The following is a 46,677-nucleotide window of genomic DNA, read 5'->3' as shown; positions in this document are numbered from 1 at the left end:
TTAGCGACTCTAATTTCCTAATCCCTTTTTTTATTTCAAATAAAAAATATAATTTTTGAAAAAGTCAAGATGACTTCAATATTAAGAGCCTTGAAAAACTAGCAATAGAAAATCAAGGCAGTGACTTATTTAAAGATTTCTTAACAGCCTATGATTCATTCGTAAAAAAAATAAACAAATTAAGTAATGGGTGGTCTTTTAATGAAGAAACTTTAGATCAAAAGTTATCTGGACAGCCATTTGCCAAAACTGCTTTAAAGATTTTTAATAAATCGCAAGTTATGACTGGTTTTGGCTCTGCCATTGGAAAACTTATTGATAATAAAGCTATTGAAAAAACATCTGATATTTTGCCACTACTTAAAGATATAAATAGCGAAAATATCAATGAAGATTTAAATACATTAATTGTCAGGCTTGATAATATTAGGAATACTGCTAAAAAAATTGGAAATGACCAGCGTATGTATTTTCATTTTTTCTTTAGAGAACTTTTTGATAGAAGATCAGATGGATATTTAAATTTAAAAGATGCAATTAACGAAGCGTTTACTCAATATGAAAGAAAAACTAGATAATAAATGCCATTAAGACTGAACAGATCTGAAAGTGAAACTGAAATATTATTAAACAATTTACATTTTTTTAAAGAAGAAAGTCTAAAATATTTTAGGGTTAGTAATTCAGAAGATTTAGGAATTAATGTAAAATATATTCCTACTACAGATTCAAATTGGGATGAAAATAAATTTGAGTTATTCATTTTTGAAAACCCTTATTTAACTGCAGAAAACGATGTTTTTGAGATTTACGAATATACGATATCTGAAAGATTAGGATGGATATTTCCACTAACTATTTTGGAGTCTAATGAGAATGATTTTATAGATTATAAAAATTTAAATAATTATAAATTTATTGCATATAAAAAACTATTAAGTCATAATCTAAATATATCCGAAGAACTATTTAATCAGGAATTTGTTAAACTTTCTGATATATATGGTGATAAAGTAATATGTTTATTAAGTAAAGAAACTATTAAAAAGATAGATGATTTTAAAATAGAAAACTACATTTTATCATTCTATAAAAATGGATACTTATTAACAGATGGCAAAATAGAAATAAAAGCGTTTTATGAACACCCTGAATTTACCCGCGAAATAAGGAAAAATTCAAGGATAAAAATTAAAAAATCTAAATTTCCAATAGATTCTAATGCGTTTACTAAATCACTTTTTATAGAACATATATTACAGTCAGAAAATTATCTAGTTAGATTTATTTTACTCTATCAGATTATTGAACACTTTATGGAAGAATTATCTGAACAACAATATAATGAACATATTGAAGACTATAAAAAGAAACAGTTAGGAAAGAATGATTTTAGAGAATTAATTAACCGATCATCAACTGAAAGAGATTTAGTGAAAAGTATTTTTGAGGCAGCCGTTCTAAATGGTAATCTAAAAAGTGATTTTATTTCCGAAGTTGATTTCCTTTATAAAGAAATAGGTAAGATTTCTAAACGTAATTCATTTTCTGATAAAATTTACAATATAAGAAATTTAGTTACTCATAGTCTAAGAGATTTAACATATAAAGCTGAATCATTAAAAAAGATAACAGAATTATTTGAGAGAATAATCATCGAATTATTGATAAATAATACTTTAAGTTTAGAAAAGAATTCCCCAAACTAAATCTTTAATTATAAATCCTTACTTTTAAAGTAAGGATTATATGTAATATTTAAATATTTTCACAAAAAGACTTAGGTAGCTAAATAACTTCACAATTAATTTGAGAAAAGATGTTTTGCAGATTAAAGCAGATCATATAAAAAATCTATTTTTATTTTAATGACGACAAAATAAATAGCGACCTAACTCTTCAAACCATAAACTTATCTTAAAATCCTACTCCACAACTACTTATTATCAATATTTTTCATACATTCACATGATTTTTATAAAAGCACATTGAAAGCTCTTGTTTACAACTATTTTTAATCAAAAAATTTAAAATAGATCCATTAACAGCAACAAAACAAGCATAGTTTTCAATTAAAAGCACAATCATATATATGTTGAAAAATTTTAAAACCATTCGTTTTTTACTTCTTCTTCCGCTTACATTTTGTGTGTTCGGTTTCCGTCCTCCCAGCAATGAAGAAGAAAAAATGCAGATCATCATGGTTAATACAAAGAATATTTTGTCTTATCTGCATTACAGCCCAAAACCTATTAATGATGCGTATTCAAAAGAAGTGTATAAGCAGTATTTTGAATCCATAGATCCTACAAAAACCTATTTCCTGCAATCTGATATGGATGAGTTTCGTAAATATGAAACCAAGCTGGATGATTACCTGAATACCGGAGATTTGACTTTTTATAAACTGACAGTCGATAAATTGTATCAAAGGATTGATGAAATCGATAAAATGACCAAGGATATTTTCAGCAAACCGATCAATCTGGAAGAAGATGAAATACTGACTTTGGAACCCAAACTGAAAAATGCGCCTGCCAACAAGCAGCAGCAGTATAATGAATGGAGGAAATATGTGAAATACAATATTCTGCAGGAAATAGAATCCATGAACAGGAAAAGCGAAGAAAAAAAGAAGGAGGATAACAAAGAAAACAGCAGTAAGCCCGAAGTACTGACCCAGGATGAAAAGGTAAAAAAAGCAACAGAAAATGTTAAAGATCTTCTGGAAGATAAATTTATCCGGTTCAAGAAAAGACAAAAAATGGATTGGTTTACCGTATATATGAATGCCTATACTCATATTTTTGATCCACATACCAACTATTATTCACCGCAGGGAAAGAAAGATTTTGATACGGACTTCACAGGAAAAATAATCGGAATAGGAGCCGTAATCCAGGAAAAAAAAGGAAACCTCTTTATCGGCACACTATCCATTGGAGCTCCGGCATGGAAGACCAAGCAGCTGAGTGAGGGTGATAAAATTTTAAAAATAAAATCTACCCCCGATACTGATCCTGTAAATGTTGTGGATATGCTTTCCAGCGAAGCCATAAAATTAATCAGGGGTGAAAAAGGAACTCCCATTACTTTAACGGTACAGAAAAAAGACGGAACTATTCAGGAGGTAACAATGATTCGCGAAGAAATATCGATTGAAGATACTTTTGCTAAAAGTATAATCGTAAATGCATCCGATAAAAAATACGGGTTGATCAATTTACCAAAATTCAATGCTGATTTTGAGGATAAAGACGGCAGAAATGCGTCTGATGATATTAAAAAAGAAATCATCAAACTTAAGGAACAAAATATCCAGGGAATTGTTCTAGATCTTAGAGATAACTCCGGAGGTTCATTAACGGAAGTTGGAGACATTATGGGCCTTTTCATGGATGCAGGTCCTTATGTGCAGGTGAAGGATGGAAATGGAAAGATTACAACTTTAAAAAATAAAAATGAAGCTCCCATCTGGAACGGGCCACTTGTGATTCTACAGAATGAATTATCCGCTTCTGCGGCAGAAATTTTAGCGGGTGTGATGCAGGATTATGGAAGAGCTGTTATCATGGGATCTCCTGTATCGTATGGAAAAGGAACCGTGCAGGTATTTGTAGATTTGAACAGGTTTCTCAATACTCAGGAAGACTTTGGTTCCATAAAACTAACCATTCAAAAATATTATAGAATCACCGGAGAGTCTACGCAGAGAAAAGGGGTAAGCTCAGATATCCAGATGAAAGATGTCTTTTCTTATGCGGATATAGGCGAAAAATATGATGACTATGCATTAGCTTGGGATAAAATACCGGGAACAAGCTTCAACAAACGAAACTTTCTCAATATTCAGGCTTTGCAGAAAGTAAGCGAAGAAAGAATTGCTAAAAACGATAATTATAAATTGTTACTTGAATATGCCCAATGGAGAGAAAATCTGGGTAAAGAAAAAACGGTGCCTTTGAGCATGCAAAAATACAGCGATCTGATGAAGGAGAGAAAAACTCAGGATGATAAATTCAAAGTTTTAAAAACATTAGAAAGTGGACTTCAATTCACCCTATATCCGAAGGATATTGAAAGAGAGAAAATTGATGCAGCCTTCAAAAATAAATCGGAAGTATGGGTTAAAAACCTGAAAAAAGATCTCTATCTGCAGGAAGCCATACATATCGTTGAAGATATTGAAGTAAGATCGTAAGCCTATTTATTTATTTATTTATTTAAAATATAAAATTACAGAGCTCAAAAGTGTATTTTCCTACACTTTTGAGCTTTTCTTTATTAAAATCAAAAATTTCTTATAAAATATTTGCGTAGCTAAATAACTACACATATATTTGTAGTCAAATAACTACACGATGAATTTAAGAAGAGATGTATTTCAGGCGATAGCAGATCCTACAAGACGATCTATATTGATGTTGGTGGCAGCACAGTCGATGACAGCAGGAGCCATTGCCTCCAATTTTGATACGGCAAGACCTACCGTTTCAAAACATCTCCAGATCCTTACAGAATGTGAACTGCTGAGATCTGAACAAAACGGCAGAGAAGTTATCTATCACCTAAATCCCAATAAAATGAAAGAAATAGCCGATTTTATAGAACCCTTCCGCCAAATGTGGGACGAAAAATTCAACAAGCTGGAAAGTGTGATGAAAGCCTTCCAAAAAAACATAAGTAATAAATAATAGGAGTAAAAGATGAGAAACCCCAAATAGTATCAGTTTTCCCCCACACTAAAACCCTCAAACCCTCCCACTCTAATACTCTCCCACTTAAAAAACTCAAAATATGGAACTTAAAACAAAAATCCAGGCAGAAGACAGCAAACAGGAAATCTTCATCATCAGAGAATTTGATCTTCCTGTAGAACTCCTTTTCAAAGCCTATACAGAAGCTGAATTTTTCGAGCAATGGATGGGAACGAAAGTCACCAAATTCGAAAACAAGCAACATGGAAGTTACCGTTTCGAAACTTCAAACCCTCAGGGTGATGTGGTTTTCAGTGCCAATGGAACCATTCATGATATTGTTCAGAATGAGAAAATTATAAGAACTTTCCAGATGGAAAACACCCCATTTCCGGCTCAGATTGAGTTTTTAGAATTTGAGAAATTGACAGATACTACGAGTAAAATTACCATTCAGACCATTTATAAATCTGCAGACATCAGAGACCAGCATTTGAAAATGCCTTTTGCACAGGGTATTAATATGGCACATAACCGTTTGCAGGAATTATTAGGTGGCAGGTAGCAGATAATAGGTGATAGATAAGAGATAAGAGATAAAAGACAATGGCAATGAGGTTCAAATTATGAATATCAATGTCAATAGTGAATTTTGCTTTGCAAGTGAATCGTCAATTATTAGTGAAAACATAACCAACCTTAAACCTTGAATATTAAACATTAAAACACATGAATCCAAAAGTTAATTTTTTCTTTAACGACGCCAAGCAATGGAAAAAAGAATTTGAAAAGCTAAGAACCATTGCCCTAAGCACTGAGCTTGTAGAAGATTTAAAATGGGGCTGCCCATGCTATACCTACGAAAGAAAAAATATTTTCCTGATCCACGGTTTTAAAGAATATTGTGCGCTTCTTTTCTTTAAAGGAGCTTTGATGAAAGATCCTGATCACATTTTAATTCAGCAGTCAAAAAATGTTCAGGCAGCAAGGCAGATTCGTTTTACGGATGTAGATCAAATCAATGATTTGGAGAAAATTCTTCAGGCTTATATGTTTGAAGCTGTTGAAATTGAAGAATCAGGCGCTAAAGTTGAAATGAAGAAAACAAAAGAGTTTGAAATGACTGAAGAGTTTCAAAGTAAACTGGATCAGGATCCTGCATTAAAAGAAGCTTTCAAAGCATTAACTCCAGGAAGGCAAAGAGCTTACCTACTCCACTTTTCTTCTGCAAAACAGTCCAAAACCCGTGAAGCACGCATCGAAAAATGCATTCCACAAATCATGGACGGAATAGGATTAAACGACTAACTATAAAAAACCTCATCATGAACACACCACAATCACAAAAAAGAACAAAGATCATCTATTGGATATTTACCCTTTGGATGGCGCTGGGAATGGTTTCCACCGCTATTGTACAACTCATGAAAAGTAAAGATGAACTGCTCAACTTTACCAATCTTGGTTACCCTTCTTATCTGATGACCATCATTGGAATATGGAAAATTCTGGGCGTTATTGCTATATTGATTCCGAAACGCTTGCTGTTGAAAGAATGGGCGTATGCAGGATTTTTCTTTGTTATGTCAGGCGCTGTGATTTCCCATCTGATCGTGGGCGACACAGCAGGGAGAACTTTTCCGGCCGTATTATTATTGGTGCTGGTTCTTATTTCCTGGTATTTCAGACCTGCAGACAGAAAAATCACTATTATTGATTAATAATTTTGAAGATGAAAAGTCAGAAATTTTATCGAAGATAAAATCCTCGCGCCTTAAGAAATATTCTCATTAATATAATTGGCGTCTTTGCGATTTCCAGCAACACAGCAACACAACAAAACAAACAACAAAACAAAATTTGACATGAAAAAGAAGCTTACCCAGGAACAAACCAACGAACTTTTAAAAACACTAAAAGCCCGTTTTGAAAAAAATATGTCCCGTCATAAAGATCTGAAATGGGAAAAAATTCAGCAAAAACTAGAAACCAATCCCGAAAAACTCCAGTCTTTACATGAAATGGAAACTACTGAAGGCGAACCCGATGTAGTAGATTATAACAAAAAAACAGATGAATATTCCTTTGTAGACTGTTCTCCGGAAAGCCCAAAACGTCGAAGCCTATGCTATGATTATCCAGCCTGGGATGCCAGAAAAGCGAACAAACCCGAAAGTAATGTTATTGATACCGCTTCTGAAATGGGCATTGAACTTTTGACAGAGGAACAATACCGCCATCTTCAGGAACTGGGAAAATTTGATCAGAAAACCTCAAGCTGGATCAAGACACCTCAGCAAATTCGTGAATTGGGAGGTGCTATTTTCTGCGACAGACGATACAATACTGTATTTACTTACCACAATGGTGCAGATTCTTATTATGCAGCAAGAGGTTTCAGAGGAGTATTAAAAGTATAAAGAATTATTATTATTTGGAATCTCTCAACCAGGGAGATTCCACGCTCCAGAATATGATTTTCACGCCAAGGTAATTTTCAGCGTATTCTGTAAATTCTTCTTTAGTGAAAGGTTTTTTAGTTTTAGGATTTTTATACGTAAGGGTCGGCTCCTGAACCGCCATTGCTACCAGAGGAAGCTTTCCTTTGTATTGATTGAAAAAAGGATAAGAATTTTTCATTTGTCCTTTTTTATTCGGAACAATATCAGGTCCGCCCAATCCTATATTATTTTTATAAGCGAAATCAAACAGCCTGGACATATATTGATGGTCATTATCCCATTCACACGGAAAAAAATTCACATATTGCAATACATAAGAATCATGAAAAGCACTTCTCGTAAACTTTAGATTTTCCAATTCTGCTTCAAAATAACGATCACAGCTGAATCCTGTTTTATCCTTTTTCATGTCAATATCTATGGCAGTTTCCGGAAGATTAATTCCCTGAATTTTTCCGTCAAATTTCTTTGCCAACTCTCCTATCAGCTTTTGAAATCTCATTCGGACAGCCGGATTCCATTGCTGGGTAGCCCAACCGCTTCCAACAGGTTTATTTTCACCCGGATTATCATATTGAGGAACCAGCCCACCAGTATATTCTTTATCCTTCAGCACATAATCAGGAATATATCTTGCCTTTGGCTCAAAGAATCTGTCCTGAAGCTGGATAAATAATTTTTTGTGGAGACCCGTTAGGTAATCAAGATCTTTCTCAATGACAGAAAAATCATACACATCTTTTGATTTTTCCAAAGCCCTCCAGTTATAGACAATCTGGACTCCGCCAATATCTTCCCTCGTAATCATTTTTTCAATATCATGAAGATCTCCCGACGAAGTATAAATATAATTTTGAGGAGCCTGTGCTGTCACACTTTGTAAACCTAAAATAAATAATACCAACCCTAGTACTTTAGTCATCTTTTTCATTAAAATCTATTTTAAAATGTAAATCATTTTTCGTGCCTAAAAACATTTATCATTTTTAAGACTGTTGAAAATTATTCTTATTTATCAACAATATTCTTTAATATATAAATACTATTGCTATTTTTGGACTTCAAAATTTGATTTTAACAATTAAGGATATGAAAAAATTAATCTTATTAGGTGCTGTTTCAGCTTTTTTAATCAACTGTAATAAGAAAACTGAAGCTCCGGCTCCGGCTCCAAAAGCAGATACGATTGCTGTTGAAGAACCTGTAATAGATACTCTTGGACCAAAATCTTTCTGTTATATCGGAGTAACAGGAAAAGACAGTGTTTTTGCCTCTATTGATGACAATTTAGGAACAATCACCGGAAAGTTATCTTACAAAAACAGTGAAAAAGACAGTTCAAAAGGAGATGTAACCGGTTTCAAGTCCGGAGATACCCTGAAACTGACTTACGAATTTACTGCGGAAGGGAAAAAAAGCAAAAGAGATATCTATTTCCTTCAAAAGGATAATGCATTGACAGAAGGTATTGGTGATCATAAAGAAGAAGACGGGCAATCCAAATATGCTGACGATAAAAAGGTAAGCTATAAAGACGGACAGAAACTAAGTCCTGCAGATTGTAAAGTTGTAAGCGAAGCTTTGAAATAATAATTCATTATAAAAACAAAAACAGCCTTTTTTCCAAGGCTGTTTTTTATCTTAATTCTGTTCAATAATTTCAATAAAACGGTTCACAGCTTCATCTCCCGTACTCCAAGAAGTAATAAGGCGAATGGCTGAAGAATCTTCATTTATTTTTTTCCAGACATAGAATTCAAAATTTTCAGATAATACCTCAATCAATTGATTATTGAGAATAGGAAAAATCTGGTTGGTATAAGTATCTGAAAGAAATGCAGCTCCTTTTTTCTGTAATGCATTCTTAATTTTCATTGCCTGCTGATTGGCATGCCTTGCCAGATCAAAGTACAGATCATCCTTCATCAGTTCCAAAAACTGGATTCCCAACAGTCTCCCTTTTGCCAGTAATGCTCCTTTCTGTTTGATATTAAAAGCAAAATCTTCCTGAAGAACAGGATTATTAATCACGATTGCCTCTCCTATCAAAGCTCCGTTTTTGGTTCCTCCAAGGTAAAAAATATCGGTCAGAGCCGCTACTTTTTCCAGGGTAAGATCACTTATTTCTGCTGTCAAGCCGTGTCCCAATCTTGCCCCATCCATAAACAGATATAATTTATTCTGCTTACAAAATGCGGAAAGCTCTTCCAGTTCTTTCGCCTGATAGATTGTTCCCAGCTCTGTAGAATTGGAAATATATACCAGTTTAGGCATTACCTGATGCGGTACATTACTATGTCCTTCTAAAATTGGGATAATATCTGAAGGTCTTATTTTCCCGTCTGCTGTTTCAATGCTCAGTACTTTATGACCTGTAGCTTCAATAGCTCCGGTCTCATTATTCAGAATATGTCCGGGAGCGGCAGAAATCACACACTGATAAGGTTTTAAGATCGCAGAAATAACAATTAAGTTAGCCTGCGTTCCTCCTGAAACTAAAAAGACTTCCGAATCCGGGTTGTTGATTTTTTCTTTAATTAATGTTTTAGCGCTTAATGAATACTCATCTTCTCCATATCCGGCCTGCTGTTCGAGATTATGCTGTAAAAGAGCCTGTAAGATATTTGGGTGGCATCCTTCAGAATAATCATTTTTGAATGAAAATTTCATAGAGTAAATGTAAAAAGAAAATCGTTCTTATGAAACAGATAACTCAATACAATATCTGCAAATAGTGCATTTATTTAATAACATCATTAGGCTGCCCAACCTGTAAATCTTTTCCGGAATTGATATATATTTTATACTTCTTTTTACATGTTTTTTCCAGCGGCTCAATAAAATAAGAGATTCCATTCTCCATATAAGCTCCTGTTAAATTACCGGAAGCAATGGTCAAAGTAATAAGCTTTGTACCATCTTCGGATTTTCCTTTAAAACTATATATTTCATTTTTTCTCAATGCTTCGGATGTTCTGTCTGTCGTTATATATTTTGTTTCCTTACCATTGATATCATATAAATTAAAAATAATCTCTTTTCTTCCTCCCTTATTCAATTTATTTTCCTTTATGAATTTTTTAGGATTAAAATCAAATGTAAAACTTCGGGATTGCCCTGATACATTACAGAACAATGTAAAAAGCAGAAATAGTATAATGTTTTTCATCTTGGGTGGTATTTATAGATACTTATACAAATTCTATACAAAAAAGGAGCTATATCACTATAGCTCCTTTTAAATATATATTATTAATTATTTTTTGATAACTTTTGACTGATGAATCAGTGTTTTATTATTCAATAATTTTAACATATAAACACCGGTTTTAAACTTAGTGAAGTTAATAGCTGAATTATTCATCGTATTACTCTCCATTAATCTTCCCGATGCATCATAAATTTCATAATGAGTGATTTTCTCATCACTGTATACCTGAAGGAAATCTTTCACCGGATTCGGAACCAAACCAATTGGCTTTTTAGAAAGCTCTTTGGTACTTAATACAGACGTAATATTTAAAGTAATATTGTTTCTGCTTAATTGGTAACAAACTTTTGCCTGATTAAGTTCCGCAATCGTTTTATTAACTAAGGCACTTTCCGCTCCTGTAAACGAAATACCTTGTACCGTGTATGTTCCTACAGGTAAAGTCGTAAAGTTACCTGTTGAACTTGTAGCAATGATTGTATTGGTGGTCGGATTAATAGCTGCATAAGTAAAACTAACGCCTGCAGGTAGACTTACAGTATCATAGAATTGTCCAGGTCCATTAATGCTAACCACAACACTTGATCCTGCAGGAGTACTGCTCAGATTTCTTGAAGTCATGAAGTACTCCACGCCCTTTTCCAAAGTTACAGTGAATGTTCTGTAATAAGTAAAGCTGGTTCCTGTTCCGGAATACACAGCATTTGAAGTCAGGAAATTGGCTGTTCCTGTCTGAGTTCCTTTATATAAAGTAATAGCTACACCACTTGGAGAAGGATAGCTTAATGTATAGCTTCCTGTTTCTGTTGCTTTGAATTTTAAAGTCAGCATACTTGAGCTTGCATTAAGCAGATAAGGAGCTGTTTGTGCCTGATTAAATATATACCAGCTATTGGCTGTCATATTCGCAGCATCGAAAGTCAATGTTTTAGAATTATACGTATCATTCGATGGGGTTTGTGGTACCAGATTAAGGTTAGCCTGTGCACTTCCCTGTATTGCTGTTACCACTTTCGGATTGTCTACCATAATGGTTTGGAAAGCATTACAGTTGGAACTGATAATAAAATTAGTATCAGAAACATCAAAGAATTCTGCATAATCATTGATTACTGCCGTAACTTTAATTCTTGCTTTAGTCGTATAAGGAACATATGGCAAAGTTACCGTTGCTGTACCATTATTAGGAACATTGGAAGCAAGTACATAAGGGAAAGTGTCTCCTCCATCCGTAGAAAGAAGGACATTAACTGTATTCTTCAGGACATTGGTCTGGTTTACATCCCATGTTACATTGATATTGGTTTCAGCATTCACTGTCACATTTGAATTAGGATAGGTCACCGCTAAAGGTCCTTGATCAGTTACGGTCACTGTAACCTGATCAGAATCTGCACCGCCTGAAATCACACTGTTATCTCTTACAGTAAATCTCATTTTCATGGTTCTTGCTACCAAAGGAAGTGCCTCTGCTTCATTCACAGGAGGATTATTCTGGTTATTCAGAACAAATTTCATTTTTGGGAAATATCGTTCTGTAGTCGTTGTACTCTGCTCAGATCTGAATAATGGCGCTGTAGTACTGTTGACTGCAGAATATCCACCACTTCCGTTAATAGTACTTCCAAAAGCTCCTTTATCATTAGCGGTAGCAACGTCTACCTGATCCCAGGTATAAGAAAGGTTGGTATCTTCAGCATCACTTGCTATTCCTTTCAGTTTAAAAGGAGTATTTTTTGGAATGCTTATCGCGGTATTACCCGGATTGGCAGAAGGCGGTGTATTATTTACCGCTACAGAAGTATAGCAGGTAGAAGATACTGCAAGGGTATTTAAAATCTGATCAATACTTTTAGCATGGAAATAATTCAAACCGTTATTTCCTGTATTGGTTTGATCATTAGGCGTAGTACAATTGTTTTTATAAGCCATTATAGTAGATCCTGATCCCGGCTCTGTAGCTGCTGCAGAATTCCATCCGGAAGTGCAGAATGTAGGGCTTGAAGGCGTTCCTCCTACCGCATTATAAGTATGTCCTGCCCCAAACTGATGCCCCATTTCATGAACGATCAGGTTGGCAGATAAAGATTTTGGCATAGAGAGCGTCCACTGGCTCCAGGCTCTCGCTTTAAGAGATGCAGTACACGGACGAGGCCCCGCCTGTCCCTGAGCACTTCCTCCCGCTCCCGGCATAATATTAAAGGTATGGCCAATATCGTAATCTGCATAAGGCAGCGTTCCGTTGGTATTCATAATGTCAAACCCGGATTGTGAATTGGCTGCTGAAGCAAAAGATGGGTCTATTGTAAAAGGATCTGTAGCTCCATCCGTAAAAATCAGGGTTTTATTGGTTGTTTTATCAATTAATGTAAAAGAAATGGATAATTCTGATTCATATATCTGATTGATCAGGTTCATCATAGCCACCAATTCTCCAAGAGCAGCATCCTGATTTCCTAAAGCAGTTGTAAATTCACCTGTCGTTGCCACTGCCATTCTGAACGTTTTCAATGAGCTTCCATAAGGGAATCCTGACACCGACTTCTGAACATTCAGCCCTTTGGCCACAGCCTCCAAACTTTCTTTAAAGTCATTTTCATCAGTTCCGCACATGAACTTTTCACCAAACATTTCAAAGGAGTTGTAAATACGATATTCTCCTTTATTAGTTTTATAAGGTTCTATAATATAATATCCTGTTCCGGATTTCACCATTGCAGAGATCTCATTTCCAACCAGGGTAAGTTTTATTTTATCTTGTCTGTCCTTTGAATATCCGTCAAAAGTAACAATATTATCAATTTTCCTGTTTAAAAGATTATTTTCAGATAGAATAAACTCCTTTTTAGTACCATCAATAAGGGTTAATACAATAGATTGGTTGCTAATTTTTTCAGAATTTTTTCTATTTGTGTTTACACTTCTTTTAAAATCATCAATATTAAGTTTAAAAGTTGTTCCTGGAAGATCATCACTGCTTAAACCGCTGGGTTTCAATATCTGTGCATTCATAAAAAAGGATGCACAGAGTGAAAGGAAAGTAATTTTTAATTTCATTGTTCTATTTTTTACGAAGTTAAGATAAGTAATTAATCAATAAATCACTTAAAAATGAAAAAAAATGAGTGATAATTATTCATAAATTTAAAAAAAATACAAATATTTTAAATTATTTAAAATAATATTCATTAAAAATAAAATAAATCGAAATATAAAAAACATCCAGACTCATATGTAATGATCTCATTAATAACCAATTTTAAATTTCATCCCTGTTTATTTTCACTTAATCCTATTTTATTAGAATAATTAATGATTATCAAATGAATTTTTGATTGATAAGCAGAAAAAATTTAATATTATTTTGTTAGATTTGTAGTGAAAATCATCTAACATTTTGAAAACAACCCTAACAGAAGAGAATTACCTGAAAGCTTTGTTTCATTTAGTTGACAATGAAGGTAAGGTTACAATTAATGAGCTCAGTAAATTTTTGAATGTCAAAATGCCGAGCGTCAATAATATGATGAAGAAATTTGCCGACAAAAAATGGGTCATCTATGAAACTTATAAGCCATTAATTGTTACAGAAAGCGGAAGACGTGAAGCCTCCCTGGTCGTTCGTAAACACAGACTTACCGAAATGTTTTTAGTCAAAAAAATGAATTTTGGCTGGGAAAATGTTCACGAAATTGCTGAACAGCTTGAGCACGTACATTCTCAAATCTTTTTCGATAAAATGGACGAAATTCTGGATTATCCTAAATTTGATCCGCATGGAGAACCTATTCCTGATAAAGACGGGAATATTATCTCTCAGGATTTACAGAAGCTCAGCCATTGTGAACCTGGTGAAAATGTTACTTTCGCCTCAGTTACTCTTTCTGATGATGCTTTCCTGACTTATTTGACTGACAGAAAACTGTTGCTCAATACCAAAGTAAAAATCATTAAAGTTGAAAATTTTGACAAATCAATGACGATTGAAATTGACGGTAAAATAGAAATTCTAAGCAAAAAAGCGACTGAGAAAATATTGGTAAAAAAATAAATTTACATATACACAAAAGGTGGTTAAATAACATTTAGCCACCTTTTGTATAGTATACTAAAAAGGAACGATCAATTTTAAAGAAATATTTCTTCCCATATTATAAATATTTCCTAAATATTTTAAACGGCTGAGATGTGACTGATAAGCACGGTCAAATACATTATTCACCTGAAACTGCAGAACTGCAGAATGATTTTCAGAATAGTGTATTGCAACAGATGCGCCGATATTAAACAATGTATAATCCGGTGTTGCAGTTTCTGTATTATCTAATCCCATATACCTATTCTGTGCCGCCGAAAACTCTACTTCTGCCGTGGGTGTAACGGATGAAATCAATTTTGACGGGATAGATATTTTCTGGGATAGGTTTCCAGATAGTTTTAATGGAGAAATCAAAGGAAGATATTCTCCCTGAGTCTCTTTATTTTTGAATTTCTTATCACGATTGAAGCCGTAAATAACGGATAAGCTTGTCTCAAAATTAAATCCTTTCCATTTCTCAGGATGCAGCGATACCCACGCCTCCATCCCATAAAGCTGGGCAGAAGCCTGCTGATACTGATAGGTTTTATTACCCTGTGTATCTACGATAGGATTTCCCTGTGCATCTACAAGTAATGACAGATAAATATAATTTTGAATATTATTATTAAACCAGCTTACATCCGCTGAGAAATCCTTAAATCTTGTACTGATTCCCAGATCTTCCTGTAATGAAAATTCAGGATTAAAATCTCTGTTTCCTTTATAAATAATGTGGGCTCCGGGATCCAGTCCGTTCGAACCAATCTCTGTAATGTTTGGTGCTCTGTAACTTCTTCCAATATTGGCTTTAAGGCTAATCTGTTTTGTCAGTTGAAAAGCCGATCCGATACTGGCTGACAGGCCGCCGAACGTTTTGTTGTAAGAAGCAAACCCAAGCCTGGTATTGGCAGATGCCTGAGCAGCATGTTCTTCAAATTGTGTTACCGGGTTAGTCTGTATATAAAAATCATCCCAGCCAATCTTTCGGATATCATAACGAGCACCTCCGCTTATGTTGAGTCTTTTATATTTCCATTTGATATAAGTATAGATCCCTCCTTCGCTTAAGTCGTAATCAGGAATTGGAAAATCTGTTGCTGATTTATTTTTATTGTTTTGAACCATTCCGTTAATACCTGCAGAAATTTCAACTGATGAAAATTTAGGAAAATTATAGCGTATTCCATAATTTAACGTATTAAGCCTTACGTACATTCCGGGTTGTGAAGGTACAGTAGGATGATTGTATTCTCTACGGATATTTTGCTGCAAAGCCAGCTGAACATCCAGATCTCCTTTACCAATCTGTTGAGTATGCTGGGCATATAACCTGTAATGCTGAATTCTTTGGTGTAAAGGTGAAAGCGTGTAAGAATTAAGATTTATATCTGAAACGATAGGTCTTTTTTCTACGTCATCATCGTCTCCCTCTCCTATCTGATAGGTAAATTTTCCGGTATTCGGATCACGGCTTCCATCAGGTATTCCCTGCAAATTATCATATAATGTAAAATTGATTTTTGAAAAGCTTGTATTTGTTTTTCGTCCTAAGAGAAAAGAAAGGTTTTTTTCTTCAAAATTGGTATTGTATACTCTGCCATCTACAGCATTTCTGTAGTTTTTAGCCATTCTGTAGGAAGCATTTAATGAAGCTATAAGAGAATTCTTTTTATAGCCTAACTGCATTCCGTTTCCAATAAGATTGTTGTTTCCCTGATATTCACCGGTTATTTTGCCATGCACAATACCGTCATTTTGAGAAGGCACATAGGGAAAAAGACTTACCACTCCTGCCAAAGCATCAGAACCGAACATCAAGCTGGCAGGTCCTTTTATAACCTCTGCCCGTTCTACAATATAAGGGGCGATTTCTATACCATGCTCATCTCCCCATTGCTGGCCTTCCTGGCGTATCCCATCATAAAGAGTTAGTACCCGATTATAGCCCAATCCCCGGATAAAGGGTTTTGAAATATTGGGTCCCGTTTCTACCACACTTAATCCGGGAGCAGATTTCACCAATGAACTGATGATATTGGTAGCTACAGTTCTTTCGAGCTGTTTGTAAGAAATGCTGAGCATGGCAACAGGTGTTTCTTTAATTAAAGTTTCCCTTGAAACTCCCGTTATTGCTATTTCATCAATTCTGTTACTATTACGGATGAGTAAAATATCCGGTATGGGTCTCATTTTTTTCTCTACAGAAATGTCCCTTTCAAATTCTTCATATCCTTTAGCTTTCACCAAAAGTCTGTAATTTCCGGGAGCCAGGTTTTTGATCGTAAAATCACCATTTTTATCCGGTGTGGTTTTTATCGAAGTGTCTTTTAGTATTACGTCAGCACCCGGACTGCTTCCATTTTCAAAAAGGACTTTCCCTGTTATTTCCGCATCCTGAGCATTTATCATTGAAGTAATAAAGATTACAAACACCGACAGCATCAATCTAAATTTCATATACATTAAGGTTTTTTATTAAAGTCTTTGAAGGATTGAAAATGGTTATTAATTAAAAATCAAAAGTAGTAAAAAAAACAATATTGCAACTATGTTGCAATATTTAATTTTAAAAGAAAATTACCTTTTAAAAAATTTTCCTGAAGAGCAGTAATCGATTAACTGTTAAAAAACGGTTAAACTCTTTTTTTGAAACACTCGAAAATTTATTTTTAGCTAGGTTTGCAAAACGTTCTACAGACTTTGTCTTTCTGACAAATACTTACATTTAATTATTACTTAAAAAAATTATGAAGAAAAGCATTCCGTTTTTTATTATTTCGATGTTATTAAGTCCATTTGCAAATGCGCAGACCACTTCTCAGGTAAGAGATTTTGTAATTGAACCACAGATTAAGCCTAATTTCTATATTTATAAAACTTTCGGAGTATTCGGTGGCAAAGAATATTCTACTAATGCAGTTTATCTGGTTACCAAAAAAGGAGTTGTTTTATTCGATGTTCCATGGCAGAAAACACAGTATCAAAGTTTATTGGATACCATTCAAAAACGCCATCATCTTCCGGTTGTAGCTGTATTTGCTACTCATTCACACGAAGACAGAGCCGGAGATTTAAGTTTTTATAATAACAAAGGAATCAAAACATATGCAACTGCCAAAACTAATGACCTGTTAAGGAAAGAAGGAAAAGCTACTTCTACAGAAATTATAGAAACGGGAAAAACATACCGTATTGGCGGAGAAAAATTTGTAGTGGACTTTCTTGGTGAAGGACATACTGTTGACAATGTAGTGGTATGGTTTCCAAAATATAATATATTAGACGGTGGATGCCTTGTAAAAAGCAGAACCGCAGAAAATTTGGGTTATACTGGAGAAGCCAATGTTGCCCAATGGCCGCAAACCATGACCAAGCTGAAATCAAAATATTCAAAGGCTACTCTTGTTATTCCAGGTCATGATGAATGGAAAGGTGGCGGACATGTAGAACATACACTGGAACTTTTGAACAAAAAATAATCATATAATATAGAAAAGACCTGACTTTTGCCAGGTCTTTTTTTATAATGCATTTACTTGCCTGAAAGATATTTTATAGCTTCTCCCATTACTCTGTCTACAAATGTTTGCGGATTATTTTTCATTTGTCCAACTTCAGCATCCGAAGGAGGTGTCACATAAATATCCGGCTTGATCCCAACTCCTTCTATGACTTCCTCATTGAGATTTTTGGTTGCCATTAATGGCATATAAAATTCTAGTATCCCATCAGCTATGGCATCCCTCGTACCTCCATTAAAATCATCTGATCCTCCCAGACCAGCAGTAGCTCCCGCACTGTAATCTCCTATTGAGACAGCATGAGATCCTTGGCTTTTAAGCATCAGTGTAGACATTTCAGACATACTGTAACTACCCTTATCCGTTAAAATAGCAATAGGAATATCTTTGGGAAGTCCAAACAGATGGGGCCTTACCTGTACCGGAACCCAGGGAGTATAATTAAATTGTCCATTTCCTTCTTTTGTCCTTTGATAAAATGCCGTTGTACTTTTAGTGATAAATCGTTCAGTAAAAAATCTTGCATCAACAATTGCACCACCACCGTTACCTCTTAAGTCAATAATCAGTTTTTTAATCTCTCCTTTATGCAAAGGATTCAGAAACTTTTTATAAAAAGGAGCACTATTCAGTATTTTTTTTGCCATATCCTGAAACTGTTCTAAATGATATCCCAATTCTACGTGCTTATTCATTTTATCAATAAACCAATTGATATAAGGAAGGGTTTCATTATCAAAAACAGAAAAATAGGTTTCCAGACTATTGTATTTTACGAGATTATTAGATTTGGTGAGTAGCTGCTGGGTTACATTTAAAAAAGAATCTGATAAAACTTCTGTATTTTTAAATGCTCCAATCTGACTATTGAAGGATTTCATTTCATTTGAATTCGGAAATGAATTCCATTCGTTCAATATATTTATAGTGAAATTTTTAACTTCATTTCTCATTTTAATATCACTAATAGCATTAAGTTCTTGGCTGTTTGCAATAATGTCAGGTGTAAGAACAAAAAAATTTCCCGGATCCAGGCTCACATATTTATCAGCAAGATCAATTTTAAATTTTGTAGATAAATCAAAACTGTTGAAGCTGAAATAGTAAATGTCTGGAATAGATTTTAGATTCCCCGCCAATAAAAAATTATCGACTAATACAGCTCCATCCTGAAGTTTGTCTTTCATGTATCTGTATTTTGAAAAAAATGGATAATAATTAGGTTTCTTTTCTTTCATTCCCCCAGAAAATGTATAACTTGGGGCAATACCGGAACTTGAAATAGGTAATCTTATTTTAACATTAAAATGCCTGTCAATAATAGGGTTGATAATCTCTGTAAAATACCCATATGCTTTTTCAGCATCTGCCTGCATATCCGTATCACTTACTCCAATACCGTTATAAGATTTTAAAGCAGCAAATTTGGGGTAATATTCTTTATATATGGCATTCCAGTCCATACCACCCTTTTCCTTCTGTTCATAAAAATAATTATACCGCTGATCCATCACTGTCCAGAATACTTTAAAAAGATCTGCATAGGATTTTATATCATTTCTTGTATATCGTGTTGGTTCTGTAATGGAAGACTCGTAATCCTGTACACAGGAATTGAATATTGCTGATGCTGAAAATAATGCAAGTCCTAAATAAATGATATTTTTTTTCATTTTTATATATTTTAATTGATAAGATTTTATTTAAATTTATACGACACGCCTAAAGAAATCATATACGACCTGATTGTAGACTTACGATCTTTATCATCATTCGCCATATTGATATCCGAAAGTCCATACTGATAATTGTAAGAGCCATATACATCAAACTTTTTGAAAGAATATCCTGCCTGTATCTGCCCTGCTAGCCCATATCCCCATCGATTGAGCTGATTTTCATTCTTCTTGAAATCATAGGTATCCGAAACTTCTGTATAATTGAATTTCCCGTTTTCCTGTAATTCGTTGAATACCGGATACCTCCCTTCTCTTTTCATACGAAGCCAGTAATCCGTATACATTCCTCCGGCAACCTTGATCCACACTCCGGTAGTTTCATGGGGATTGTTCAAAATATAGCCTCCAATCATTAGAGGAAATGTCAAAAAATCATTGGTATAATTTGTATACCATCCCGCCCGGTTTCCCGTTCTCTCAAACCTATAATTCTTTTGCTGGAAGGAAATTCCCGTAGAAACGAAAAGTGATTTCCAAATCATATATTCCCCAGACAGGTTAACTCCGAAACCAGACCTTGCTGTGTACTTCGAATCAACAAGATTAGAAAGATTAGAATGTAATACGCTGTTGGTATACCCTGCATCCAGGCTTACCTTTAATTGATTCTGCCCCATCATTGCCGTTCCTGTACAAATAAACCAAAGGCAAAAGATTTTAAACATTTTCTTTTTCATAGATCTTTTTTAAATTTTTTCATTAGTAAGTAGTTATCTTATTAGGACTTAACATCAATCTTCCTGAAGAATTTGTATCTATTGTTCTTTGAAAAACTATTCATTTATATATTTATCAAACAAAACCATAAATACTTGACATATTCCCATAGTATTATCGTTAAAACTCACAAAATCATTAAAAAAAATCTACGACACATCTACTTCTTAAAAATAACCCACTAATTATCAATTCATTAAAAATCAATGACAATAATATTTTCCTGCCAATTGTAGATGCCAAGAAGTATCATGTAGGAGATGATGTAGAATGTGTGTAGAATAGGTGATGTAGGTAAATAATGGAGATATACCCCCTATTGAGATACCATAATAATTTTATAAAGTAGTTTTCGTTGTAAAGCCCCCATAAAAAACACAATCAACGCGATGGCAACTTGTCCATTTGACCTGGGTGCTGTAAGGGAAACCAAATCGGGATAAGGAAGCGGCCACGCAAAACACAATTTTGATCTCAAAAATCAAAAAAAGAATCGGGCCCTGGCAAATGCCAGGGCCCGATTCTTTTAAAACCATTATTTTAATGGTTGATAGCTGCTAAAAGTTGGGATACTTTTTCAATTTCTTCCATCGTATTGAAATAATGAGGCGATAATCTGATGGCGTGATCCACATTTTTAGAAGTAAAATCAATTAACGCATCACCTTTCTTATTCTCCTTAAAAAACACGTTATTCTCAGTCAGAATTTTATGGATCTTTTCAACGTTTCCATCTGCCTGGCAAAAAGTAATGATACTGCTTAATCTATTTCCTTTATCCAAAACCCTGAAATCACTATTCTGCAGATTAATCCTCAATGTATCTGCCAGTGTGCGATTGTAGTGTTCAATTTTCTCCATTCCTATAGAATTGGCATAGCGTAAAGCTTCTGTAAAACCGAGCAAAGCAGCATAAGGTCTTTCAAAAAGTTCAAATCTCTTGGCTGTATCAATGAGCTGGAAATCATCAAAAGAAGTCCATTGGGCTCCAATACTATCTAGAAACAAAGGATGCATTTTCTGGTTTAATGCTTTGTCTGAAACGTACAAAAAACCGGTTCCTCTTGGTCCGCGCATAAATTTTCGTCCGGTTGCTGTCAGAAAATCACAATTGATTTTTTCAACATCTACCACAATCTGACCTACTGACTGGCAGGCATCTACAAGATAAAGAATATCATACTGTTTACATAGCTTCCCAACTCCTTCTATATTCTGAATTAAACCAGAATTGGTAGGAATATGAGTAACGGCGATTAACTTGGGATAATGTTTTCTGATCAAATTTTCGAAATCTTCAAGATCCAGTTCGTTGTCTGGAAGATTGGCAACTCTGATGATTTCGATTTTATATCTTTTCTTCAAGGAAATAAAAGCAATCTGATTGGATATATAATCATCATTGGTGGTAATAATACAATCTCCTTCTTTGAAAGAAATACTCGATAAAGCCTTAGCATAACCATCCGTAGAGCTGTTTACAAATGCAATATTGGAAGGTTTTGTATGAATAAGTTTCGCAGTCTCTTCGTAAAACTTATTAATCAATTCTGAGTTTCGTGTTGCTGCGGTATATCCTCCAAATTCCTGTTCTTCGTATAAAAACTTAACGGTTGTCTCCACAACGGACTTTGGCATTAATGATGCTCCTGCACTGTTTAAAAATATCTTATCCGAACATCCCGGTGTTTCCTGTCTTATAACCTCTAAATTCATTTTTATCAATCCTTAAGGCAAATTTACATTTAATTTTTTTCTATATAAGTACATGAAAAATCCCGAATTTTCATCCGGGACTCTATTTTTACTCAATGATTTTAATCTAAAACACTCCAACCTCTTTTTGGATTAGTGTTGGTAGAAACTTCCTGCTCATTAACGATAATATTTTCTTTTCTCTGACCGATATAATCAAGTTCGCTCAGTTTTGAAAAAATGATTTCCAGGCTTCTCAACATCTGTTGAATATAAAGCAAAGGCTCGCCGCAATTATGGTGATCATAATTTGTTTCTGCAACAATAGAAAGCTGGTTTAATAAAGTATGAGGAGCAATCTCACTCCATTCTAAACTATAATTCAACATTTCTTCCAATTCTGCAGGTACTAAAAGCTGAGTTGAGTTGTATAAATGAAGAGCCAGTCTTGCAAAAGACTCAATCAAGAATACAGGTGGCTGCCAGGGAGTAATATTTCTGAACTGGAAATACATATCTCCAAAAGTATTCACCATGGTAGTACACAAAAACTTAACGTTTTGTGCCAACGCGGTATTTTGATTTTTATGAGAGGCTTTTTGAATAATTTTAAAGGCATACTGCTGAAGATTTCCGATTGATTTTGCATAGCTGCCGTAATATTCCACCAAAGCCGGATGACTTTGCACAGAAGTACAAGGCGGAATAAAGTTGGAATCTACCTGAGCAATATTTCCTTTTAAATCTACTTTTCCGATGATAAGATAATTCCCTCCTGAATAGCTACTGTTCAAAGAAGTTACAGGAAGTAATTCAATATGGTGATTCGGCTGTGCACTTGGATGACGCGGTGGAATTTCTTCAGGGTCAATATCTCCAAAAGGCACTTTATCAAAAGGGTTTACAGAAATCAGAATATAATATTCTCCATCTGCCTGCTCTTCGTTCATTGATTTTGCCAAAGACTTCACGCTGATTCTCCTGTCTGTAAGCTCAATACGGTATCCTGCCATGGTAACCGCACTGCAACGCTTGATGACAAGCTGTACATCATTGGTTGCTGTATTATGAACATCAAAAATGGTACGATCTGTAAATTCGTTGGAAATAGGCAAAAGTCCGTAGTTATATGTAGTAATTGCAAGAGAATTGGAATCTCTGATCGTATCAATTAAGAAATTATCCTGATCATTAAGGTGTCTCTGGGAAACCTTCATCCCATCCACCCAATTGATTGCAAAATGTTTAATAGGCTGTATCATGTTTAATACTTTTTAGATTTTTTGTGGTTATGATTTTTTTGCGACTCCCTCCTCTTCATGCTGAATAACTCTCTTACAAATCACCACTTCATTTTCAGAAATGCTGTTTGTCGTAATGTCGTGGTCGAAATCTATATATTTTCTAAAACTGAAAAACGATTTTTTAGTGTAGAAGATCCAGTAATACGGCTCATTTCCTTCGTCAGAAAGATGGATAATAGAACCCGGATTTTTGTGGTTATAATCGTCTACTACCCTGTAGAACCAATCTCCGAAAGTAACTCCTGTAGGAAGTGTTTTTGCTTTAATTCTGAAACGGTTAGAATCTTCTAATTTTTTACTCAATTCAACATTCAATACCATTAATCTGTCAAAATCTGCTCCTTCAAAATCAGGCAGTTTCTGCTCGGGTGAATATCTCCATGTCTTATAAATATCAAAAGGAATACTGATAAACTGGATATAACAGTAATAAAATACCATCGGAACCACAAAGATCAGCATACTGGTTGCCGCCATTACAGAATTTCCTAATCCTTTACTCATCCAGTTGAAAATCAGAGTGAAAAGATATCCTCCCAAAGCTATACACGTCAATGAAAGTATAGATTCAAACAAAATACTCATGGAAAGAGATTCAATATGTTTTTTGAAATATCTGTGCAATAAATTCACATGAATAATTCCTAAAATAAGATAAATAACCTGTGCGATAAGATACCAGTACGGATTAAAAAGGTTTCCTGCAAATCCAAAAACTCCCGGAATAGCCAGGCATAAACTGCACAGAAGCACGTATATAATAATCACTTTAATCTTGATCGCAGGTTTATTTCTCCTGATTATACCCAGTATAACCATCATAATAATTGCGATTAAAGGCATTAAGATATACCTTAAAAAAATACCTTTTACTGAAGAAATTTCCATTTGTTTCTTTTCGAATTTATACTTTGTTGGTAATTGTAAATATAATAAAATAATTTAGAGGAATGTAGAGTATCCAAGGCGGCTGGCATTTCTTTCATCATCCTCAAGACTGAATGAATATTCCTCCTTTTCTGTAATAAAATTCTCTTCTACATCCACGGTTACCGGAAGAAAATAGTCATACAGTGATTGAAGTACATTTCTGAACGGACTTCCAGGAATATATTTTTTCATATCTCCATAAGGAATGGGACCAATATTGACGACCCAGTTTCTCTGACCATCCATATGGGGACCGCTTGGAATATAGGTTACCCCTAATCTTGAATTTCCCAATAACATGGAATCATCATTTTTCTCAATCTGATCAATAATATTGGGTGAGAAGGTTACTTTTACCGGTACTTGAAGAAAAGCTGTCATACATCTTTCAAACCATCTTTTATCCCCTCTTATCTGATGGAAAAACGGTAAAATATGCATGAAAATATAAGCACTCTGCTGATCCAGCATTTTGATCATGGGCCAAAGCTCACTTACCGTTTCCAGTAAAGAATCAGTATTGCTTGTGATATCAAATTCCGATTCCTTAAGTAAAGCACTGATCTCCGTAAAAAATACTTCCAATTCAAAAGGACGGAAAAACTTACGGGCATCATCTTCTACCCTTTTCTGTTTCCGGATTTCCCTTACCACAGTATCTACATTCTTTCGGGAAGCCCCAAGAGATGGCGGATGGAACAATCCTTCCGGAAGGTAGTCATAAATACCTTCTCTGTAACTCTCTATAGTAAATACTTCCTCATCGAAGCCTAAATAGCTGCTTGAAATACTCTTAATATCCTTAAGGTAAGCACGGTCGTTCACTCCCACACGCTCTATGAAGATATTGCTTACCGCTCGGTGGTATTTCAAAAGGTTAACAGCCACAGCTTCAGCCTTAAAGTCTGTCTGCAGCTTATTGTAATGCATATCTACAATATTGTTCTCATACATAGTGTTTCCTCTGATTATGACTTGTAAAGATAATATATCTCATAAGTTTGAAAAAATATTTTTACAATAATTTTCTCCTAAAAATAATAATTTATTGACATTAATAGGAATGAACTTCTGCAAATTCCGTGAAAATACGGTAAATACACTGTTTATTTGTTTTTTTTAATTTTAAAACTAATCATTCAGAATCAATCATTTAGAGTTTAAAATTCAAGGTTGTGGTTAAGTTTTTTAGTCCTTATATATTATATATGAAGAGTTTTATGTCATTATCTTCCCTTCTTTCTCTTCTTTTCAAATCTAATAGTATAGCATTTATTTAGATTAAATTTTATTAACATCATCTTATAGAATAAATTCAGGATAATGCATGCTCATTCCGAAAGCTGGACGTATCTTTGCAGCCTGAAAATTGTTATTTAAAATGAAAAGTATTTATTCTAAAATTCTGATTTTAGCATTCATGGCCTCTTCACTTTATTCTTATGCGTGGGGATTAACGGGACACAGGGTTATTGCAGACATTGCACAAAACCATCTTTCCCGTAAAGCAAGAAGAGAGATTAAAAAAATCATGGGAAAAGAACGCCTGGCTTACTGGGCCAATTGGCCGGATTTCATCAAGTCTGATACCACAGGTGCATGGAAGCAGGCTTCATCATGGCATTATGTAAACATTGATCCAATGACGGATTTTAAAGCTTTTGAACAAAACTTAAAAGCACAGGCAGGGCCAAGCCTTTACACTCAGGTAAATACCTTGTCCAGTCAGATTAAAGATAAAAGCACTTCTGAAAAAGACAGAAAGATTGCTTTAATCTTCCTTATCCACATCATGGGAGATCTTGCTCAGCCCCTACACGTAGGAAGAGCGGAAGATTTGGGCGGAAATAAAATTAATGTGACCTATTTCGGAGAAAAAACTAATTTACACTCAGTTTGGGACGGAAAATTAGTGGATTCTCAAAAATACAGCTACACAGAATATTCTAAACTTTTAGATATTAAATCTAAAGAAGAAGTAGCACAGATCCAGTCAGGAACATTGGAAGACTGGTTGTATGATTCTCATAAAATTGCCAACAAGATCTACGCACAGACTCCTAACGACTCTAAGCTATCTTATGACTATCAGTACAAGTTCAATGAAACGATGGAAAGACAGCTTCTATATGGAGGATTGAGACTAGCGAAAGTATTGAACGAGCTTTTCTAAAAAATGGTACGGGTTGCGGGTTTGCGGGATAACCCGACATAACCTAAAATAGTACTTTTAAATATAAAAACGGGACTTCGGTTTCGTTTTTTTTTTTGGTTTAAGATTTAAGGAAGTTATAGGGTTTTCAAATGAATTCTAGCCTTTTGATGATTAATTTACATTTCATTTTTCAAATGAAAACAATCGCATATCATTCAATATCAACAAATTAAATTTATTTGAAAATATAGTAATACGTTTTACATGATTTATTGTACAAAAAAGATTCTACCTTGTGTAACCTTTTTACCTTTTCATACGTATATATTATAGTAACTCTTTTTTGAGGAAAAAATAAATGAGACAATTAAAAATCACTAAGCAGGTTACCAACAGGGAAACTGCTTCATTAGACAAGTATTTGCAGGAAATTGGTAAAGTGGAACTGATCACTGCGGACGAGGAAGTAGAATTGGCACAAAGAATACGTGCAGGCGACAGAGCCGCACTTGAGAAATTAATAAAAGCCAACCTTCGTTTCGTAGTATCCGTATCTAAGCAATACCAAAATCAAGGTCTTTCTTTACCCGATTTGATTAATGAAGGTAACTTAGGATTAATGAAAGCGGCAAAAAGGTACGATGAAACTAGAGGTTTCAAATTTATCTCTTATGCAGTATGGTGGATCCGTCAATCAATCTTACAGGCATTGGCTGAACAGTCAAGAATTGTAAGATTACCGTTGAACAAAATTGGTTCTATCAACAAAATCAATAAAGCATACGCTCACCTTGAGCAAGAAAATGAAAGACCACCTTCTCCGGAAGAATTGGCTGAAGTTCTTGACATGAGCGAGGAAGATATCAAAGAATCTATGAAAAACTCCGGAAGACACCTGTCTATGGATGCGCCTTTAGTAGAAGGTGAAGATTCTAATCTTTATGATGTATTACGTTCAGGAGAATCTCCAAGTCCTGATAAAGATCTGATGCTGGAATCTCTACAAATTGAGATTGAAAGAGCATTGAATACTTTGACTCCGAGAGAGGCTGACCTGGTAAGATTATACTTCGGACTGAACGGAAAACATCCAATGACTTTAGAGGAAATTGGTGAAACTTTCGATCTTACAAGAGAGAGAGTTCGTCAGATCAAAGAAAAAGCAATTAAGAGACTAAAACACAATACCAGAAGCAAGATCCTTAAATCTTACCTGGGTAAATAATTTTAGCGTAAAAACTTTATAGGCGGAGTCTGTTTTCAGACTCTGTTTTTTTATTGTAAATCATCATAAAAAACCCGGAGAAAAATATTCCTCCGGATAATTATGTACCATGAAACTATCGTCAATTTATTTCGGAGACGATATCCCGATTTTCAAAAAAACAAACTACTTTTAATCATTCCTTGTAAGTGTTACCTTGAAGTTTCTTGTTACTGGTCTATTATTGAATATATTTATCGTCGCTGCATCTGGCATATTCACACCATAATTAAATCCATTTGCATTACCACCATCAGCACATGCAACAACTCCTGACCAAGTCAAATAAACTTTATTTTTTGCTGTATGATTAAATGATGGAGTGCTAAAACCACTACTTACAAACCCATTTAGCCCTATAAGTCCAAAGTAGCCATTCGCCGCATTACAATGAACCAAAAAATTTGCGGAAGTAGAGTCGCCGCAGGCATTAGTACATGTAACGGTAAGCTTATATATACCAGCAGGGATACCTGTCAGATATGGAGTATCAGCAAGAGTGGCAATAGCCGCACTATTAGATCTGACCTCACCATAAGTAGATGAACCTGATGACTTCACTAAAACACCAGTAGGATCTACATAAAGAGAAGTTGTAACCGTTCCTGATGCAGCCTGGTTAATAGTTCTTATTCTCGCAGTCCCGTTAACATCAAGAGTATTTGTTGGAACCGTTGTCCCAATTCCCACAGCTCCAGTAGGAGTTACAGCAAAATCATTAGTCTGTTGAGCTGCAGACGGAGCTCCTGTAGCAGGATTATCTTTTCCACCATCTACATGGAAAGCTGCTTGGGGGTTTGCAGTATTAACGCCAACCTGAGAATATGCTAATGACGAAGCCAGAGAGCATATAAGGATAATTTTTTTTTTCATTCTTAAAAGTGTTTGTAAAATAAACTTCTCTATATCTCAAAAAATTTAGAGACTGTGCAATATTACAATTACAATAAGTTTCAGCCCAAAAATCAACTACAACATATCTACAACATTAGTAATAAATAATGATACAAAAAAACTCTTTTCTGCTTATTATCAGTTATTTAAGAAAAATAAAATCTTTGAGATAAATGGAAGTAACATTTTAGGAAAAGTGGATATCATCCTTAATTTTAACCATAAAGATTCCGACTTACATTCTATTTTATAAGCTTATGTAACATTTTTTAAAGTTTGTTCAACTAATTAAAATCATATCCTAATATCATCTGTGATAAAATTGAAATGATTAATTTTAGTTGCCTTGATATACTGCTGATTATCAAACAAAACATGCTATGAAAAAAATACTTTTCGCATCTACCCTTGCATTATCTCTACTTTCCTGCAGAGAAAATAAAGCCCGGCAAGCACCCACTGTAGAAAATGCGGTTGACAATGCTGAATCTTCAGTCTCCAGTTCTATTAAGAAAAACACCCGATATTCTGGCGGTGGAAATCTTGTTTATGAAATCTATCAGGAGCTTATCAAAAATAACAAAGCTTTACAGGAACTTGATACCAGAATAGAAAACATTCATAAGGAAACCGATACCGTGCTTTCAGAATATGATGACATTCTTGGAAAATCAGAAACATACTATAATGATGCAACCGCATTGTCAAATTCAATAACAGACTCTATTACCAAAAAACAGATTGAAAAAGAGATCAAAGAAAGTTCTGAAAAATATGATGCAAAAACTCAAAGTATTAAAGATCTCATCAGCAAAATAAAAGCAAACAAGGCAGCTCTTTATAATGAATATATCGTGTTCAAAATCAGAAAAACGCTTCCTGAAATTGAGAAGTATCAAAATGCTCATCCCTTAAAAACAGACAGCCTCAATCAATTCATCAATAAACAGAATAAATTACTGGAAGAATTGAAAAAATTAAAATAAATACCATTACACCTCATGAAATATACTATCCAATGGCTGACAGATAAAAGCCGCGTGAAAGAGCTTGTAGACTTTTTTATTACCCATAAAACAGATTCTTATATTTCTCATGGCGAAATGATGTCTGGAAGAGCTATAGATTCTCATCACTGGAATCCCGATCTTGAAGTGATTCTTACAGAACAATTAATTTCCGATTTTAATTCTGATGGAAGTTCCAAGCTCAATATTCTGATTGCTGAAAATGAGAATGGAGAAATTGTGGGAATGATAGTTTTCAATGTGATCAACAGCCCTTTTAAAAAGTATGCAATTCTGGAGGATATGCTTCTGGATCAGTCTGTAAGAGGACAGTCTCTTGGAAGTACTCTTTTGGAAAAAGCCATTCATGAATCTAAAAACTGGAATATCAGCTTTATTCTATTAGAAAGCGGAGTCAACAATCATGGTGCTCACAACTTTTTCAGCAGATATGGCTTCAAAAAAGTATCGGAGAGTTATATTTTAACATTATAAATTAAAATAGGAAGGTCAAAAATTTATCATCATAAAGTACCCACTAAAAATGTCATAAACAATAACAAAATTTTCCAAAAAATAAATTTAATGAACACCATTTCAATCGTTGGAGCCGGAATTGGCGGACTTACTCTCGGAAATGTATTGAAGCAGCATCAACATGATTTTACGATCTACGAATCTGCTCCAGAAATAAAACCTGTAGGAGCAGGAATTATGATGGCAGTCAATGCAATGCAGGTCTTTGATAGGTTAGGATTAAAGGAAAAAATTGAGAAAGCAGGCAATAAGGTTCACAGGATTATTATCGCAGATGAATCTATGCGACCTATTTCAAAAACAGAAATTTTAAAACTGGAAACTCAGTACAACTCTTGTAATGTTGCTATTCACCGGGCTGAACTTCAGAAAATTCTGGCTGAAAATTTAAACCCGGATTCAATACAATTAAACCATTCTTTACAAAAAATAAGAAAAGAGGAAAACTATATTTTAGATTTTGAAAATGGAAATTAGATTGAAAGTACAATTGTTTTTGGAGCAGATGGCATCAAATCTCCTATCCGCAATCAGATCATGAAAACGGGTGTTATACGGAACTCCGGACAGAAATGCTGGCGTGGTCTTGTAGATTTTGATCTGCCAGAAAAACACCATCAGGAAGCTTTTGAAATGTGGGGAAAAGGAAAGCGTTTCGGATTTGTGAAAATTTCCGATAAAAAAGTCTACTGGTATGCCTGCGTCAACGAAAAAAGTTTCGAAAGTTATCGGGAAATTACAGATATTTTCAAGGATTTTGATTCTTTGGCTTTAAAAATTATTGAAGCTACAGCCAATGATAATATTATCTGCAATACGATTTCCGACCTCACTTCTATCCCTCAATGGCATTCTGAAAATCTTTGCCTGATTGGAGATGCTGCCCATGCTACAACTCCCAATATGGGACAGGGTGCCTGCCAGGCCATTGAAGATGCTTATATCATTGGAAAATTGCTGGATAATCATCAGGATTTCAAAACCGTATTTGAAAAATTTCAAAGCATCAGAAGAAAGAAAGTAGATTATATTGTCAATACAAGCCGGAGCATTGGAAAGGTTTCTCAATGGGAAAAAGGCAATTCACTCCGTAATTTTCTAATGAGACTCATTCCGGAAAGCATACACCAAAAAATGGCTAAAAAGATCATAGAACTGGAAATGTAGAAATTCAATGTAAAGAAATAAAAATTTTTAAAAATTATATTCGATGTATCACTAACAACAAAAATTAAAAACATGAAAAAATTTTTTTATGTACTGCTCCTACTTATAGGAGCTCATACGGTACGAGCACAGGAGGTCCCGATACTGGACAGAGGGTTATTTTTTGGTAACCCGGAAATTGCCGGAGGACAGTTGAGTCCGGATGGAAAATGGATTTCCTTTACAAAAGAATACGAAGGAATTATGAATATCTGGGTAAAAAAAATTGATGAGCCTTTTTGAGAAAGCACGTCCCTTAACAAACAGCAAACGTCCGTTAAATGGCTATTTCTGGACAGAGGACGGGAAATATATTCTGTATGTAAAAGATAATAATGGTGATGAAAACATGAATATTTTTGCTGTAGATCCTATGGCAAAAGTAACAAAAGGAGTTCCTGAATCTAGGAATATAACACCGCTTAAAGAGGTCACTGCACAGATTTACTTAGCAAGCAGAAAGGATCCGGATCTCTTGATGGTGGGATTGAATAACCGCGATAAAGCATGGCATGATTTATACTCACTGAAAATTTCTACAGGTGAAATGAAAAAGATCTACGAGAATAAAGACCGCATCACAAGTTATGAATTTGACTGGGATGAAAAGTTAAGAGTTCTTTCCAAGACTGATGATAAAGGGACTACCCAGTTCTTTTACAAAGAAGGTGATAAACTGTCTCCTATTTACGAAACATTAGTAACAGAAAGCGCCTATATCTCAAACTGGAACGAGGATAATTCCAAATTTTATCTGGTAACCAATAAGGGAGACCTGGATAAGTCTACCTTATTCCTGATGGACCCGAAAACTAAACAGATCACTAAGATAGAAAGTGATCCTAAAGATAAAGTAGATTTCGGAGGACTGTTTCTAGACAGAAATACAAGAAAAATGATCTATACCTCTTACACAGGAGATAAAACCGAATATTACTGGAAAGATAAAACATGGGAAGCTAATTATAAATTCCTGCAAAGTAAATTCCCGGGAAGAGAGGTTGGTTTTGCAAGCTCTACCAATGATTATTCTAAGTTTCTGATTTCTGTAGGCGGAGATAAATATGCTTCTGAAGCCTATTTCTTTGATGCCAAAACAAAGGAATTGATCTTCCAGTATACTCCAAGAACAGAATTAAAAAAAGTTGAAAAGTATCTTGCTGCAATGACTCCTATCAGCTATAAAAGCAGTGATGGTCTTGAAATTCCGGCTTATCTGACATTACCTGTAGGATCTACAGGAAAGAATGTTCCTGTGGTTGTTTTTGTACACGGAGGTCCAAAAGGTCCGAGAGATTATTGGGGCTATAACTCGGCTGTACAATTTTTAGCCAACAGAGGATATGCTGTGCTGCAACCCAATTTCAGAGCTAGCGGCGGATATGGTAAAAAATTCCAGAATGGTGGTGATCTTCAATGGGGAAAGCTCATGCAGGATGACATTACATGGGGCGTAAAATACCTCATAGATCAAGGAATTGCAGATAAAAACAAAGTGGTGATTATGGGAGGAAGCTATGGTGGATATGCAACACTGGCAGGTTTAGCTTTCACTCCGGATGTATATGCTGCCGGAGTAGACATTGTAGGACCAAGTAACCTATTTACTCTACTCGATTCTGTTCCTGCTTACTGGGAAGCTGCACGTGCTTTCCTTTATGGTATGGTAGGTGATCCAAAGACTGAAGAAGGTAAAAAACGCATGCATGATGCAAGCCCCCTATTTAGTGTAGATAAAATCAACAAACCATTACTGATTGTTCAGGGCGCTAATGACCCAAGAGTGAAACAGGCTGAAGCAGATCAGATTGTAATCGCTCTTCGTGATAAAGGTAAAAAGGTTAATTATATTCTGGCTGATGATGAAGGTCATGGTTTCCGTAAGCCGATAAACAGCATGGCAATGTATGCCGAAACGGAGAAGTTCCTTTCTGAAGTAATTGGAGGAAGATATCAGAAAGATATGCCTGAAAATGTGGCAAAACGTCTTAAGGAAATGACAGTTGATATTTCAAAAGTGACTTATACCCCTGCAAAAAGTGAAAAAGCTGCAGGAGCTTCTAAATAAAATTTCTGTATTTATAAATAACCTTCCAGGTTATTATAAGCAATAAAAGAGCGGAGCCTGAAAATCAGGCTCCGCTTTTACGTACTTAGAAAGTAATTTTTATTTTCTATTCCTCAATCAATTCTTGTAAGAGTTATTCTATAGTCTCTTGATATATTGGAGTTGTTTACCACATTTAAAGTTGTCGCATTAGGCATTGTTAACGTATAGTTAAATGATGTACCATTACCTCCGTCAGCACAAGGAGTAACAGCTGTCCATGTTACAGCTACACTAGCGATACCTGTCTGCGCGTAAAAGTGGGTGCATTAGAAGCAAGAGGCACTAGTCCCGCTGTACCCTTAAGGCCATAATAATTGCCAAAGGAACTAACAGTAATAAAAAATTGTGTTGAAGCGGTATTACCTAATACAAATTACTAGCAATCAATCATTTGTAATATTATTTTCACGATAATTTATAATGCTTAGCATAATTCATTAACCATAACAAAATAAAAAACGTCTCAATTGAGACGTTTTTATTCTGTTTAATAGGTTACAGTAATACCTGTATCCCTGCCTATTTCTTTATCATCGTTTCCGTAAAGGGACAACCATTTTTGAATACTATCCCGGAGTTTTGAGATCTCCGATTGTGCATTAGGTAGTTTCTATTTTCATCAGCAATGTTAGTTAATTCTTGTAAGGGTTATTGAATAATTTTTTGCTATGTTTCCATTGTTTGTCACATTAATTGTATTGGCAGAAGGCATTGACAATGTAAAATTCAGTGCTGCAGAATTGCTTCCATCAGCACAAACAGGAACGCTGGTACTGTTCCAGGTTACAGCAACACTCGTGGAGCTCGTCTGGGTAAAAATTGGGTGATTATTCGCCGTGGCAATGATGAGCCCATCCTGTCCATTAAGCCCATAATAACTGTTAAATGAAGTAGTACTAATAAGAAATTCTACTGAAGCTGAGAATGCACAACCATTACCAGTAGTAACAACAGCCCTATAAACACCATCAGTAACACTGCTAGCGAGCGTTCCAGTGCCACCGCTTGCAACGGTAACAGAGTTGGATCTTACGCCTCCATAAGTTGCTGAAGTAGAGGCTTTCACTACAACACCGGTATTATCTACATAAAGAGGAGATATCACCCCTGTACCTACACCCTGGTTAACAGTTCTTATTCTTGTTGTTCCATTAACATCCAAAGTATTGGTGGGTGCTGGAGTATTAATACCAACTTGGGAAAATACCAATGATGAAATCATCAAAGAGGCAATTAAAAATTGTTTTTTCATGTTTTCTAAATGTGTTAATAAGTATAATAAAATTAATAAAAAATATACAAATTTTATATTAATATTTTAAAAATCAGTAATATATCAATTTTATATTTTACCCCTACTACAGACAATTTTTTTATTGTAATAAAAAAAAAACGCCTCATAAATGAGACGTTTTTATTCAATTTAATAGGTTAAGGTAATACCTGCACCCCAGCCTATTTCTTTATCATAGTTTCCGGAAAGGGATAACCATTTTTGAACAATGTATCGGAGTCCTGTTGAAAACTCTCCATCTGAATTGATACTGAAATTTCCTCTCAGTCTTCTTGAAAGCGGAATGTCTTCGCGGCTCAATTCTAGTAATACTTTTCCGTTTTGATCCACGCTTGCATCAGCTGTAACCAACATGGGTAATACATACTGCATCCCCACAATGAACGCAAATCTGTTTTTTGATGCTTTCTGTTGTCCGAACCAGGTCTTCTTCCCATGAAACTCCATTCCCAGATCTTCAGCCATCTGTCTTTCCATAATCTCATGATTTTTCTGAACTCTGATTCCTGCATAAGGAAGTGCCCATTGAAATTTTCCCAAGAAACGACCTACTTTTGCACTTCCTTCAAAATGGTCAAAATTCCAGTTGGAATGGAACTCATTCAGGTTTGCCCATCTCGGTCCGAACATCGTCATTGTTTCTGCATGAATCTTATTGCTTGCAACATCCAGCATAGCCATAGAACTGGTCATTTTATTATCCTGTATAAAGTTTTTCCAGGCCAGTTTTCTATTCGGAAGCTGTGGATTGGGTTTTGAATTTTCATAGCTGAAGATTCTTCCCATTCCTGCCATCATATGGTATAGAATATGACAGTGGAAAAACCAGTCTCCATCCTGATTAGCTGCAAATTCTATTGTCACGGTTTCCATCGGCATAATATCTACAACATTTTTAAGGGGAGAATACTCTCCTTTTGAATTGATTAATCTGAAATCATGACCATGAAGGTGCATTGGGTGGCGCATCATAGAATTATTATAAAGTTTAATTCTAAGAACCTCTCCTTTTTTGATCATTATTTTATCTGTTTCCGTCACAGTTTTATTATCCAGCGTCCACAGATAATGGTTCATATTTCCTTCCAATGTAAATTTCATCTCACGAATACTGTCAGTAGGGAGAATTGTTTTTTCAGGAGACTTTAAAATACTGTAAGACAATCTCTTGATTGTTTTTTCTTCCTTCATATCCATTACGGAGTGTTGAGAATGATCACCTTTTTTATCTTCTTTGGTTTTTATTCCCATCATCTCATTGATGTGCTTTGCTGTAGTTTTTCTCTGACTTTCGGATAATTCCGGATACATAACTTCATTCATATCCATCATCTGATTTCCCATCGTCATATTCATCGGTTTCATATTTCCGCTCATCTCCATCATCCCGTTCATCATTTTCATCCCTTCAAAAAGCATCAGTCTTGGAAGATTGGGAGCTTCTATCTTCTCCCCTGAACCTAGCCAAAGCGAAGCATGCCCTATTCTATCTTCTGAAGTCGCTCTGAATTCAAAGCTTTTATTCTCAGGAATAGTAACCTCAATATCATACGTTTCGGAAACGCCTACAATCAGGCGGTCAACTTCAACTGGCACCACATCATTTCCGTCATTTCCTACTACTTTAATCTTTCCTCCACCATAATTCAGCCAGAAATAGGTAGATGAGCCTCCATTAGCGACTCGCAATCTTACTTTGTCACCTGCTTTTAGATTAGAATAATCGGAGCTTGGACTTCCGTTAATTAAAAATTTATCGTAATAGACATCACTTACATCCATAGCTTCCATCCTTTTCCATTCATTCAAAGCCTTTGTCCCGAGGTTTCCGGATTTAATAGCTTCCCAATAACTCTGTACTGCATTTTTCTTTACAGCATACCAATCTGTGTTGGCCATATGAAGCCTTCTTGCAATCTGCATGGGATCATCATCACTCCAGTCTCCCAGCAATACAGGAATTTCAGAATTATATTCTGTTTTGGGCTCACCTTCTCTTTTTTTGAAAACCAGGATACCATTCATTCCTATCTGTTCCTGAAGTGCTTCATGAGAGTGATACCAATAGGTTCCGTTTTGAGAAATTCTGAATTTGTATACATGAGTTTCTCCGGGTTTTACAGGTTTTGTAGTAAGGTATGGCACACCGTCCTGCTCATTGGGAAGAATCACCCCATGCCAGTGTAGTCCTGTATTTTCCTTAAGCATATTGTGAAGGTAAATTTCAGCGGTGTCTCCTTCCGTAAAATATAAAGTCGGAGCCTGAAGCTTACCATTCACTGCAATTGCTCGTCTGTTTTTCCCTGTAAAATTAACAATGGTATCTTTCACATAGAGATCATAACGAACTGTTTTTCCTCCGAAAGTAATTTTCCCGTTTTCAGAGTTTCTTTTTAAAACAGAACCTTCTTCTTTTTGTTTATCTGGATGGAAATGATCTTTTTTTTCCTCAAGTTCCATCCCGCATTTTGGACATTTTCCCTGTTTATCTGAAACTACTTCAGGGTGCATAGGGCAGGTATAGTTAGCTTTATTTGTATTTTTAGTATCTATCTTTTCAACTTTCCCTTTATTTATTTTTGTTTCTGAGGGTCTTTCTTTTGTTTCTGCTTTAGATATAGATTTCGTTGCTACTTTTGACTTTATTGCAAGACTTTTCTTCTCCAGAGTCATTCCGCATTTCGGGCAGTCTCCAGGTTTAGAGGACACCACCTCAGGGTGCATCGGGCAAGTATAAACGTTTTTTGTAGTTTGAGCGAAATTAAATACAGAGAACAAAAGTACCAGAAACATTATTATCTTTTTCATAATATTTCGAACTTTTTAGAAGCTGCACAGCTTAAAGTTAATTATAACTTAAACTATGCAACTTATTATTTTAAAGAACAGTACGGTAATTATTTAATTTCCGACTTTATACTTCCGCATGAAAGCATAGACTTTCCATAGTAGGGATTAATGATCTGTTTTTCATCGCTTAGCCAGCTTCCGTCTGCCATTGGGCAATATTGAACGTAGACTGGTTTATCAGAAAGTTTAAACTGTTTGGTCAGAGCAATCATATTGTCCGAAAGATTCAAAAAAGTTTCTCTTTGTGCAGCAACATTTCTTGCATCAGAAATGGCAGAAGCATCTTTTCTAAGCACATTAAGATTTCCTTCAGAAACTACCTTAACATCAATTGCAGAAGCTGTTTTAATGAACTCTGTTGCCGCTTTTGAAGTTTTGTCAGCATCATCTGAAGCTAAAGCAGATTTGATAGCAATATAGTTCTGATACAGTTTAGAAACCTGAGCATCCTTTTTAGACTGCGCTGATAATGAAACGATTGAAAATAAAGATAAGGCTGCTGTGATAATATATTTTTTCATTGTTTTAAATTTTAGAATTAATTTTTAATAAAGAATAATAGGTAACGCAACAGTAAGTGCGTCAGCACATGTCGCCCATAACAGTATCTATTTTTATAATACTGAAAACGACGGACGGATTCTAAATTCTAAAATTACAATGATTGATGTAGATAGGTACCGGTCGGTATTCTGGCGGTGCATTGATCTGAATCTGGGTAAATTTGGTTGCAGAAAAAGACTTATCAATAACAGCAAACTGATGTTCCACCGGAATCTCTGAAACTGCATTTAAAAAATCAACATTCAGATAATCAGACTTCTGGGAATCGTCTACTTTTACGATTTTGATCTCTGTTTTGCAGCATCCTTTTTTTTCTTTGACACCACATTTCCCACAGATATCATCTGCTTTCTGACTTACAGAAACAAATTCTTTCATGCAATAATGAATGCTAAAAGCAGCTCCGGAAGAAAACCCGAAGTAGAAAATAGAAAACACTATGGCAAGAATCTTTTTCATTGGTAACACAAAGATAAAAATATCTCTGACATCGTTGTTATAGAATTTGGTAATGTTGTTATAAAATTCTGGTAAATGAAAAAACTTCCGAAAATTCGGAAGCTTTTATTTTATTTTTTTGATTTCAATTCTATAGTTTGAATTCCAGTTTCACATTGAAGAAACGTCCTGTAAGACGTACCGGAACAGGATACATATAATTACTGTTGTAATCTGTGATCCACTGATTAGCAACAGTATTATTAATGTTAAAGGCATTGAAAACCTGAACACCTAATGTCAGTTCTTCAAAATTACCCCAGAAACCGGATCTCTTATTTTTCTCTTTTGGATCAATAAATACTTTGGTTAATCCTAAATCTACTCGTTTATAAGAAGGAAGTGTCTGCTGGTAATTATAAGCGGCATTAAAATCCGGCTGTCCGTTGCTGTTGAACATTACAGGAGCACCTGTTGGCAATCCCATCGCATATACCAAAGTAAGGTTTACGCGCATAGACGGGAAGCTCGGCATATAATCCTGATAGAACATGGCAAACCTCAACCTTTGGTCTGTAGGTCTCGGGATATCTCCTTTTCCGTCAATATTTTCATACACTCTGGCATAACTTGCAGATAACCAAGAATCTACTCCAGGCACAAATTCCCCGAATAATCTTGTATCAATACCATAGGCATATCCTTTAGAATTATTCTGTCCTGAATAACGGATTCTTACATTATCCATATAATACGGGATCAGATTATCCATTTTCTTATAGTAAAGTTCCGTAGTCAGTTTAAATGGTCTGTCATACATCTGGAACTCATAATCATTGGCAAGAATTACCTGAATAGAACGCTGTGATTTTATATTGGAATTAAAATTACCGTCTAAATCTTTGATCTCTTTATAGAAAGGAGACTGATAATAGATACCTCCGGAAATTTTGAACAACATATCGCTTTCCCAATCTGGTTTTATCGCAAACTGAGCTCTTGGAGAGAAAATAGTTTCCTTATTGAAACTCCAGTTGGCAACACGTACTCCGGCGTTCACAAATACTTTACTGGCTCCCCAGTAAAACTTCTGTGAATACTGTGCATAGGCAGAAAGTCTTGTAGGTTCGATATTATTTTGTCCGGCAATATAATAAGCAAGCTTAAGATCTCCTGTAGTTCCGGTTCTAGGATCAATCACTTCCGGTCTTGGAATGCTGTATCCGGCTGAATCTACTAATTTCCATTCATTGGTAAGATCTTTCAGATTTTCTTTTTCATATTTAAATCCAACTTCAAAGTCGGTATTTACATTGGGAGAAAATTTAGCTCTGAACTGGGTTCCGTATGTTCTTACAAATAAATCGTTTCTTGCGTGCTCCGTCTGCCCGCCAGCATCAAAGGATGCTAAAGGCTTCTCTGTTACCGGATCAAATATCTGCACTTTATATTCTGAATGTATCGTATAGTACTCTCTTTCCCTATTCTGGTAGGCAAAGGCATCCAATGTAAGCTTCCACTTGTCTTTTGGCTTATAATTCATGGAAAATGTACCCATCATATTTTTATATTGGTCATTTTCTTTACCCGCATATCCTATATCCACTTTAATAGGCTGCTGAAGACTTCCGAAATCTACACTTTTCGCCTTAGGGATCATCTCGTAATCATTCTTGGAATAATATCCGATGAATGACATGGAGAATTTATCACTGACATGATAATTCAGATAAGACTGGAAATCCCAATATGTCGGGTTAAAATCTGTATCTTCTTTTAAAGTATTAAGAACAAGATTCGTATTTCTGTATCTACCGGAAAATAAGGCCGTGAATTTTTTGTTTTTCGAAGCAAGACCTGTTGTCAGTCTTCCTCCAATTAAACTGGCCTCTCCTGAAACTTCAAATTTTTCAGGTTCACGGTAATATATATTTAAAGCAGATGACATTTTATCACCATACTTGGCTTCAAACCCACCTGCAGAGAAGTTCACTGCAGACACCATATCCGGGTTAATGATACTCATTCCCTCCTGTTGAGAGTTTCTGATCAGGAAAGGTCTGTAGATTTCAATATCATTAATATAGATAAGGTTTTCGTCATAGTTTCCACCACGAACCATATATTGGGAAGACAGCTCGGTATTGGAGTTTACAGACGGAAGTGTTTTAAGCAATCCTTCAATTCCCCCATTGATAGAAGCTACTGATTTCGCTTCTTTCGCTGAAATTCTTACGTTGGTAAGGTCATTGGTTCTTCCTGTTACTTTTTTCTGGAAGACAACTTCCTCTATATCGGTCACTTTAGTGGTCACGGTATCCTTTTTTCTGTGTTGGGAGAAAATCAGTACAGGGACCATAAGGCTTAACGGTAAAACTAGTTTTTTCAAAAGAAATATTTTAGAATTTCTAAAATTAATGTTTTTTTAACAATTACAAAATTGATTCTCTAATTCTTGTCAATTTTTGTAACAAATCTTCTAATAAATCTAATCTTAACATGTTGGCACCATCAGACAATGCGGTTTCCGGCGTAGGATGTGTTTCGATGAATATTCCATCTGCGCCTACTGCAATTCCTGCTTTGGCAACAGTTTCGATAAGATCCGGTCTTCCTCCTGTAACTCCCGAGCTCTGATTAGGCTGTTGTAAAGAGTGTGTAACATCCAAAATCACAGGTGCATATTCTCTCATGGTAGGAATTCCTCTGTAATCTACGATCAGATCTGTATATCCGAAAGAATTTCCTCTTTCAATGATGGCTACTTTCTCGTTATTAGAATCTGTAATTTTCTGAACGGCAAACTTCATCGATTCCGGAGAAAGAAACTGCCCTTTTTTCAAAGTCACACATTTTCCTGTTTGTGCTGCTGCCACCAATAAATCGGTCTGACGTACAAGGAATGCAGGAATCTGTAGAACATCTACATATTGTGCTGCCAATGCTGCATGTTCATTCTCATGAATATCTGTTGTTGTAGGAATATTAAACGTCTCTCCTACTTTTTTAAGAATTTCAAGAGATTTCTCTTCACCAATGGATGTAAAAGAATCTACACGGCTTCTGTTCGCCTTTTTGAAGCTTCCTTTGAAAATATAGGGAATGTTATATTTATCTGTAAGACTGATTACTTTTTCAGCAATTCTCAATGCCATGTCTTCCCCTTCAATAATACAAGGTCCGGCAATAAGGAAAAAGTTTTTTGAATCTTTGTGCGAAATATTATCTAAATACTGAATCATTTTGTTGTAATTAAAAAGTTCAGTAAAAATACTGAGAAAGTTTCACAAATGGAAATTATTTGGTTGCTTTAACAGGCTATGATTGCAATAGTCTTTGAGTCTTTTGGATTCTTGAATTTTCGATTATTAAACTGAGAGATACTTCGACAGACTCAGCATGACAACTCTAATACGATCTGTTATATTAAAGTGAAAAATATGATAAGCAGTATAATAATCCGACAGATGCTTCGACAGGCTCAGCATGATAACACTAATACATCTGTTATATTAAAGTGAAAAATATGATAAGCAGTATAAGCAATCAGCATTGAAAAACACGTTGGATTCACGTCACATTAATGTTATTTTATAGCAGTGTCATGCTGAGCCTGTCGAAGCATTACGATAATTTATTTAGAATTTCTTCAGAATCTTCTCAAACGTATTCACATTCCTGCTGGTAAACTGATCTTTAAGATTCTTCTTGCCCAGCACTTTTCCAAAGGTAGAATCTAAGGTATTTCCTTTCGGTACCTGCCAGTAAAATAGATCATTGATGATTTCTGCTTTTTCATTTTCTACCTGTCCTGCTTTTTGAAATTCTTCCATTAAAACTTTTTCCACGCCCGGAATTCCAACAAAACCATAAATATGAAGCGCATCATTCTTTTCAAAAGGAATACTGTTCCAGAAAACCTCTGTTTCTTTCTGAGATTTTACAAACAGAAACGCTTCATAAGAAAAATGATTGGACATCGCTTTTTCAAGAATGGTTTTCAGTTCTTCAACTTTTTTATCCGAAGAAAACACAATATTCCCGGAAGCCAATATTGAGCTCACTTCTTTCATACCCGTCTCTTTAAAAACCTGGCATACCTCAGCCATTTTCATATTGGTTCCTTTTACGTTGACGCCGCGGAGAAAAGCACAGTATTTCATTTTTTTTAGGTTCTAGGTAATAGGTTGCAGTTTTTGAGCCTTAGAGTTTGAGAGTACTAGAGCAATTATAAATCTTTTAATCAACTCTAATGTACAAATTATAGTCTGTTCCGGAAGGTTTCAGGTTGTATATTTTTTCTAAAATTTTATTGTTGCTTTTCAGATGATCTTTCACACGGAATTCTTTCAGAATTTTATAATGAGTTTTATAATATTCTGAATTTATAGTACTTCCTTCGTATAGATTCTGGTAAGAAAGAAGATACTTAGGTTTTCTCGTCTTTACAGTATTGATCCAGTAATTCGTCTTGTCTTTTTTAATTTCTTCCTGAATCTGTTTATCAACCAATCCAACCTCATCAATTGTTTTTAACCCGGAGAAATAAGGTACATAACCAGCCGGTTCCAATAAGATCCACTGGTTTTTATCCTTTTCATATTGATTTAAATAGGTTCCAATCGTTCGGCGATAGTTCCATTCTCCATTTCCTGTTGCAATACAGTGAACGGTCTGGAAAACAAGCATTGGGAAAATATAAAATATCACAAGTAATGACAGCCATAAGTTTCTCTTCTCTTTCTGTTCCAATACAAAAATAAGAATAGGAACGAAAAGTAAAAGCTGAGGCACCCAATAATACCAATCGAACAAACTTTTCTGAGAAATAAAAATGATCTGTTTTGCCCATCCGAAGAGAAATATCATCCATAAAAAATAGTTTCTTTTCTCTCTTTGTCTGATCAGATAAATAAAACAAACGAGCTCAAAAATCAAGATAACAACAGTCATAGGATTAAAATCTCCGGGAACTTTCAACATTCCCCAGAAGTTTCCGAAGCTCTTAAAAAAATACCCGATATGCTGCTGAATCGTAAGATTTTCGCTATAAAGAAGTTTCTTGGCAGTAATCGTATTATTCACCAGTTCCCCAAAGTAGAACCAGTTGAAAGCAACGGTAAATAAAACACCCCAAATTCCTCCAAAAACATAATTCCATCTGATTTTTTTGTTCCAGAATACATCTACAAGAAATACAATTCCCAGGAAAATCACCGTATCAATTCTGGTAAACATAATAAGTACCGGAAGAATTGTAAGCACCCATTTTTTACCTTTATGAAATCCATAATACAATAATGACATTTCCAGAAAGAACAGAAGCCCATACTCCATTCCGAGAATTGAGATTTTAATAGAGGGTGGCAAAATACCGATCAGAAATATAAAGATAGCTTTATGCCAAGGGTTTTTAAGAACCAAATGAGATAGCAATAAAGTTCCTATTGTAAATAATAACGAATTAAAAATCAAAAGAGGCTCAATAAAGTATTCTTTTCCAAAAACAAGATTGAAAAAGTAAGACACAAAAACATATAAATGTGTTGTAGACGCAGAAATTTTGGTGTCACCATTGAAACCAATTACTCCATAATCCAGTAAATTCTGGGCGACTCTCCAGGTAATAAATGCATCTTCCTGAATATAATGTGTCAGTAAAAAAAGAAGCTTAAAAGCAACAGTAGCTATTACAGCATAGATTGGGAACCTGCTATTTTTTGTTTCAGCCATTATGTATTTTTAATTGTACAAATATAATCTTAATATTCAGGATTCCCAATAAATAAAAAAACGGAACCGAAGTTCCGTTTTAAAATATGTTATTTTGTTGCTTTGATGATTGCGTTGGTAATCTGACTTTCTTTTTCTTTTGAATAAGTAGAATCATAAGGTTCCATGACATCAAATAAATACTGATAGAATGGCGTGATCTGCTGAACATTCTCAGACTCTTTCATAGCCTTTTCTCTACCCATTTCCTGAAGATCTTTGATAAATACATTAAACTTCTTATCAATCGGCTCTATAGACTTTACAAGGTAAGCATAAGCTTTTTCCTTCTGTCCGATTTTTGTATAAGCATCCGTTACTGCAGAAACCACAAGAGAATATTCCATTGGTTTTGTTCTCATTTGTCTTCTTAAGTAACTTTGGTCTGCTTTGGATAGGCTTAAATAATAGTCGTACTCTTCAAAGATTCCTTTTTTAAGTACCTCAGCCAATTGAAGACCTTTCTGTTCCTGACCTGCAATAATATATCCTGAAACAATCGAACTTAATGAACGAGGATCATTATATTTCTCAGCAGGAATTTCTTTGGCTGCAAGATCCAGAATTTCGATTGCTTTAGCTTTCTGTCCGCTTAATGCAAGTGCTGCTGCAGCTCTGCTTGCTGACATTCTATAGCTGATAATGTTAGAAGTAGCAGTTTCATCAAAGTGAGCATTTAAGTTTTTGAAATTCCCCCATCTGAAGTTTTTCACTACGTTGTAAAGAGAATTAGCGTCTACTCTTCCCATATCTCCATCAGCTGTCGGAGGTGTTTGGATAGGGATTAATCTGTAACTGAATCCGTCAAACTGAAGATAATCGTTCAGATAGAAAATATTCTCACTGTCATAAATACCTCCTGATGAGAAGTTGATCGGACGCTTCCAGTCGAAGTTTGCTAAAAGATCCATCAAAATCAGGTTGTTCTTATACAATGTATTTCCTTTATAAGTAATCATAATTTGATTCGCTACGTTCGGAAGATCTTCTTTGTTGATAATTCCTGCTTTCAAAGCATTTTCTTTATTAACAGGAAGAATGAATTTGTTAACAGGAAGGATGTTATACTTTTCATATTTCTCTTCTCCAAAATACATTTTCAATAATTCGTCTTTTTCAGGAGATTTGAACTTAATGAATTCAATTGCCTGTTTTAATGTTAAAGAATCCTGAGTCAGATATTTTCTGAAAGACTGGAATTCTGTTTCCGGAGCTCCTTGTTCTTTCAACATAGAGAAAACACCTTCCCAATCTTCCTTCTTCATCATATAGATCTGGTCGTTTACCCCATCTCTGTAATCATCGTGTGTCAATTGGCTAGGAATCCCCATAGCATTGTAAGTTCTTCTTTTTACTTGATCAAGGTTCCATGGAGTTGAAGCAAGGGTAAAGTTTACAACCTTTACATCATCTCTGAATTGTTCAGTCTCCTGAATAGCCCAAACCGGGTAAGTATCATTATCTCCGTAAACGAAAAGGATGTCGTTTTTCGGTAATGATTTTAATACAGAGTACGCATAATCGTAAGCCGTATATCTGTTGCTTCTGTCATGAACATTATAGTTCTGGAAGCCCATCATGAAAGGTACTCCTAATAAAACCACTCCTAAAGCAATGTTTGCTCCGTTTGATTTTATTTTGGATTGTAAGAACCATAAGATAGCTCCGGCTCCTAAACCAATCCAGATGGCAAATGCGTAGAATGAACCGACCATTGCATAATCTCTTTCTCTCGGTTCAAAAGGTTTTACCCCCGTATAGAAAACAATTCCTACACTTGTTAAAATAAATAAAGATAGTAGTGCATAGAATCTTCCGAAATCTCTGTTTAATTGGAAAAAGAATCCGATTAATCCTAAAATTAAGGGAAGGAAGAAGAATTTTACAGTACTTTCATTCTTGAATTTAGCAGGCATTTTATCCTGATTTCCTACCACAGCATTATCAATAAAAGGAATTCCGGAAATCCAGTTTCCTTTTGTGCTTTCCATATTTCCTTCAAGATCATTCTGTCTTCCTACGAAGTTCCACATCAGGTATCTTACAAAGTAATATCCGTTCTGGAAAGAGATAAAATAATCCATATTCTGAAGAAGTGAAGGCTTCTGAACATTGATCAGGTTATAAGGTTTCACTTTAAGGTAATCTGCAGCTGTAATGGATTTATCTTCATATTTAGCTCTCAGTTCATCAAAGATCTGCTTTGCCTGTGGATTGTCTGCCACATCT

General features: G+C 35.0%; 38 protein-coding genes and 1 pseudogene (1 of these 39 running past the window's edge). 18 read left to right on the top strand and 21 right to left on the bottom strand.

What is annotated here, in order from left to right; translation table 11 throughout:
* Positions 1-281: 281 nt before the first annotated feature.
* The 8 genes from CQ046_RS06675 (at position 282) to CQ046_RS06640 (ending at position 7,117) form a co-directional block, all read left to right on the top strand.
* The gene (locus tag CQ046_RS06675; RefSeq protein ID WP_105701497.1) at positions 282-578 is read left to right on the top strand and encodes a hypothetical protein; all 297 of its coding nucleotides are present in this window, start codon (positions 282-284) and stop codon (positions 576-578) included.
* Between the two features lie 3 nt (positions 579-581).
* Positions 582-1,709, top strand: a complete 1,128-nt coding sequence (locus CQ046_RS06670) for a hypothetical protein (protein ID WP_105701496.1) — start codon at positions 582-584, stop codon at positions 1,707-1,709.
* Between the two features lie 383 nt (positions 1,710-2,092).
* Positions 2,093-4,201 carry a carboxy terminal-processing peptidase gene (locus CQ046_RS06665; protein WP_105701495.1) on the top strand — a complete coding sequence of 703 codons (2,109 nt, stop codon included), beginning with the start codon at positions 2,093-2,095 and terminating at the stop codon, positions 4,199-4,201.
* 160 nt (positions 4,202-4,361) lie between these two features.
* A complete protein-coding gene (locus CQ046_RS06660) occupies positions 4,362-4,694 on the top strand; it encodes an ArsR/SmtB family transcription factor (RefSeq protein WP_105701494.1) in 333 nt (110 codons plus the stop codon).
* A 103-nt stretch (positions 4,695-4,797) separates the two neighbouring features.
* Positions 4,798-5,262 (top strand): SRPBCC domain-containing protein, encoded by a 465-nt coding sequence (locus tag CQ046_RS06655; protein WP_105701493.1) that lies wholly within the window; start codon positions 4,798-4,800, stop codon positions 5,260-5,262.
* Positions 5,263-5,426: 164 nt separating this feature from the next.
* On the top strand, positions 5,427-6,005 hold the full coding sequence (locus CQ046_RS06650; protein WP_105701492.1) for a YdeI/OmpD-associated family protein: 579 nt from the start codon (positions 5,427-5,429) through the stop codon (positions 6,003-6,005).
* Positions 6,006-6,022: 17 nt separating this feature from the next.
* On the top strand, positions 6,023-6,418 hold the full coding sequence (locus CQ046_RS06645; RefSeq protein ID WP_105701491.1) for a DoxX family protein: 396 nt from the start codon (positions 6,023-6,025) through the stop codon (positions 6,416-6,418).
* Between the two features lie 144 nt (positions 6,419-6,562).
* Entirely contained in the window at positions 6,563-7,117 is a 555-nt protein-coding gene (locus tag CQ046_RS06640; protein ID WP_105701490.1) for a DUF4256 domain-containing protein, read from the top strand.
* 10 nt (positions 7,118-7,127) lie between these two features.
* On the opposite strand, the gene CQ046_RS06635 is transcribed toward CQ046_RS06640, so the two are convergent.
* Entirely contained in the window at positions 7,128-8,090 is a 963-nt protein-coding gene (locus CQ046_RS06635; RefSeq protein WP_105701489.1) for a hypothetical protein, read from the bottom strand.
* 158 nt (positions 8,091-8,248) lie between these two features.
* Here CQ046_RS06635 and CQ046_RS06630 point away from each other — a divergent pair, with 158 nt between their 5' ends.
* A complete protein-coding gene (locus CQ046_RS06630; RefSeq protein WP_105701488.1) occupies positions 8,249-8,749 on the top strand; it encodes a hypothetical protein in 501 nt (166 codons plus the stop codon).
* Positions 8,750-8,800: 51 nt separating this feature from the next.
* On the opposite strand, the gene CQ046_RS06625 is transcribed toward CQ046_RS06630, so the two are convergent.
* From CQ046_RS06625 to CQ046_RS06615, 3 genes are all read right to left on the bottom strand, one after another.
* Positions 8,801-9,829, bottom strand: a complete 1,029-nt coding sequence (locus CQ046_RS06625; RefSeq protein WP_105701487.1) for a threonine aldolase family protein — start codon at positions 9,827-9,829, stop codon at positions 8,801-8,803.
* 70 nt (positions 9,830-9,899) lie between these two features.
* Positions 9,900-10,328, bottom strand: a complete 429-nt coding sequence (locus CQ046_RS06620) for a hypothetical protein (RefSeq protein ID WP_105701486.1) — start codon at positions 10,326-10,328, stop codon at positions 9,900-9,902.
* A gap of 87 nt (positions 10,329-10,415) precedes the next feature.
* The gene (locus tag CQ046_RS06615) at positions 10,416-13,427 is read right to left on the bottom strand and encodes a zinc-dependent metalloprotease (protein WP_105701485.1); all 3,012 of its coding nucleotides are present in this window, start codon (positions 13,425-13,427) and stop codon (positions 10,416-10,418) included.
* Positions 13,428-13,767: 340 nt separating this feature from the next.
* Here CQ046_RS06615 and CQ046_RS06610 point away from each other — a divergent pair, with 340 nt between their 5' ends.
* Entirely contained in the window at positions 13,768-14,421 is a 654-nt protein-coding gene (locus CQ046_RS06610; RefSeq protein WP_105701484.1) for a metal-dependent transcriptional regulator, read from the top strand.
* Positions 14,422-14,478: 57 nt separating this feature from the next.
* On the opposite strand, the gene CQ046_RS06605 is transcribed toward CQ046_RS06610, so the two are convergent.
* Positions 14,479-16,908, bottom strand: a complete 2,430-nt coding sequence (locus CQ046_RS06605) for a TonB-dependent receptor (protein ID WP_105701508.1) — start codon at positions 16,906-16,908, stop codon at positions 14,479-14,481.
* 290 nt (positions 16,909-17,198) lie between these two features.
* Here CQ046_RS06605 and blaIND point away from each other — a divergent pair, with 290 nt between their 5' ends.
* A complete protein-coding gene (gene blaIND, locus CQ046_RS06600) occupies positions 17,199-17,930 on the top strand; it encodes an IND family subclass B1 metallo-beta-lactamase (RefSeq protein WP_105701483.1) in 732 nt (243 codons plus the stop codon).
* A 53-nt stretch (positions 17,931-17,983) separates the two neighbouring features.
* Here blaIND and CQ046_RS06595 read toward each other — a convergent pair whose 3' ends face one another.
* The 6 genes from CQ046_RS06595 to CQ046_RS06570 all read right to left on the bottom strand — a co-directional run bounded on the left by CQ046_RS06595 (position 17,984) and on the right by CQ046_RS06570 (position 25,287).
* A complete protein-coding gene (locus CQ046_RS06595) occupies positions 17,984-19,645 on the bottom strand; it encodes a S41 family peptidase (RefSeq protein WP_105701482.1) in 1,662 nt (553 codons plus the stop codon).
* Positions 19,646-19,671: 26 nt separating this feature from the next.
* Entirely contained in the window at positions 19,672-20,388 is a 717-nt protein-coding gene (locus CQ046_RS06590) for an outer membrane beta-barrel protein (RefSeq protein ID WP_105701481.1), read from the bottom strand.
* Positions 20,389-20,968: 580 nt separating this feature from the next.
* Positions 20,969-22,144 carry an aminotransferase class V-fold PLP-dependent enzyme gene (locus CQ046_RS06585; protein ID WP_228406893.1) on the bottom strand — a complete coding sequence of 392 codons (1,176 nt, stop codon included), beginning with the start codon at positions 22,142-22,144 and terminating at the stop codon, positions 20,969-20,971.
* Positions 22,145-22,245: 101 nt separating this feature from the next.
* Positions 22,246-23,385: a hypothetical protein gene (locus tag CQ046_RS06580; protein ID WP_105701479.1), complete on the bottom strand. Its 1,140-nt coding sequence runs from the start codon at positions 23,383-23,385 to the stop codon at positions 22,246-22,248.
* A gap of 27 nt (positions 23,386-23,412) precedes the next feature.
* The gene (locus tag CQ046_RS06575) at positions 23,413-24,315 is read right to left on the bottom strand and encodes a TssN family type VI secretion system protein (protein ID WP_105701478.1); all 903 of its coding nucleotides are present in this window, start codon (positions 24,313-24,315) and stop codon (positions 23,413-23,415) included.
* Positions 24,316-24,369: 54 nt separating this feature from the next.
* On the bottom strand, positions 24,370-25,287 hold the full coding sequence (locus CQ046_RS06570; protein ID WP_228406892.1) for a type VI secretion system baseplate subunit TssG: 918 nt from the start codon (positions 25,285-25,287) through the stop codon (positions 24,370-24,372).
* Positions 25,288-25,738: 451 nt separating this feature from the next.
* On the opposite strand from CQ046_RS06570, the gene CQ046_RS06565 reads away from it, so the two are divergent.
* Complete coding sequence (locus tag CQ046_RS06565) at positions 25,739-26,530, top strand: S1/P1 nuclease (protein WP_105701476.1); 792 nt, start codon at positions 25,739-25,741, stop codon at positions 26,528-26,530.
* A gap of 340 nt (positions 26,531-26,870) precedes the next feature.
* Positions 26,871-27,737 (top strand): RNA polymerase sigma factor RpoD/SigA, encoded by an 867-nt coding sequence (locus CQ046_RS06560; RefSeq protein WP_002979276.1) that lies wholly within the window; start codon positions 26,871-26,873, stop codon positions 27,735-27,737.
* Positions 27,738-27,908: 171 nt separating this feature from the next.
* Here the strand turns inward: CQ046_RS06560 and CQ046_RS06555 are convergent, their stop codons facing one another.
* Complete coding sequence (locus tag CQ046_RS06555; protein ID WP_105701475.1) at positions 27,909-28,649, bottom strand: hypothetical protein; 741 nt, start codon at positions 28,647-28,649, stop codon at positions 27,909-27,911.
* A gap of 401 nt (positions 28,650-29,050) precedes the next feature.
* Here CQ046_RS06555 and CQ046_RS06550 point away from each other — a divergent pair, with 401 nt between their 5' ends.
* The 5 genes and pseudogenes from CQ046_RS06550 (at position 29,051) to CQ046_RS06530 (ending at position 33,488) form a co-directional block, all read left to right on the top strand.
* A complete protein-coding gene (locus CQ046_RS06550) occupies positions 29,051-29,656 on the top strand; it encodes a hypothetical protein (protein WP_105701474.1) in 606 nt (201 codons plus the stop codon).
* A 15-nt stretch (positions 29,657-29,671) separates the two neighbouring features.
* Positions 29,672-30,172, top strand: coding sequence for a GNAT family N-acetyltransferase (locus CQ046_RS06545; RefSeq protein ID WP_105701473.1), 501 nt, complete (start codon positions 29,672-29,674; stop codon positions 30,170-30,172).
* A 90-nt stretch (positions 30,173-30,262) separates the two neighbouring features.
* A pseudogene (locus tag CQ046_RS23850) lies at positions 30,263-31,381 on the top strand (FAD-dependent monooxygenase).
* A gap of 72 nt (positions 31,382-31,453) precedes the next feature.
* Positions 31,454-31,663 carry a hypothetical protein gene (locus CQ046_RS23845; RefSeq protein ID WP_228406891.1) on the top strand — a complete coding sequence of 70 codons (210 nt, stop codon included), beginning with the start codon at positions 31,454-31,456 and terminating at the stop codon, positions 31,661-31,663.
* Complete coding sequence (locus CQ046_RS06530; RefSeq protein WP_228406890.1) at positions 31,650-33,488, top strand: alpha/beta hydrolase family protein; 1,839 nt, start codon at positions 31,650-31,652, stop codon at positions 33,486-33,488. The genes CQ046_RS23845 and CQ046_RS06530 overlap by 14 nt, the downstream gene beginning before the upstream one ends.
* A 670-nt stretch (positions 33,489-34,158) precedes the next feature.
* Here the strand turns inward: CQ046_RS06530 and CQ046_RS06525 are convergent.
* The 9 genes from CQ046_RS06525 to CQ046_RS06485 form a co-directional block, all read right to left on the bottom strand.
* Positions 34,159-34,782 carry a hypothetical protein gene (locus CQ046_RS06525; protein ID WP_105701470.1) on the bottom strand — a complete coding sequence of 208 codons (624 nt, stop codon included), beginning with the start codon at positions 34,780-34,782 and terminating at the stop codon, positions 34,159-34,161.
* Between the two features lie 171 nt (positions 34,783-34,953).
* Entirely contained in the window at positions 34,954-37,632 is a 2,679-nt protein-coding gene (locus CQ046_RS06520) for a multicopper oxidase domain-containing protein (RefSeq protein ID WP_165790477.1), read from the bottom strand.
* Positions 37,633-37,721: 89 nt separating this feature from the next.
* Complete coding sequence (locus tag CQ046_RS06515; RefSeq protein WP_105701468.1) at positions 37,722-38,195, bottom strand: DUF3347 domain-containing protein; 474 nt, start codon at positions 38,193-38,195, stop codon at positions 37,722-37,724.
* Positions 38,196-38,316: 121 nt separating this feature from the next.
* Positions 38,317-38,697, bottom strand: a complete 381-nt coding sequence (locus tag CQ046_RS06510; RefSeq protein ID WP_228406889.1) for an HYC_CC_PP family protein — start codon at positions 38,695-38,697, stop codon at positions 38,317-38,319.
* Between the two features lie 130 nt (positions 38,698-38,827).
* Positions 38,828-41,065 (bottom strand): TonB-dependent receptor plug domain-containing protein, encoded by a 2,238-nt coding sequence (locus CQ046_RS06505; RefSeq protein ID WP_105701467.1) that lies wholly within the window; start codon positions 41,063-41,065, stop codon positions 38,828-38,830.
* 43 nt (positions 41,066-41,108) lie between these two features.
* A complete protein-coding gene (gene kdsA, locus CQ046_RS06500) occupies positions 41,109-41,918 on the bottom strand; it encodes a 3-deoxy-8-phosphooctulonate synthase (protein WP_105701466.1) in 810 nt (269 codons plus the stop codon).
* Between the two features lie 396 nt (positions 41,919-42,314).
* Complete coding sequence (locus CQ046_RS06495; protein ID WP_105701465.1) at positions 42,315-42,839, bottom strand: DUF1697 domain-containing protein; 525 nt, start codon at positions 42,837-42,839, stop codon at positions 42,315-42,317.
* A gap of 76 nt (positions 42,840-42,915) precedes the next feature.
* On the bottom strand, positions 42,916-44,409 hold the full coding sequence (locus CQ046_RS06490) for a hypothetical protein (protein WP_105701464.1): 1,494 nt from the start codon (positions 44,407-44,409) through the stop codon (positions 42,916-42,918).
* Between the two features lie 89 nt (positions 44,410-44,498).
* Positions 44,499-46,677, bottom strand: partial view of a DUF2723 domain-containing protein gene (locus CQ046_RS06485; RefSeq protein ID WP_105701463.1) — the 3' portion only. It continues 1,307 nt past the right edge of the window; only the last 2,179 of its 3,486 coding nucleotides appear in the window; its start codon lies beyond the right edge, outside the window; the stop codon is at positions 44,499-44,501.

Source organism: Chryseobacterium sp. MYb7 (genome assembly GCF_002979455.1).
Lineage (GTDB): Bacteria > Bacteroidota > Bacteroidia > Flavobacteriales > Weeksellaceae > Chryseobacterium.
Note: the sequence above shows the minus strand (reverse complement) of the source record. Positions and strands in the feature narration are given on the sequence as shown.

Bases quoted from the DNA above. Each gene is read 5' to 3' on its own strand.
- CQ046_RS06675 (WP_105701497.1), top strand. From the start codon at position 282: ATGACTGGTTTTGGCTCTGCCATTGGAAAACTTATTGATAATAAAGCT.
- CQ046_RS06670 (WP_105701496.1), top strand. From the start codon at position 582: ATGCCATTAAGACTGAACAGATCTGAAAGTGAAACTGAAATATTATTA.
- CQ046_RS06665 (WP_105701495.1), top strand. From the start codon at position 2,093: ATGTTGAAAAATTTTAAAACCATTCGTTTTTTACTTCTTCTTCCGCTT.
- CQ046_RS06660 (WP_105701494.1), top strand. From the start codon at position 4,362: ATGAATTTAAGAAGAGATGTATTTCAGGCGATAGCAGATCCTACAAGA.
- CQ046_RS06655 (WP_105701493.1), top strand. From the start codon at position 4,798: ATGGAACTTAAAACAAAAATCCAGGCAGAAGACAGCAAACAGGAAATC.
- CQ046_RS06650 (WP_105701492.1), top strand. From the start codon at position 5,427: ATGAATCCAAAAGTTAATTTTTTCTTTAACGACGCCAAGCAATGGAAA.
- CQ046_RS06645 (WP_105701491.1), top strand. From the start codon at position 6,023: ATGAACACACCACAATCACAAAAAAGAACAAAGATCATCTATTGGATA.
- CQ046_RS06640 (WP_105701490.1), top strand. From the start codon at position 6,563: ATGAAAAAGAAGCTTACCCAGGAACAAACCAACGAACTTTTAAAAACA.
- CQ046_RS06635 (WP_105701489.1), bottom strand. From the start codon at position 8,090: ATGAAAAAGATGACTAAAGTACTAGGGTTGGTATTATTTATTTTAGGT.
- CQ046_RS06630 (WP_105701488.1), top strand. From the start codon at position 8,249: ATGAAAAAATTAATCTTATTAGGTGCTGTTTCAGCTTTTTTAATCAAC.
- CQ046_RS06625 (WP_105701487.1), bottom strand. From the start codon at position 9,829: ATGAAATTTTCATTCAAAAATGATTATTCTGAAGGATGCCACCCAAAT.
- CQ046_RS06620 (WP_105701486.1), bottom strand. From the start codon at position 10,328: ATGAAAAACATTATACTATTTCTGCTTTTTACATTGTTCTGTAATGTA.
- CQ046_RS06615 (WP_105701485.1), bottom strand. From the start codon at position 13,427: ATGAAATTAAAAATTACTTTCCTTTCACTCTGTGCATCCTTTTTTATG.
- CQ046_RS06605 (WP_105701508.1), bottom strand. From the start codon at position 16,908: ATGAAATTTAGATTGATGCTGTCGGTGTTTGTAATCTTTATTACTTCA.
- blaIND (WP_105701483.1), top strand. From the start codon at position 17,199: ATGAAGAAAAGCATTCCGTTTTTTATTATTTCGATGTTATTAAGTCCA.
- CQ046_RS06595 (WP_105701482.1), bottom strand. From the start codon at position 19,645: ATGAAAAAAAATATCATTTATTTAGGACTTGCATTATTTTCAGCATCA.
- CQ046_RS06590 (WP_105701481.1), bottom strand. From the start codon at position 20,388: ATGAAAAAGAAAATGTTTAAAATCTTTTGCCTTTGGTTTATTTGTACA.
- CQ046_RS06585 (WP_228406893.1), bottom strand. From the start codon at position 22,144: ATGAATTTAGAGGTTATAAGACAGGAAACACCGGGATGTTCGGATAAG.
- CQ046_RS06580 (WP_105701479.1), bottom strand. From the start codon at position 23,385: ATGATACAGCCTATTAAACATTTTGCAATCAATTGGGTGGATGGGATG.
- CQ046_RS06575 (WP_105701478.1), bottom strand. From the start codon at position 24,315: ATGGAAATTTCTTCAGTAAAAGGTATTTTTTTAAGGTATATCTTAATG.
- CQ046_RS06570 (WP_228406892.1), bottom strand. From the start codon at position 25,287: ATGCATTACAATAAGCTGCAGACAGACTTTAAGGCTGAAGCTGTGGCT.
- CQ046_RS06565 (WP_105701476.1), top strand. From the start codon at position 25,739: ATGAAAAGTATTTATTCTAAAATTCTGATTTTAGCATTCATGGCCTCT.
- CQ046_RS06560 (WP_002979276.1), top strand. From the start codon at position 26,871: ATGAGACAATTAAAAATCACTAAGCAGGTTACCAACAGGGAAACTGCT.
- CQ046_RS06555 (WP_105701475.1), bottom strand. From the start codon at position 28,649: ATGAAAAAAAAAATTATCCTTATATGCTCTCTGGCTTCGTCATTAGCA.
- CQ046_RS06550 (WP_105701474.1), top strand. From the start codon at position 29,051: ATGAAAAAAATACTTTTCGCATCTACCCTTGCATTATCTCTACTTTCC.
- CQ046_RS06545 (WP_105701473.1), top strand. From the start codon at position 29,672: ATGAAATATACTATCCAATGGCTGACAGATAAAAGCCGCGTGAAAGAG.
- CQ046_RS23845 (WP_228406891.1), top strand. From the start codon at position 31,454: ATGAAAAAATTTTTTTATGTACTGCTCCTACTTATAGGAGCTCATACG.
- CQ046_RS06530 (WP_228406890.1), top strand. From the start codon at position 31,650: ATGAGCCTTTTTGAGAAAGCACGTCCCTTAACAAACAGCAAACGTCCG.
- CQ046_RS06525 (WP_105701470.1), bottom strand. From the start codon at position 34,782: ATGAAAAAACAATTTTTAATTGCCTCTTTGATGATTTCATCATTGGTA.
- CQ046_RS06520 (WP_165790477.1), bottom strand. From the start codon at position 37,632: ATGAAAAAGATAATAATGTTTCTGGTACTTTTGTTCTCTGTATTTAAT.
- CQ046_RS06515 (WP_105701468.1), bottom strand. From the start codon at position 38,195: ATGAAAAAATATATTATCACAGCAGCCTTATCTTTATTTTCAATCGTT.
- CQ046_RS06510 (WP_228406889.1), bottom strand. From the start codon at position 38,697: ATGAAAAAGATTCTTGCCATAGTGTTTTCTATTTTCTACTTCGGGTTT.
- kdsA (WP_105701466.1), bottom strand. From the start codon at position 41,918: ATGATTCAGTATTTAGATAATATTTCGCACAAAGATTCAAAAAACTTT.
- CQ046_RS06495 (WP_105701465.1), bottom strand. From the start codon at position 42,839: ATGAAATACTGTGCTTTTCTCCGCGGCGTCAACGTAAAAGGAACCAAT.
- CQ046_RS06490 (WP_105701464.1), bottom strand. From the start codon at position 44,409: ATGGCTGAAACAAAAAATAGCAGGTTCCCAATCTATGCTGTAATAGCT.